Consider the following 57,671-nt stretch of genomic DNA (forward strand, 5'->3'; position numbering starts at 1 on the left):
ATAAACGCGTCATAATATGCGGTTCGGCGGCACGCGGGCCGTGTCGCCGCCGATTCTTCACCCACTCACACGACCGGAACATTCCATGGCAGTCATTCGTCACCACGTCGGGGCCCGTCTCTCCGAAACCGCGATCCACAACGGTACCGTGTATCTGGCCGGCCAGATTGCCGAAGACACCACCCAGGACATCAAGGGCCAGACGCGCGAAGTGCTCGGCCACATCGACCGCCTGCTCGCCGAAGCGAACAGCGACAAGGCACATCTGCTGTCGGTGCAGATCTACATTTCGGATCTCGCGAACTTCGAAGGCATGAACGCGGAGTGGGACGCGTGGGTCGCGCAGGGCAATACGCCGCCGCGCGCCACCGTCGAGGCGAAGCTCGCGGATCCGGCGCTGCTCGTCGAGATCGTCGTCGTCGCCGCGCAGCGGAGCTGAGCGAAGCATCACGATGACCGCAATACGCCAGGCCGTGCAATGACCGAGTCCGTTTCCGCTTCTTCCGTCGCGGCGCCGTCGTTCGACGACGTGCTCGCGTTCGTGCGCGAGCGGGCCGGCGACGCGCGCCTGTCGACGGGCGAGCTGCTCGCCGATCATTCGGCGGGCACGGCGTCGATCATGCGCACGCTGAACGTCGACCCGCACGCGATGCAGGCGGCCGCGCTGTTCGTGCTGACGCCGCACCTGAACGATCCCGAGCGGGAGTTGACCGAACGCTTCGGCGAAGAGGTTGCGCGGCTCGTATCCGACGTGCGCAAGCTGCTGCGGCTCGGCACCGTCAGCCTGCGCGCCGCGCAGAACGCGATGCCCGACGCCGGGCGCGACGCCGCGGAAGAGCGGCGCACGCAGATCGAGGCGCTGCGCAAGATGCTGCTCGCGTTCGCGCAGGACATCCGCGTGGTGCTGATCCGGCTGGCGTCGCGGCTGCAGTCGCTGCGCTACTACGCGGCGGCGAAGATCGACCCGCCGCCCGACGTCGCGCGCGAGACGCTCGAGATCTATGCGCCGCTCGCGAACCGTCTCGGTATCTGGCAACTGAAGTGGGAGCTCGAGGACCTCGCGTTCCGCTTCGAGGATCCGGTCACCTACAAGCGCATTGCCAAGCTGCTCGACGAAAAGCGCATCGAACGCGAGGCGTACGTCGCGCAGGCGATCGAGCGGCTGCAGCAGGAACTGGCGGAAGCGCACATCCCGGCCGACGTGAGCGGGCGGCCGAAGCACATCTACAGCATCTGGCGCAAGATGCGCGGCAAGGAGCTCGACTTCTCCGAGCTGTACGACGTGCGCGCATTCCGCGTGATCGTGCCGGACATCAAGGATTGCTACGCGGTGCTCGGCATCGTGCATCACCTGTGGCAGCCGGTGCCGAAGGAATTCGACGATTACATCTCGCGCCCCAAGCCGAACGGTTACAAGTCGCTGCATACGGTCGTGATCGGCGACGACGGCCGCGCATTCGAAGTGCAGATCCGCACGCAGGAAATGCACCGCTTCGCGGAGTACGGCGTCGCCGCGCACTGGCGCTACAAGGAAGCGGGCGCGCGCGGCTATGGCGGCCAGTTCTCGGCGAGCGACAAGTACGACGAGAAGATCGCGTGGCTGCGCCAGCTGCTCGCATGGAAGGACGACGTCGAGGACGGCACCGAAGTCTCGGGCGACAAGGCGTGGGCGCAGCTGCGCGAGACGTCGCTCGACGACGACCATATCTACGTGCTGACGCCGCAGGCGCGCGTGATCGCGCTGCCGCAGGGCGCGACGCCGGTCGATTTCGCGTACCACCTGCACAGCGAGCTTGGCCATCGCTGCCGCGGCGCGCGCGTCGACGGCGTGATGGTGCCGCTGAACACGTCGCTCGCCAACGGCCAGACGGTCGAGATCGTCGCGGTGAAGGAGGGCGGGCCGTCACGCGACTGGCTGAACCTGCAGCTCGGCTACCTGAAGAGCCCGCGTGCGCGACAGAAGGTGCGTGCGTGGTTCAACTCGATCGAGCAGGAAGAGAACATCGCGCATGGTCGCGCGCTCGTTGAAAAGACGCTGCAGCGCGAGGGCAAGACGTCGGTCAACCTCGACAATCTGGCCGCGAAGCTCGGCTTCAAGTCGCCCGATGAGTTGTTCTCGGTCGTCGGCAAGGAGGAATTCAGCCTGCGCAACGTCGAGCACGCGCTGTCCGATGCGCCGCCGCCCGACCATGCGCCCGAGGCGCCCGCCGATTTCGAGAAGCGCAGCAGCGGGGCGAGTGTCGCGCACGGCGCGTCGACCGGCGTGCTGGTGGTCGGCGTCGATGCGTTGCTGACCCAGCTTGCGCGCTGCTGCCGTCCGGCGCCGCCCGACCCGATCAGTGGTTTCGTGACGCGCGGCAAGGGGATGTCGATTCACCGCAGCGACTGCCCGACGTTCCGGCGGATGGCCGAGCGGGCGCCGGAGCGCGTACTGCAGACGACCTGGTCGGCCGACGTGCTGGGCGGCCGTGGCGTGTCCGTCTATCCGGTCGACCTGATGATCGAGGCGAGCGACCGGCAAGGCCTGCTGCGTGATATCTCCGAAGTGTTCGCGCGCGAGAAGATGAACGTGGTGGGCGTGAAGACGCAGAGCCGCCGCAATGCGGCATTCATGCAGTTCACGGTCGAGGTGTCGAATTCCGCGCAGGTGCAGCGGGCGTGCACGCTGCTCGGCGAAGTGCCGGGCGTCGTGCGGGCGGGGCGCAAGGCGTGACGTCCCTGTCATGGGGTTGGAGCACGATCATTTTGCTGCGACCGCATAAAAACGCTTGCCAAGTCTGCGATAGCTCCATATAATCTTAGCTTCTCTAGGCTCGTAGCTCAGCTGGTTAGAGCACCACCTTGACATGGTGGGGGTCGTTGGTTCGAGTCCAATCGAGCCTACCAACGAATTGAGAATGCCCGGTTTTTCGGGTATTCGATGCAGTAAATAACTCAACGCAAACAAGGCGAATACGGTTATGACACCGCGAACGTTGACCGAAACCTTTTCGGAGCGACGCTAGTCGAGGAACGTTTTCGCCCTTTCAGTTTGAGTGAAGTATCGAATGCGGCCCCTCGAAAGCGGGGCCGCATTTTTTTTGTCGCGAAATTTTCGCGCGTGACTTTGATGTCGCGTGCTTGGTTTGCCGCCCACTGTCGGCATCACGGAGATTGCTATGGTTTCGATACGCTTGCCTGACGGCTCAGTTCGACAATACGAGCATCCGGTGACAGTTGCCGAGGTTGCGGCCTCGATCGGTCCCGGCCTTGCGAAGGCTGCGCTTGGTGGCAAGCTCGATGGCGAGCTGGTCGATACGTCCACGGTCATCGATCGCGACGCATCGCTCGCGATCGTCACGGACAAGGATGCCGACGGTCTCGACATCATCCGTCACTCGACCGCGCACTTGCTCGCCTATGCGGTGAAGGATCTGTATCCGGATGCGCAGGTGACGATCGGTCCCGTGATCGACAACGGCTTCTACTACGACTTCTCGTACAACCGCCCGTTTACGCCTGAAGATCTGGAAAAGATCGAAAAGCGCATGCAGGAACTCGCGAAGAAGGACGAGCCGGTAACGCGCCGCGTCGTGTCGCGCGACGAGGCGGCTGGCTATTTCCGCAGCCTCGGCGAGAAGTACAAGGCCGAGATCATCGAATCGATTCCGCAAAGCGACGAAATCAAGCTGTACTCGCACGGCGGCTTCACCGACCTCTGCCGTGGCCCGCACGTGCCGTCGACCGGCAAGCTGAAGGTCTTCAAGCTGATGAAGGTCGCGGGTGCGTACTGGCGCGGCGACTCGAAGAACGAGCAACTGCAGCGCATCTACGGTACGGCCTGGACGAAGAAGGAAGACCAGGATCAATACCTGCACATGCTCGAGGAAGCGGAAAAGCGCGACCACCGCAAGCTCGGCAAGCAGCTCGACCTGTTCCACATGCAGGAAGAGTCGCCGGGCATGGTGTTCTGGCATCCGAAGGGCTGGGCGCTGTGGCAGCAGGTCGAGCAGTACATGCGCCGCCGCGTGAACGAAGCCGGCTACCTCGAGATCAAGACGCCGATGATCATGGACCGCTCGCTGTGGGAGGCGTCGGGCCACTGGCAGAACTACCGCGAGAACATGTTCACGACGGAGTCGGAGAAGCGCGACTACGCGATCAAGCCGATGAACTGTCCGGGTCACGTCCAGGTGTTCAAGCACGGCCTGCGCTCGTATCGCGACCTGCCGCTGCGCTACGCGGAATTCGGTTCGTGCCATCGCAACGAGGCATCGGGCGCGCTGCATGGCCTGATGCGCGTGCGCGGCTTCGTGCAGGACGATGCGCACATCTTCTGTACGGAAGACCAGATCATTGCCGAGTCGATCGCGTTCAACAAGCTCGCGATGAGCGTGTACGGCGATTTCGGCTTCGAGCACATCGACATCAAGTTGTCGCTGCGTCCCGAGCAGCGCATGGGTTCCGACGAAACGTGGGACCGTGCCGAGCAGGGGCTGCGCGAAGCGCTGACGGCCTGCGGCCTGTCGTGGGAAGAACTGCCGGGCGAGGGTGCGTTCTATGGCCCGAAGATCGAGTACCACATCAAGGATGCGCTCGGCCGTTCGTGGCAGTGCGGCACGCTGCAGCTCGACATGATGCTGCCGGAGCGCCTCGGCGCCGAGTACGTCGCGGAAGACAACAGCCGCCGCCGGCCGGTGATGCTGCACCGTGCGATCGTCGGTTCGATGGAGCGTTTCCTCGGCATTTTGATCGAGCACCACGCCGGTGCGATGCCGGTCTGGCTCGCGCCGTACCAGGCAATTGTGCTCAATATCGCCGAAAGTCAGGCCGAATATGCACAATCTCTGACCCAAACGTTGCAAAAACAAGGGGTTAGAGTGGCGGCCGATTTGCGCAACGAGAAGATTAGCTATAAAATACGCGAGCACACGCTGGAAAAGGTGCCTTATCTCCTCGTCGTGGGCGATAAGGAGCGTGATGCGCAAACGGTAGCCGTGCGTGCCCGTGGCGGCGTCGATCTTGGCGTTATGCCGGTCGAAGCCTTCGTTGAGCGTCTGCAGGAAGACCTGCGCTCGTTCAAGTAACCGCCCTGGCAGCGCGGCTCGTTTTTTTAATTTTTAGAGGAAACGTAACATCGCTACTGATAAGTCGTCGCATCGCATCAACGGTGAAATCACTGCGCCGGAAGTGCGTCTGGTCGGGCTCGAGAACGAACCGCTCGGTATCGTAAAACTCGCTGATGCTTTCCGTAAATCGGAAGAACTGGATGTTGACCTGGTGGAAATCGCGCCGCAAGCGGTTCCCCCGGTTTGCCGTCTGATGGATTACGGCAAGTTCAAGTACCAGGAATCGAAGAAGCAGCACGAAGCGAAGCTGAAGCAGAAGGTCATCCAGGTCAAGGAAGTCAAGTTCCGCCCGGGTACCGATGACGGTGACTACAACGTCAAGCTCCGCAATCTCGTGCGCTTCCTCGAAGAGGGCGACAAGACGAAGATCACGTTGCGTTTCCGCGGCCGCGAAATGGCTCACCAGGAAATCGGTATGCGGATGCTTGAGCGTCTGCGCACGGATCTCGAGGAAGTCGGCCAGGTCGAGCAGATGCCGAAGATGGAAGGGCGCCAGATGATCATGGTGCTCTCGCCGAAGAAAAAGAAGTAACGGGCCCGCGCGCCACGCGCGCAGGTTCGAAAGTGGTTCGGTGCGTGGCCCGGTCAGGGCGGCGCGCCAACAACGACGGCGGCTGCGCAAGCGGTTCGCCGTACACAAGTGGACTGGGTTTCGAAGGGCGGGTCAAGGGCGCAAGCCAACCGCACACCCATCGCCATCAAATAAACTGGAGTTGTTCGTCATGCCTAAGATGAAGACCAAGAAGAGTGCTGCAAAGCGCTTCGTGGTGCGTCCGGGCGGTACCGTCAAGCGCGGTCAAGCCTTCAAGCGTCACATCCTGACCAAGAAAACCACGAAGAACAAGCGTCACCTGCGCGGCGCAACGGCAGTTCATGATTCCGATCTGAACTCCGTCCGCGCAATGCTGCCGTTCGCGTAACCCCTCAACTGATACTCCAAGGAGAGAAACATGCCTCGAGTCAAACGTGGGGTAACCGCACGGGCCCGCCACAAGAAGATCATCAACCTGGCCAAGGGTTATCGCGGTCGTCGCAATAACGTCTACCGCATCGCCAAGCAGGCGGTGATGCGCGCTGGTCAGTACGCGTACCGCGATCGCCGCAACAAGAAGCGTGTGTTCCGCGCACTGTGGATCACGCGTATCAACGCGGCAGTTCGCCAGCACGACATGACCTACAGCGTGTTCATCAACGGCCTGAAGAAGGCGTCGATCGAACTCGACCGTAAGGTCCTGGCCGACATGGCGGTGTTCGACAAGGCTGCTTTTGCTGCGATCGTCAAGCAGGTGAAAGCCGCCGTTGCAGCCTAATTGCGAAATTAGCACTGCGTGGTTAGTTGCAGCGACGTTCCGGTAGTCTCGGCCGCTGCAGCGAAAACGGGGCTCTTCCGAGCCCCTTTTTTGTTTGGCTGAGCGATTTCGCTCGCCAAGACCGAATGACGTTGGAAATGATGGGATCTATGGATCTGGACCAGATTGTCGCCGACGCGCAGCAGTCCTTCGAACAGGCTGCCGACATCACCACGCTCGAAAACGAGAAAGCACGCTTTCTCGGCAAGTCGGGTGCGCTGACCGAGTTGCTGAAGGGCCTCGGCAAGCTCGATCCCGAAACTCGCAAGACCGAAGGCGCACGCATCAACGTCGTGAAGCAGCAGGTTGAAGCCGCGCTGACCGCCCGTCGCCAGGCACTGGCCGACGCGCTGCTGAATCAGCGCCTCACTGCCGAAGCGATCGACGTGACGCTGCCGGGCCGCGGCGCCGGCGCAGGCAGCCTGCACCCCGTGATGCGCACGTGGGAGCGGGTCGAACAGATTTTCGGCTCGATCGGTTTCGATGTGGCCGACGGTCCCGAAATCGAGACCGACTGGTACAACTTCACGTCGCTGAACAGCCCGGAGAACCATCCGGCGCGTTCGATGCAGGACACCTTCTACGTCGAAGGCAAGGATGCCGACGGCCGCCAGCTGCTGCTGCGCACGCACACGAGCCCGATGCAGGTGCGTTACGCGCGCATGAACCGCCCGCCGATCAAGGTGATCGCGCCGGGCCGCACGTATCGCGTCGACAGCGATGCGACCCACTCGCCGATGTTCAATCAGGTCGAGGGGCTGTGGATCGACGAAAACATCAGCTTCGCCGACCTCAAGGGCGTCTATACCGACTTCCTGAAGAAATTCTTCGAGCGCGACGACATCCTCGTGCGCTTCCGTCCGTCGTATTTCCCGTTCACGGAACCGTCGGCCGAGATCGACATGATGTTCGAGCACGGCAAGAACGCAGGCAAATGGCTCGAGATCTCGGGCTCGGGGCAGGTGCATCCGACCGTGATCCGCAACATGGGCCTCGATCCCGAGCGCTACATCGGCTTTGCGTTCGGCAGCGGCCTCGAGCGCCTGACGATGCTGCGCTACGGCGTGCAGGATCTCCGGCTGTTCTTCGAGAACGATCTGCGTTTCCTGCGCCAGTTCGCATAACGCACGCGCCGCGCCGACATGTGCCCGCGCATGCCCCGCCGGACGTTTCCGACGGGGGCCGGGCGCCGATCTAACCTGTTTCGAACGTAGACATCCATGCAATTCCCTGAATCCTGGTTGAGAACCTTTGTCGACCCGCAGCTGACGACCGACGAACTGTCGCACGCGCTGACGATGGCGGGGCTCGAAGTCGAATCGCTGAGCAAGGCTGCGCCGCCGACATCGAAGATCGTCGTCGGCCGCGTGCTCGAAGTCGTCAAGCATCCGGATGCGGACAAGCTCAATGTCTGCCAGGTCGACGCCGGCACCGGCGCGACGCTGAATATCGTGTGCGGCGCACCGAACGTGGCGCCCGGCATCAAGGTGCCGGTCGCGCTGGTCGGCGCGGAACTGCCGCCGGCGGAAGAGGGCGGCAAGCCGTTCGCGATCAAGCTGTCGAAGCTGCGTGGCGTGGAGAGCCAGGGGATGCTGTGCTCGGCGCGCGAGCTGAAGCTGTCCGAGGACCACGGCGGCCTGCTTATCCTGCCGGAAGACACGCCGGTCGGCCAGGACATCCGCGATACGCTCAATCTCGACGACACGATCTTCGAAATCAAGCTGACGCCGAACAAGGCCGATTGCCTGTCGGTGTTCGGCATCGCGCGCGAGACGGCCGCGATCACCGGCGCGCCGCTGACGCCGGTCGACATCCGTCCGGTGCGCGTCGAGCTCGACGAAACGCTGCCCGTGCGCATCGCTGCGCCCGATCTGTGCGGCCGCTTCTCGGGTCGCGTGATCCGCGGCGTGAACGCGCATGCGAAGACGCCGCAATGGATGGTCGAGCGCCTCGAGCGTTCGGGCCAGCGCAGCGTGTCGGCGCTCGTCGACATCTCGAACTACGTGATGTTCGAGCTCGGCCGTCCGTCGCACGTGTTCGATCTGGACAAGATCCACGGCGGCATCGAAGTGCGCTGGGGCAAGCGCGGCGAGTCGCTGAAGCTGCTGAACGGCAACACGGTCGAACTCGACGAAACGGTTGGCGTGATTGCGGACGACCGTCAGGTCGAAAGCCTCGCGGGCATCATGGGCGGCGACAGCACGGCCGTCACGCTCGATACGACCAACATCTACCTGGAAGCCGCGTTCTGGTGGCCGGACAGCATCCGTGGCCGCGCGCGCAAGTACAACTTCTCGACCGATGCGGCCCATCGGTTCGAGCGCGGCGTCGACTACGCGACGACCGTCGAACACGTCGAGCGCATCACGCAGCTGATTCTCGAGATCTGCGGCGGCAAGGCCGGCCCGGTCGACGACCAGGCAGTGAACCTGCCGCAGCGCGCGCCGGTGAAGATGCGCGTATCGCGCGCGAACCGCATCATCGGCGTGAAGATCGACGCCGACGAGATCGCGAACATCTTCACGCGCCTGCGCCTGCCGTTCGAGCGTGACGACGACGCATTCCTGGTCACGCCGCCGTCGCACCGCTTCGACATCGAGATCGAGGAAGACCTGATCGAGGAAGTGGCGCGCATTTACGGCTTCGAGAAGATTCCCGCGCGTCCGCCGGTCGCGACGAGCGAGATGCGCGCGACCAACGAGACGCGGCGCTCGATCCACGACATCCGTCACGCGCTCGCGGCGCGCGACTATGCGGAAACGGTCAACTTCAGCTTCGTCGATGCGGAGTGGGAGCATGACTTCGCCGGCAACGACAATCCGATCCGCCTGCTGAACCCGATCGCGAGCCAGCTGTCGGTGATGCGCACGACGCTGTTCGGCAGCCTGATCTCGGTGCTGCGCCACAACCTGAACCGTCGCGCGGATCGCGTGCGCGTGTTCGAGACGGGCCGCGTGTTCCTCGCCGATTCGTCGGTGAAGGCCGGCGAGCTGACCGTCGAAGGCTACACGCAGCCGAAGCGTGTCGGCGCGCTCGCGTACGGCCCGGCAGTCGACGAGCAGTGGGGCGTCGCGACCCGCGCGGTCGATTTCTTCGACGTGAAGGGCGATCTCGAGGCGCTGCTCGCGCCGGCCGCCGCGCGTTTCGTGAAGGCCGAGCATCCGGCCCTTCATCCGGGCCGCAGTGCGCGCATCGAAGTGGATGGCCGCGCGGTCGGCTGGATCGGCGAGTTGCATCCGCGCCTGATGCAGAAGTACGAGCTGCCGCACGCGCCGGTGATGTTCGAAATCGACGCGGATGCGCTGATCGCGCGTGCACTGCCGGCGCCGACCGACGTGTCGAAATTCCCGCCGGTACGGCGCGATATCGCCGTTGTCGTCGATCAGGCGGTCGAGGTTCAGGCACTTTTCGACGAAATGAAGAAGGCGCTTGCCGAAGACGCCTGCCGATTCGTTCAGAAGGTTGTACTCTTCGACGAATTTCGTGCAAAATCAAATACTTCCGGTGGTCTTGCCGCGCACGAGAAGAGCCTTGCCTTCCGCGTGACGCTGCAGGACGCGGCTGGCACGCTACAGGACGAGGTCGTCGATCAGGCGATCCAGACGCTGGTCGAGCGGATGGCTCGTGCTGGTGCGCGCCTGCGCGGCTAAGGAGAGGGGCCGCCCGTTCGCGGGTGGCGCTTCCCCATCGTAAGTTTTGGTTTAACGCGCTGTATGCAGATATGAACGACATGACCTCGAGTGAATTCGAAGCCCTCCTGACGGCGCAACGCAGCGCCATGAACCGCGACGCTTCGGCGCCGGCGTCCACCGAGACGCCGACGCTGACGAAAGCGGAACTGGCGGAGCTGCTGTTCGACAGCGTCGGGCTGAACAAGCGTGAAGCGAAGGACATGGTCGAGGCGTTTTTCGAAGTGATCCGCGACGCGCTCGAAAACGGCGAAAGCGTCAAGCTGTCGGGGTTCGGCAACTTCCAGCTGCGCGACAAGCCGCAGCGTCCGGGCCGCAACCCGAAGACGGGCGAGGCGATTCCGATCGCGGCCCGCCGGGTGGTAACCTTCCACGCGAGCCAGAAGCTGAAGGCGCTGGTCGAAAACGGCGCGGAGTAACGCCCGCGCGCCGAAGTCTCCGCGCGGCCGCCGCGCATTCTTTACCGACGGTTAACCGACGATGACCACTACGGTTGAGAAAGTCGTCTTGCCTCCGATTCCCGCGAAGCGCTATTTCACGATCGGTGAAGTCAGCGAACTGTGCGGGGTCAAGCCGCACGTGCTGCGTTATTGGGAACAGGAATTCACGCAGTTGCGGCCGGTGAAGCGGCGTGGCAATCGCCGGTATTATCAGCATCACGAAGTGCTGCTGATCCGGCGGATCCGCGAGTTGCTGTACGAACAGGGGTTCACGATCAACGGCGCGCGCAACCGGCTCGATTCGCCGGGCGGCGAACGCGCTTCCGCGGCACCGGCCGAGCCCGATGTGCCGGCCGGCGACGCGCGAGTATCGGACAAGCCGGGTGCAACGGTCGACGTGATCGCGTTGCGGCAGGCGCTCCTCGACGTGATCGACGGACTCAAACACGACTGAGCGCGACGCTCGAATCAACAAGAAACCCGGTCGGCGATGCGCCACCGGGTTTTTTCATGCACGCGGGCTCGCGCTCGGCGGGTCAGCGTGACGCGAGCGGGTTCGGCTTGCCCATGTCGACGACCAGCGTGCCGTCCGGCAGCATCCGCACCGAACCCTGCGCGACCTGGCTGCGGTAGCCGTACAGGTCGAAACGCATCGGGCCGGCCTCGGCCGAGTTCCGGATCAGCGCGCGCACGTTCAGTTCGAGCACGTTGAACATCTTCATGTCGCCGCCTTCCATCCACATGTAGCTCGGCGCGTCGATCTGCGGCCGCTTCGTTGCGGGCGCGTCGGCGGCACGCCGGAACGTGAGGCGCAGCCCGTCGCGTTCGACCGTCGCCTGGCCGAGCTTGCCGTTCAGCACCGGCGGCGGAAACACGGTGTACTGGTCGAGCACGAGCGTGTCGCCGCGCAGTTCCGCGCCGCGGCGCTGCAGCGGCGTCAGCGACGCGAGTTCGATGCCGAGCGAGCGCAGCAGCTTCGCCTGCGGGATGCCGAGCACCGACACCTGCGCCGGCTTGAACGCGAGGTGCCGGTCATCGAGCACCGACAGCGTGCCCTTCATGTCGGTCGGCAGCCACACGCCGGGCACGTGATTCCAGAGCTTGATGCCGCCCTGGACGCGCAATTCCTGGCCATCCGCGCTCAACTGCAGGTCGTTCAGCGAGCGCGGCGAGTAGTCGAGCAGGTAGTTGTTGAAGAGCGCCGACATCGCTTTCCACGATTCGACCACCGTCCCGCCGAGAATGCGGATGTCGTACTGGTTCGGATCGTCGAGGTCGACCGGTTCGCCCGGGCGTTTCGCGATGAGCTGGACGTCGAGGTCCTCGACATGGAAGCCGATGTCGCCGGACAGGTTGAAGTCGACGTTGTGCAGGTGGATCGTCGGGTTGCGGTTCGACACGTGCCGTTCGTTGAACGGGGTGGTCGACGAGCGCCGCATCGCGACTTTCTGCATGCCGGGTTGCGGCGCGCTGGCCGCGAGTGCAAACGCTTCCCAGTGCTGGCGCGAGTCGCGCAACGTATTCTGCTGCGCGGCGAGGAAGCTGTCGTTCAGGCGAGCGGCTGCATTGCCGAGCGCGGCGCCGCTCGCGGGGCCCGCGTACGACGGCATCCGGATCGCCATCGCGCCGCTTTCGTCGAAATTGAAATAGCCGGCCGAAACCTGGTCGCGATAGTGGTACAGGTCGAACACGAAGTTCTGGTCGCGCTTCGTCGGATCGACCGGGCCGATCAGGATGTCGGCGTTCATCGGCATCGAGCGCATGAATTTCACGTCGCCGCCGCGGATGTACATCGCCTGTTGCGGCGCGTTCGCCGGGAGCGCGAAGCCGGCGTGCGAGCCGTCGTCGAGCGTCAGGTCGAGGCCGGCCGGTGTTACGCGCAGCGCGGTGATCCGGATCTTCAGCCGTGGCGGCGGCATCAGCTTGTCGACCGACATCACGAGGTCGTCGCCGGCGAGCCGCGCGATCGGTGTTTCTACCTTCAGCAGATCGGCCATCTTCACGTTGGCCGCGCGCATGACCGGCTGCGCGTTGATGCCCGACACGCGCACGCCGGTCGGGTGGAATACGAGCTGGCTGCCGTCGCGGATCGCGAGCGTGCCGGTCAGCGAAAACGGCACCCAGCCGTCGCGCTGCATCTCGCCTTGCAGATGGATCACGCCGTCGCCGGCCGATACGGCGAGCTTGCGCAGCGGCGCGTTGCGGTAGCCGAAGATGTAGGTGTCGAAGAGTGCGGTCAGCTTTGCGTTGTCGAGCGTGACCGCGCCTTCGTGCACGTCGATCTCGAAGCTCGTCGGGTCGTCGAACACGATGGGGGCGCCGGCCTGCGTCGGCACGAGCGTCGCGGACAGGTGATGGATGAAGAAGCCGAGGTTGTTGACGATGCGGAAATCGACATCGCGCAGGAACGTCATCGCGCCGTTCTGGCCCGAGTCGCGCAGCGTGAAGGGGCGCGGTTGCGTGAGGTTGATCGACGCGAGCGACGGCACGGTGCGGGCGATCTGCTGTTCGTGGGCGAGGCGTTCGGCTTTGGCGCGCTCGATCTTCGTCGATGCGACCGACGCGTTGCCGTCGCGCTGCGCGGCCGGTTCCGCGCAGCCGGTGCAGAGCAGCGCGAGCGCAAGCGCAAGCGCGCCGCAGCCGAATGCGCGAGCGGTGCCATGTGAAACCGGCGCGGCCGCGCGTCGCAGGCCGGCCATCCAGTCGAAACTTGCCAAGGGCGTGCGATGGTCGCGCCGGACCGAATTCCGCATCGTCTGTCTCCATGTCTTGTCGTGATCGGTGAGGGCGCGCGATCGATGCGCGGCCAGTCGTCGATGCCGTGCAGTGTGGCATAGCGTGCTAGAGCGGCGTTACCAAACAGCCGGCGTGCGGGCAGCACCGGTCGGCGCACGACAGGGCAAAGGATTCGCGGCGTCGGGGCGGCAAGATCAAACGGTCGTTTGGTTTTGCGGTCGAGGCGGGCGGCGCGCATTGCGCCGGATCGGCAAACCCGGCGTCTGTGTGGGTTGACGCCGGGTTTCGTGCCGGATGAAGGCCGTGTCCGATCCGGGGGCGGTGGCAGGGCAATGACAGCCGCGCTGTCGCCATCGTCGCCTGCATGGTCGGTCAGACCAGCATGCGCTGTCGGATCGCATTCTGCGTCGACGCGTCGAGCTGCAGGCCGTTCTCGATGTATGACGTCATCGAGCCATACGACGCGACGACCTGATCGAACGCCGCCTGCAGGTAGGCGGCTTGCGCGCTTTGCAGCGCGGCCATCATGTCGGCCGCGTCCTGCCCGCCGCGCTTCTGCGCCTGCGCGACATAGGCGGCGATTTCCGCCGCGCTGTAGACGTTGGTCAGCAGATAGTCGGCGAGAATCGTCTGCGGGCGGACACCGAGGATCGTGTGCAGGATGGCCGTCGCCCAGCCGGTGCGATCCTTGCCGGCTGTGCAGTGGAAGACCAGATTGCCGCCGGATGCGGCAAAGCCGGCAAACAACGCGTGGTAGCTCGTGCGTGCGGTTTCCGACGTCACGAACGCCCGATACATGCTCATCATGAAGGCCGTGGCAGACGCGCCGCTGGTCGGCAGCGGGCCGAGATTGGCGACGCCGAGCACGTTGAGGTTCTGCCAGGCTGCGCCGGCCAACGGCACGTCAGGCTGCGTCTGGATCTCGGCGGTCGTGCGCAGGTCGCACACCTGCGTGATGCCGAGCGTGTCGACCGTTGCGACGTCGGCCGCGGACAACGCGAGCGCGGACGACCGGTAGATCACGCCTTTTCTCATCGTGGCACCGCTCGCGGTGACATAGCCGGTTCCGTCGGGTCCGGCGGTGTCGCGAAAGTTCGCTGCCGAACCGAGTCGGGGCGTCGTGACGGGGGCGATCGCGATCGAATCGCCGCCGCACGCGGACAGAAGCGACGTGCTTCCCAGCGCGATGCCGAGCGTGCCGGCGCCCAGCCGGAGAAAGTGTCGTCGGGAAATTTCGTTTTTCTGATTCATTCACTGACCTTTGTCGGAGACTGTCACGGGAAGTCGCGACCGCGGTTGCGATCGAAGTCGCTGCCGGCCCGGCGCGCCGCGCGGCAACGCGCAGACCTGCGATCTCGATCGGCCTGCAGTCGGACGATGCGCCGGGCGCGTCGATCTCGCGCCGGGTAAGCGCACGGTAGCGATCCGCGGCGAAACGGCCATCGTCCTTTTCGACTAGGACGCGATGCGGGCGCGGTGCAATTCGCGCAACTTGCGATGCGTGCGACGGCTGCGGCGCGGTAAGATCGGCGTCAGTGGCTTGATGATCAAAGCATGGTGGCCGACACGGGGGGAGGCGTCATGGATCTGAAGGAACTCGACGTATTGGGAGCGGACGTCGGCGATCACTGGTACTACGCGTCGAAGGCGAGCGCGATTCGCCGGTTCCTGGGCGCGGCGGATGCGAACCGGATACTCGATGTCGGCGCGGGCTCGGGTTTCTTTTCGAAACATTTGCTCGAGCGCACGCAGGCGACGGAAGCATGGTGTGTCGACACGAGCTACGCCGACGATACCGACGGGGAGGCGGCCGGGAAGCCCGTCCATTTTCGCCGCGCCGTCAATCGACTCGATGCCGATCTCGTGTTGCTGATGGACGTGCTCGAGCACGTCGATGACGATGTCGGGCTGCTTGCACAATATGTGGCCGGCGTGCCGAAGGGCAGCCGCTTCCTGATCACCGTTCCCGCGTTTCAGTTCCTCTGGAGCGCGCACGACGACTTTCTCGAACACAAGCGCAGGTATACGCTCGACGGCCTCGAAGACGTCGCGCGCCGCGCGGGGCTCGAGGTCGAGCGCGGCGCTTACTACTTCGGCTTCACGTTTCCGCTCGCGGCGGCATTGCGATTGAGCGAGCGAGCGCGTCGCCAGCCACGCGAACCCGCGTCGCAACTGCGTCGGCACCATCCGGTAGTAAATGGTTTGCTCAAGCTGATCTGCCGCGCCGAGTTGCCGATGTTCCGGTTCAACCGGTTGGCGGGGCTCACGGTGATCTGTGTCGCGCGCAGCGCGTGAGCGTCAGGCGGATCGTGTGGACGGACGACAGACCGGCGGGGCGTCATGTGCGTCGCCGTTCGTGTCGAATCCGTCACGTCACGGTGCGCCACAAAAAATTTCGCAGGAACATGCACAAAATGCATGCGACCCGTTCTAAACCGGCCAACTCTCTGTTATAATTTTTTTCTTTCGGGGCGTAGCGCAGCCTGGTAGCGTACCTGCATGGGGTGCAGGTGGTCGGAGGTTCAAATCCTCTCGCCCCGACCAGATAAAGAACCCGCGTCAGTTCAGGCTGACGCGGGTTTTTTCTTGCCCGTCGCTTTTTTGCACATCCCGGCGCGGCCCCGGTAAAATGCAAGGTTGATCCACGGAAAGCGCCGTGATTTAGCGGAAGAGGATTCCCCGAACATGACTGATCTTCGTCTTACCATGCGGTTCGCTGCAGTGCTCGCCACCGGCGCGCTCGTCGCCGGTTGCGGTACGTCGTCGCCCACGAAAGTGGACTACAAGAGCGATTCGAAATCGAAGGAAGCGTCGCTCGCAGTGCCGCCCAACATGCTCGACGAGACGGCCGATCAGCGTTCGCTGCCGCCACAGGGCGGCGCGACTTCCCTGTCCGCGCTTCAGCAGGTCCAGCACACGGCGCCCGCGACGGATACCGTCGCGCCCGCCGTGGCCGGCATGCATATCCAGCGCGACGGCACCGAGAGCTGGCTCGTGATCGACGGCAAGAAGCCCGCCGACATCTGGCCGCAAGTTCGCCGCTTCTGGCAGGAGCAGGGCTTCCTGCTCGTCGTCGACCAGCGCGACAAAGGCGTGATGGAAACCGACTGGAACGAGACCCATCCGCAGATCAACGACGGCCTGATCCGCAGCGTGATCTCGAAGGCGATGGGCAATTCGTACGTGACGGCCGAGCGCAACAAGTACCGCACGCGCCTCGATTCGGCGCCGAACGGCGGCACCTATGTGTTCGTCAGCCAGAAGGGCATGCGCGAGGCGATCACCGGTGCGAACAACGATTCGAGCAAGTGGGAAGCGAAGCCGAACGATCCGGCGCTCGAGACGGAATACCTGAAGCGGCTGATGGCGGTGCTCGCGCAGAACGAGCAGCGTGCGAAGAACGGCGAGCCGCCGGTCGCGAACATCAACGACAACACGGTGCCGAAGGACAAGAAGGCCGATACCGACGCGTCGAAGGCGGCCGCCGCGGCGATCGCTGCGCAGAACGTCGCGCGTACGTCGTCGCAAGCGAACGACGTCGACACGAGTGCGGTGCCGTCCGAACTCACGCTCGGCGAGCCGTACGACCGGTCGTGGCTGCACGTCGGCCTCGCACTCGATCGCGCGAACTTCACGGTCGACGATCGCGATCGCACGAAGGGTCTGTATTTCGTGCGTTATGTCGATCCGAAGGACCTGAGCGCGGCCGAGCAGGGCTTCTGGAGCCAACTGTTCCACGGCAAGAAGGAAAAGCAGGCGAAGCAGTATCGCGTCAACGTGAAGGCGCTGACGGCCGACCAGACGCGTGTGGCAGTCGTCGACGATTCGGGTGCGATCGATTCGTCGTCGCCGGCCCGGCAGATCATGGGGCTGCTCGTGAATCAGCTGCGCTGATCGCGGTACGATCCCGCTCTTCGAACAAGCCCGCCGCCCGGCGGGCTTTTTTTTGGCCGCGCGCTGTGACGTCGGCGTGTGCGGCACGTTCGGCTCCGCCTTGTGACGTTACGTAACATTCGCGCGTTACGGCGGCGGAACAGGTGTTACATCGTCATGGTCCCGGAAAATATCCTTATGGATCAATGATGTGCTTTCGAAAATGCACCTGGCACGCAAACTGCTTTATAAATTCGAATCTTAGGACAGGGAGGATGATGCCAGAGACCGGGCAGGCGTCGCGAACGCCCGACCAGCGGTTTCGACGTCCTCAGATGCCGGCGCTGCGAGCGCGGGCACAACCGATGATGATCCGCGCTGCGCGCGGGTCTCGATGGCCCCGTCGCCTATCCTCGTAGGGCGACGGTTTCGCCCGCGCTTCGTTTGAAGCGCGGGCAATTTTTTTGGTGGGGCCGCAATGCGAGGGCGCCGATCCGGCCGGTGCGGGATTCGGTGATTCGCAATCTTTCCGAGTGGCGGGGGCGGTGCGGTTCGCATCCGCCGAGCGCCGGTAGGTCGAGGTCGCGTCGGCCGCGTGTGAGCGTTCCGCTCACGCGCCGCTCAATCGCGAAACGGGCGCGGACCGGATCGATCGGCCCGGGATCCACGTGCCGTCGCAGCGCGTGCGAGCAGGGTAGTGCGGCCGGACGCGTTGCCGGCCGCCGCGACGCGTCAGTGCGACGCGCTGGGTACGTCGAGGATCAGGATGATCGTCCAGTCGGCATCGCCGTCGTGGTGATACTGGCGTTCGGCGACGATGAACGGTTCCTGCTTGCCTTGCGGACCGAGGAAAAGCACGTCGCCCTCCATCGGCAGGCACTCGATCGGCGGCAGCGCGAGGAAGGCGTCGTCCGAGCCGCGCGGCATCAGTTGCTTGATCTTGCGAGTGGCTGCTTCGGTCCACTCGATGTCGAGTTGAATGTTGCTCATGCTGTCCTCCGCACCGGGGTGCGCACGGGTGGAAAATTTCGGTGCGCGACTTTAGCACAGCGCGCAGGCGCCGCAACCAAAAAAGCCGAACCCGGTTGCCCGGATTCGGCTTTTCGCTTGTGCGGTGCCGCCGAACTTACTGGCTGGCAGCGTCTGCCGGAGCGGCCTTGGCGGCCTTCTTGCCAGCCTTCTTCGCTGCCTTGTGGTGAGCAGCCTTCTTGCCGTGGTGCTCTTCCTGCGCCGCCGGCTGTGCAGCCTCGGCTGCTTGCTGCTGTTGCAGTGCCTGTGCGCGCTGCTCGATCTCGGCGATCTTCGCCGGGTCGGTGATGGTCTGGATTTGCGTGCTCTCTTGCGCATACGCTGCGCCAGTCAGCGCCGACATCGCGACCAGAATAGCCAGGGACGTCTTCTTCATTGCTTTACCTCCGCTAAGTGGTGATGAACCCGAGTGTTGCCGTTTTGTCTGGCGACTGCAATCGAGTGCGTGTCGAGTGTAACAAAAGTGACGGATCAATGTGCACCGGATCGAGGCGCAGCGCAAGGCCCCGTTGAAGTCGCGCAACACTTCGTGCATTCCGTCATGCGCGTGCCATCCCCGGGCGGCACCGTCGCTTTCGCCGCCGGTGCACGCGTTGCCGTCAAAACCAGCCGAGCCATCGATAGACGTGGAACTGCGCGATGCCGATCAGTTCGTGCAATGCCTGATTCGCGTCTTCCAGGTTGCGCCAGCGGGGCAGCCAGCCCGTTTGCGCGCGCCGGCGGTTCGAATAAACGGGTTGCGGATCGATGCCGAAGCGGCGGAAATCGAGCAATGCGCGGTGCATCTGATAGGACGACGTGACGAGGATGCGCGTGTCGTCATGTTGTGAGCGTAGTATAGATGCAGTGAATTTCGCATTTTCGTAGGTGGTACGGCTGTTCGGCTCGAGGACGAGGTCGCTGGAAGCGACGCCCGCCGCGACCAGCAGGCGCCCGTAGACGGCCGCCTCGGTTTCGCCGTGACGTTGCGGGTCGCCGCCCGACATCACCACGGTGCAGCGGGTGGCCTGCTGCCGGCACGTGCGGTAGAGCGCCGCGGTCGTGCGGATGCGTGCTTCCCCGTCGGGAGGTGGTCGCAGGCCGGTGTCGCTGCGCCGCGTGCCGGCGCCGATGATGATCAGCGTGGTCCGGCCATGCATGTCGGGCCGCTCGACCGGCGTCACGCCCGCCTCGGTCCACGCGATGAGCGGCGCGGCGAGCCAGCCTGTCGCGAGCAGCCAGAACAGCGCGACGCTCGCGATCGCGATGAGTCGCCGCCGCTTGCGGCAGAGCATGAAACCGATGAAGAGAAGTACAAATGAATCGAACAGAATCAATTTGATTGGGGTATGGTGTCTTTTTATGGACGGCTGACGATCCGGCCCTGACGCGACGCCGAACGTCGGCCCCCAGAATCGGTGGCGGTATCGGCGGGCGGAGCTCCCGCCCGGCGCGCCGCTTCGCATTGTCGCTGCACTTTAAGAAAGAATCGAGATGGCCACGTATTCCAACGAAGCGGTGCTCGACGCATTGAGACGAGTGCAGTACCGCCAGGTACCGTGGGCGCGCCGCCCGGGCGTGTTCGAGTATCTCCGGTCGCTAGGGCTGATGGACACGGTCAGGCAGAAGACCGTTGCTCCCGCACCGGGTTTCCATGCGCCGGTCGACATCGCGGTGCTGACCGATAACGGTCGGGCCGAATGCGCGCGCCTCGAGCGCGACGAGAAACTGCTTTCCTGGACCGATCGCCGTATGGACGACTACGCATTGAGCGAAGCGAGTGCCGTGGCGATTCTCGAAAGCCGCCTGTAGCGGCGCACTCCCGTTCTCGCGCGCCGTCCACCGGCGACGCAAAAAAAAGCCCGTATCGCGAGGATACGGGCGTACCGGATACTTTTGCTGTTGCCACGCTGTGCTCATGGCAACGAATGTGACTCGTCGCATGTCGGGCAGTTCCCGAATCCGGTAATTTTCTTTGACGAAATCCTGCGGACTACGGATGACGCGGCAGGTCGGACGGCTGCGAGCCAATGCGCGCGCGCGCGTTGCTGGCGATGTCGCCGCGCAAATCGCCGCGTGGCACGGTCTGCCGATTGGGCGACGCGGCGGGCGGTTGCTGGCGAGGGGTGTTCCGATGATCCTGCTGGTGGTGAGGCGGCTTCGCGCGATCGTCCGCGCGAGCGGGGGCGGTCAGCGCCAGCGAAATGACAATGCCGCATGCGACGAGCAGTGACATTGGTTTCATGGCGGGGCTCCCTTCAAGCCACCGGCGCGGCCTGTTGATATTCCGCTAAGGTAAGCGTGGGAGTGCAGGCTTGCTGTAAATAATCGTAAATAGATGTATCGCCGCACGACAGACGTAATCGACGACGGTGCCGGCGCCGCGCAAAAGCGCGTGGCGCTGAAAGAAACCGGGCGGCCGAAGCCGCCCGATCGAGCATGCGTTACGCCATCTTCACGGGGGCGCGCCAGGATTCCGGGTTGGTCCAGAAGGCGCCGCGCAGCCGGTCGCGGCTCGGCGGTGCAGGCGGCTTCGTCGCGCTCGCCCCGATGCGCCCGCGCAGCGAGATCTGGCGGCCGCTCGTGCCGAGTCGCTTGACGATTTCGGCGAGCGTGCCGTCTGCCTGCCATTCGTCGAAGCGACGGCGGCAGGTCGGCGGCGACGGATAGCGGCCCGGCAGCTTCGACCAGCCTTCACCCGTCGACAGTACCCACAGCACGGCGTTTACCACCGAACGGGCCTCCACGCGGGGACGGCCGCGCCGTTCACTGCGTGCGGGTTCCGAGCAAAACAGACCCTCGACCAGCGCCCACTCGTTATCTCTCAAATCGTCGAACAGCATCATGTCCTCACCTCAGCGAAGCTAACTCCGGTGCGCTGCCCTGCGCCGCGCACTCTTCAAGCACTCGAGCGTCGAGTGCCGGGTGGGGGCTTCCGGTTGGCCGGCAGCGGCGTTTCTGCCTTCCGTCCGACTCAACCTGCGCCCTGTGCCTCAGATAAAGCACGATATGTGCCACGTCGGAGGCGATTCCCTTGAGAGCCGCTTGGCAGCGGGCTGACGGCTAAGTCAGCTAGGGGCGTATAAGACGCCAAAATAACCCGCCAGCAAATCGGGACAATCACCAATCTTGTGCAAGTCGCCCGTGCCACGTGCGTTTGCGTGGATATTGCACCGCAGCGAAACATGTGCGGCAGGTGCGGGATTCGCACATCGAAGACGATGGCGCGCATTAAAATCGCGCATCGGTATCGACGATTGATGAGGTGAGGGGATGAACGTTACGCTGCGCCAGCTTCGCGTATTCATCGAGGTTGCGCGGCTCCGGAGCTTCAGTCGCGCGGGCGACGAGATCGGGCTCACGCAGTCCGCGGTCAGCCGTTGCGTGCGCGAACTCGAGGCCGAGCTCGGGCTGAAGCTGATAGACCGGACGACGCGCGACGTGCAGTTGACCGACGTCGGGGCGAACCTGATCGCGAGCGTGTCCCGCCTGATCGCCGATCTCGACGACACGCTGCGCGAGATTCGCGAGATCGGCGAGCAGCGGCGGGGGCGCGTGATCGTCGCCGCCAGCCCGACGATCGCGTGCCGGCTGATGCCGCGCGTCGTCGCGTCGTGCGAGCGCCAGTTCCCGTTCGTCACGCTCGGCCTGCGTGACGACGTGCAGAGCGACGTCCTGCGCAAGGTGAAGTCGAGCGAAGTCGATTTCGGCGTCGTCATCGGGCCGCTCACCGTTGCCGATCTCGTGTGCGAACCGTTGATGACTGACTCGTTCTGCCTGGTCGCGCGCGCCGATCATCCGCTCGCGGCGCGGGCCGAGGTGCCGTGGACGGCGCTCGACGGCGAGCGTCTCGTACTGCTCGACCATGCGTCCGGAAGCCGGCCGCTGATCGACGCCGCGCTGGCCACCCATCGGGTCAATGCGACGGTCATGCAGGAGCTCGGGCATTCGGCGACGGTATTCGGGCTCGTCGAGGCCGGCGTCGGCGTGAGCGTGCAGCCGTGGCTGTCGCTGCCGCTGCCGGCTGGTTCGACGCTGGTCGCGCGGCCGCTGACGCCGCGTACCGAGCGCACCGTCGAGCTGGTGCGCCGCCGCGACCGGTCGCTGTCGCCGGCCGCGCAGGCGATCTGGGAGCTCGTGCGCCAGATGCCGGCGCGGGCGGAGGATCTCGACTGAGGGTGCGGATCGGGCGCGCACGCCGGTACACTACGCGGATCGTGTTCCTCGGTGGCGGTTCTCGATGACGCATTCCGCAGATGTCGGCCCGGCGACGGGCGAGCCGGCGGCGCGCAGCGCAGTTCAGGCGCTGCGTCCGTCGCTGATCAGGGAAGTGGCGAACGCCGGCTTCGGCGTACCCGACGTGCTGCCGTTCTGGTTCGGTGAATCCGATCGCGTGACGCCCGCTTTCATTCGCGACGCGGCTGCCGCGGCACTGCGCGACGGCGCAACCTTCTACACGCACAACCTCGGCACCGTACCGCTGCGCAACGCGATTGCGACCTATGTTGGTGCGCGTCACGGTGTGACGGCGGCCGATACGATCGCCGTGACGAGTTCGGGCGTGAGCGCGCTGATGCTGGCCGCGCAGTTGCTGGTCGGCCCGGGCGATCGCGTCGTCGCCGTCACGCCGCTCTGGCCGAACCTCGTCGAGATCCCGAAGATCCTCGGTGCACAGGTCGAGTGCGTGTCGCTCCGCCATGGCGATGCGGGCTGGCGGCTCGACGTCGACCAGCTGCTCGCGGCGCTGACGCCCGGCACGCGGATGCTGTTCGTCAACTCGCCGAACAATCCGACCGGCTGGACGATGTCCCGCGACGACCAGCAGGCCGTGCTCGCGCATTGCCGGCGCCACGGCATCTGGGTGGTCGCCGACGAGGTATACGAACGGCTCGTGTTCGGCACGGACGGCGCGCCGTCGTTCCTCGATATCGCATCGCGCGACGAGCGGGTCATCGTCGTGAATTCGTTCTCGAAGGCCTGGGTGATGACGGGCTGGCGGCTCGGATGGCTGGTCGCGCCGGCGTCGGTCATGGGCGATCTGTCGAAGTTGGTCGAGTACAACACGTCGTGCGCGCCGGGTTTCATCCAGGCCGCGGGCGAAGTCGCGCTGCGTGACGGCGAGCCGTTCGTGCAGTCGTTCGTCGCTGCGCTGCGCGGTGCGCGTGACCATCTGGTCGCCGCGCTGCGCACGTTGCCGGGCGTCGACGTGCCGCCGCCGCCGGGCGCGATGTACCTGTTCCTGCGCTTGCCGGGCGCGGGCGACAGTCTTGCGTTCTGCAAGTCGCTGGTGCGCGAGGCGGGGCTCGGGTTGGCGCCTGGCCGCGCGTTCGGCCCGGAGGGGGAAGGCTTCGTGCGCTGGTGCTACGCGTGCGATCCGGTGCGGCTCGAGGCGGGCGTCGAGCGCTTGCGGGCGTTCCTCGCGCGCGGCGCAGGCCTGCGTTGAAGCGGGGACGGAGCGGCTGCGGCGTGCGGGCGACGGGCCGTTCGGCTCATCTTTACGCACCGGGCAATTTTGCGTAAGATGGCGCTCAGTCACGCGGTTCCGTCGTTGAACCGTGCTGTTCCGTCCGGTTTGGGCCTGGCTTGAAGTTGGTTCGCCGCCCCCGGTTCGTGCTCCCATCAATATGACCGATCAGAATCGGGCGAGCGCGTCTTCCGTTCCTTTCGTCTGTTTGTTGATCCGGTTCGTTTGACCACAGGGTCTGGCCTAGCTGCATGAATACCCAAGAGGCGAAGATCGTCCTCGAGACTGCTTTGATCTGCGCGCAGGAACCGCTGAAGCTTGGCGATTTGCGCAAGCTCTTTGCCGACGGCGTGTCGGCTGACACGGTCCGCACGTTGCTCGAAGATCTGAAACAGGATTGGTCCGGCCGCGGTGTCGAACTGGTGGCGCTGGCAACCGGATGGCGCTTCCAGAGCAAGCCGGCGATGCGCCATTATCTGGACCGACTGCATCCCGAGAAGCCGCCGAAATATTCGCGTGCGGTGCTCGAGACGCTCGCGATCATTGCGTATCGGCAACCCGTCACGCGCGGCGACATCGAAGAGATTCGCGGCGTCACGGTCAATACGCAGGTGGTCAAGCAGCTCGAGGATCGCGGCTGGATCGAGGTGATCGGGCATCGCGACGTGCCGGGCCGTCCGGCGCTGTACGCGACGACCAAGCAGTTCCTCGACGATCTCGGTCTGAAGGCGCTCGACGACCTGCCGGCGCTCGAGGAGCCGGCAGCGAACATCGAAGCCGCGCTGCTCGCACAGCAGGCGATGGACTTCGACGGCGATGCGCCGGCGGCGGACGCGGTGCCGGAAGCCGGCGAAGCGGCGGCCGACGAGCCGCACGTGCAGCCGGATGAATTGCCGGGCGACGCCGCAACGGAAGGCGCGTCGACGCAGGAAATGCCGAACCGCGATACGCTGGAAGCGGATCGCGTTCAGAGGGAACAGGGCGGCGCCGAAGCAGCGCCGGCCGACGGGCAGCCCGAGCCGCTGCACGCGGTGTGGAACGAGGAAGATCGCAAGCCGGCTGCCGACGCGGTTGCCGGAGACGGAGCGGAAGCGGCCGGCGACATGCCGGGCGAGGCTGGCCAGGCCGACGCCTCACGCTCCCGTCCCGCGGACGGCGAGTTGCTGGACGATACGTCCGACAGCCTCGCCGATGCCGTACGCAGTGCCAGCGCGCCCATCGGCGCCGACGCGCTGCCGGACGACGAAGCAGAACCCGAACAGCGCCGCGCCTGATCGCGGCCGACTTCTTGCCGCGCCCGAGTCGGGCGCGAGACCTGACATTTTGAGGTTGTTTTGACTGATATCCACGATATTGAATCGTCCGCGCCTGCCGTGCAGGCCGCGCGTGCCGACGATGCGCCGGAGCAGGACGCTCCGGCCGCGGGTGGTGACGAGCGTCCCCGCCGCGGCCTGCGGCGCGGCCCGCGCAGCCTGATCGCGCGTCGCCGCGCGGCAGCCAAGTCGAAGGGCGATGGCGAGTCGCAGGGCGGCGAAGGCGCGGAAGCGCAGCCGGCCGAGGCGGCGGAAGCGCAGCCCGCACGCGCGCCGCGCAAGGAAGGTGCGGCCAAGGGTGGCCGCAAGCCGGCCGGCAAGCGCGAAGGCGCAGCCAAGGGTGCGCAGGGCGGGCAAGGCGGCCAGGGGCGGCGCGGCGGTTCGGCAAAGGCCGAGGGCGGTTCGGCGAAGGCCGAGGGCGGCGCGGCGAAGGCCGAAGGCGACGCAGCGTCGCAGGACGATCTGTTCGCCTATGTGACGTCGCCGGCATTCGACGCGGACAATTCGGCGGGCGGCAGCGGCGTACGTGCGCCGATGCTGCGTCGCGGCCGCAGCCAGCCGACGAACAAGCGCGTGCTGTCGCCGGACGACGACGCGCCGAAGCTCCACAAGGTGCTCGCGGAAGCCGGCATGGGTTCGCGCCGCGAAATGGAAGAGCTGATCGTCGCCGGCCGCGTGTCGGTGAACGGTGAGCCCGCGCATATCGGCCAGCGCATCATGCCGACCGACCAGGTTCGCATCAACGGCAAGCCGGTCAAGCGCAAGCTGCCGAACAAGCCGCCGCGCGTGCTGCTGTACCACAAGCCGACCGGCGAGATCGTCAGCCACGCGGACCCGGAAGGTCGTCCGTCGGTGTTCGACCGCCTGCCGCCGATGAAGACGGCGAAATGGCTCGCGGTGGGCCGTCTCGACTTCAACACCGAAGGTCTGCTGATGCTGACGACGTCGGGCGATCTCGCGAACCGCTTCATGCATCCGCGCTACAGCGTCGAGCGTGAGTATGCGGTGCGCGTCGTCGGCGAACTGTCCGAAGGGATGCGGCAGAAACTGCTGCATGGCGTCGAGCTCGATGACGGCCCGGCGAACTTCCTGCGCATCCGCGACGGCGGCGGCGAAGGCACGAACCACTGGTATCACGTTGCGCTGGCCGAAGGCCGCAACCGCGAAGTGCGCCGGATGTTCGAGGCGGCCGGCCTGATGGTGAGCCGCCTGATCCGTACGCGCCACGGTCCGATCCCGCTGCCGCGCGGCCTGAAGCGCGGTCGCTGGGAAGAGCTCGACGAGGCGCAGGTGCGCAAGCTGATGGCGACCGTCGGCCTGAAGGCGCCGTCCGAGGAAAAGGGCAAGCGCGGTGGTGGCGAGCAGGCCGAGCGCCGCCAGCCGGATCCGATGCAGACGTCGATGGGCTTCATCGGCCGCGAGCCGGTGCTGACGGCGCATGGTCAGCTCGACCAGCCGCGTCGCGGTGGCGGCCGGCGCGGCGCCCCGGGCCTGCCCGGCCTGAGCGGCTACGGCAGCTTGCCGGTTTCGCCGTCGGGCTATGGCAACCGCTCGGGTGGCGGTCGCGACGTCGATGGCAATCGCGCGTCGTATGGCGCGGGCCCCAAGCGTGAAGGCGCTGGCGGCAAGCGCGGCGGCGGCAAGGGCGGCAACCGCAATCCCAACGGCAATCGCGCCGAAGGCGCCGGCAACGGCGGTGGCGGTGCGCGCGGCGGTCAGCGTCCGCAGCGCAATCGCTCGCGGGGCCGCTGAGCGTTTGTGGCGTACGGCGGCGTGAAGCCGCCGGTGTGCCGGCGAAATCGGCATGAGTCCGATTGGGTCGGCACCTCGCCTTGCGTGGTTTGCTTTTGACTGTATATATATCGCGCTGCCGGATTATGCCGCCTGGTCGGACAGTCCGGTTTCGCATTTTTGGTCGGTAAAGGCGGGCTGGACGCTGCTTTTGCCGGCTGGCTTGGCGTTTGCGCCAAAAATCGCTATAATCGCGGAGTCGCTGGGCGTACGGATTCAATGTGCGGCTCAGGTGCGACCACCAGTAAGAAGATGGGCGTTCCGCCCATTTTTTTTTGCTGAAACGGTTAGGCATCTCGGGTAGCGCTTCCTGCGCCGGCTAAGGCGCGCGCCCGCGGGTGAATCGCGAGCGGCGGGCGCGAACACCTGAGAGGACACTGTGCAACTGACGGAACTGATAGAAACCACGGTCACCGGGCTCGGCTACGAGCTGGTGGATCTTGAGCGCACCGGGCGCGGCATGCTTTGCATCTATATCGATCAGCCTGCCGGCATCTCGCTCGAAGATTGCGAAAAGGTCACGCGTCAGCTCCAGCACGTCTTGACGGTCGAAAACATCGATTACGAACGGCTCGAAGTCTCGTCCCCGGGGCTCGACCGCCCGTTGAAGAAGCTGGCCGACTTCGAGCGCTTCGCCGGCAGCGAAGTTTCCGTGACCTTGAAAAAGCCGCTGGACGGGCGCAAGACGTACCGGGGCATTCTGCATGCGCCGAATGGCGAAACGATCGGTTTGGAATTTGAGAGGAAGAAGGGCGAGGCGGCCATGCTGGATTTCACGCTGGCCGATATCGACAAAGCCCGCCTGATTCCGCAAGTTGACTTTAGGAGCCGCAAATAATGAGTCGCGAAGTGTTGATGCTGGTGGATGCGCTGGCGCGCGAGAAAAACGTCGACAAGGATGTGGTGCTGGGCGCCCTCGAGGCCGCGCTCGCTTCCGCTTCCAAGAAGCTGTTCGACGAAGGCGCCGAAATCCGCGTCCATATCGATCGCGAAAGCGGCGAGCACGAAACCTTCCGTCGCTGGCTCGTCGTACCCGACGAGGCAGGCTTGCAGGAGCCGGATCGCGAGATCCTGCTGTTCGAAGCACGTGAGCAGAAGCCCGACGTCGAAGTCGGCGAATTCATCGAGGAGCCGGTGCCGTCGATCGAGTTCGGCCGTATCGGCGCGCAGGCCGCGAAGCAGGTGATCCTGCAGAAGGTGCGCGATGCCGAACGCGAGCAGATCCTGAACGACTACCTCGAGCGCGGCGAAAAGATCATGACGGGCACGGTGAAGCGCCTCGACAAGGGCAACTTCATCGTCGAATCGGGCCGTGTCGAAGCGCTGCTGCGCCGCGACCAGCTGATCCCGAAGGAAAACCTGCGCGTGGGCGACCGCGTGCGTGCCTACATCGCGAAGGTCGACCGCACCGCGCGCGGCCCGCAGATCGAACTCTCGCGCACGGCGCCCGAGTTCCTGATGAAGCTGTTCGAGATGGAAGTGCCGGAAATCGAGCAGGGCCTGCTCGAGATCAAGGCAGCCGCTCGCGATCCGGGCGTGCGCGCGAAGATCGGCGTGATCGCCTACGACAAGCGGATCGATCCGATCGGCACCTGCGTCGGCATCCGCGGCTCCCGTGTGCAGGCCGTGCGCAACGAGCTCGGTGGCGAAAACATCGACATCGTGCTATGGTCCGAGGATCCCGCCCAGTTCGTGATCGGCGCGCTCGCGCCGGCAGCCGTCCAGTCGATCGTCGTCGATGAAGAAAAGCACTCGATGGACGTCGTCGTCGACGAGAACGAGCTGGCTGTCGCGATCGGCCGCAGCGGTCAGAACGTTCGCCTTGCCAGCGAACTGACCGGCTGGCAGATCAACATCATGACGCCGGATGAATCCGCCCTGAAGCAGGGTGAAGAGCGCGACCGACTGCGTTCGCTGTTCATGGCGCGTCTCGACGTCGACGAAGAAGTTGCCGACATCCTGATCGACGAAGGCTTCACGAGCCTCGAAGAGATCGCGTACGTGCCGCTCAACGAAATGCTCGAAATCGAGGCGTTCGACGAGGACACCGTGCACGAACTGCGCAACCGCGCACGCGACGCTCTGTTGACGATGGCGATCGCGAACGAAGAAAAGGTTGAAAATGCAGCGCTGGATTTGAAGGGCCTCGACGGCATCACGCCGGAGTTGCTCGCGAAGCTGGCCGAACACGGCATGCAGACGCGCGACGATGTCGCCGAGCTGGCTGTGGATGAACTGGTCGATATGACCGGGATGGAAGAGGATGCCGCTAAGGCGTTGATCATGAAAGCACGTGAACACTGGTTCCAGTGAGAAATGACCATGGCGCACTGATTTGATGGCGGCCGTATGGCCTGACCCGATGCTAACCGCAAGGAATCGGTCCTTGCACTAAGAGGAATGAATGGCGAGTAACAACGTAGCCCAATTTGCCGCGGAACTGAAAATGCCTGCTGGTGTGCTGCTCGAACAGCTGCAGGCAGCGGGCGTCCAGAAAGCGAGTGAAGACGATGCGCTGTCCGAAGCGGACAAGGCGCGTCTGCTCGATCATTTGCGCAAGTCGCACGGCGCAACCGACGGCGACAAGCGCAAGATCACGCTGACCCGCAAGCATACGTCGGAGATCAAGCAGTCTGACGCGACGGGCAAGGCTCGCACCATTCAGGTCGAGGTCCGCAAGAAGCGTACGTTCGTCAAGCGCGACGACGTGGCCGAGGGTGCGGAGCAGGGTCAGGCGCAGGTCGCCGAAGCGGACGACGATGCGGAACTGAAGCGTCGCGAGGAAGAAGCGCGCCGCGAGGCCGAGCTGCTCGAGAAGCAGGCGCAGGAACTGCGCGAGCGTCAGGAGCGCCTCGAGCGCGACGAAGCCGAGCGCCGTGCCCGTGAGGAAGCGGCCGAAGCCGAGCGCCGCCGTGCCGAGGAAGAAGCGGCGGCGAAGCGTGCCGCGGCCGAAGCCGCAGCGGCGCAGCAGGCGGCTGCCCAGCAGGCCGCCGAGGCCCAGCAGGAAGCAGCCGGTGCGCAGTCCGCGCAGGACGAGGCACGTGCGGCCGCCGAACGTGCGGCTCAGCGCGAAGCGGCGAAGAAGGCCGAGGATGCTGCCCGCGAGGCGGCGGACAAGGCGCGCGCCGAGCAGGAAGAGATCAGCAAGCGTCGCGCGGCGGCAGAAGCCGAAGCACGCGCGATCCGCGAAATGATGAACACGCCGCGCAAGGCCGTAGTCAAGGCAGTCGAGCCGCCGAAGCCGGTGGAACCGCCGAAGCCGGCCGAAGCGAAGGGCACGCTGCACAAGCCGGCAAAGCCGGCGGGCGCAGGCGCGCAGGCGCGTCCGGCCGTGAAGAAGCCGGCCGGCGCAGCGCCGGCGGCCACGACGGCACCGGCAGGCGCGGGCGACCGCAACAAGAAGCCGGGCGGCGGCAAGGGCGGCTGGCAGGACGACGCAGCGAAGCGCCGCGGTATCAAGACGCGCGGCGATTCGAGCGGCGGCGTGGACCGCGGCTGGCGCGGCGGCCCGAAGGGTCGCGGCCGTCACCAGGACAGCGCATCGTCGTTCCAGGCACCGACCGAACCGATCGTGCGTGAAGTGCACGTGCCGGAAACCGTCTCGGTTGCCGATCTCGCGCACAAGATGTCGATCAAGGCCTCCGAAGTCATCAAGGTGATGATGAAGATGGGCCAGATGGTCACGATCAACCAGGTGCTGGACCAGGAAACGGCGATGATCGTCGTCGAGGAACTGGGCCACCGCGCGGTTGCCGCGAAGCTGGACGATCCGGAAGCACTGCTGGTCGAAGGCGAGACTGGTACCGATGCGGAGCAGCTGCCGCGTCCGCCGGTCGTCACCGTGATGGGTCACGTTGACCACGGCAAGACCTCGCTGCTCGACCACATCCGCCGCGCGAAGGTTGCAGCGGGCGAAGCGGGCGGCATTACGCAGCACATCGGCGCATACCACGTCGAAACGCCGCGCGGCGTCATCACGTTCCTCGATACGCCGGGTCACGAGGCGTTCACGGCAATGCGTGCACGCGGCGCGAAGGCGACCGACATCGTGGTGCTGGTGGTGGCTGCCGACGACGGCGTGATGCCGCAGACGAAGGAAGCCATCGCGCACGCGAAGGCGGGTGGCGTGCCGATCGTCGTGGCGATCAACAAGATCGACAAGCCGGAAGCGAACCCGGACCGCGTCAAGCAGGAACTGGTCGCGGAAGGCGTCGTGCCGGAAGAATACGGTGGCGATTCGCCGTTCGTGCCGGTGTCGGCCAAGACGGGCGTCGGTATCGACGACCTGCTCGAGAACGTGCTGCTGCAGGCCGAAGTGCTGGAACTGAAGGCACCGGTCGAGGCGCCGGCGAAGGGCATCGTGATCGAAGCGAAGCTGGACAAGGGCAAGGGCCCGGTCGCGACGATCCTGGTGCAGTCGGGTACGCTGAACCGCGGCGACATCGTGCTGGCAGGCACGGCCTATGGCCGCGTGCGTGCGATGCTCGACGAGAACGGCAAGCCGACGAAGGAAGCCGGCCCGTCGATCCCGGTCGAAATCCAGGGTCTGTCGGAAGTGCCGGGTGCAGGCGAGGAAGTGATCGTGCTGCCGGACGAACGCAAGGCGCGCGAAATCGCGCTGTTCCGTCAGGGCAAGTTCCGCGACGTCAAGCTGGCGAAGCAGCAGGCCGCGAAGCTGGAAAGCATGCTCGAGCAGATGGGCGAAGGCGAAGTGCAGAACCTGCCGCTCATCATCAAGGCGGACGTGCAGGGCTCGCAGGAAGCGCTCGTGCAGTCGCTGCTCAAGCTGTCGACCGACGAAGTGCGCGTGCAGATCGTGCACAGCGCGGTGGGCGGCATCAGCGAAAACGACGTCAACCTGGCAACGGCATCGAAGGCGGTCATCATCGGCTTCAACACGCGTGCGGATGCACAGGCGCGCAAGCTGGCCGAGTCGAACGGTATCGACATCCGCTACTACAACATCATCTACGACGCAGTGGATGAGGTGAAGGCGGCAATGTCGGGCATGCTGGCGCCGGAGAAGCGCGAAGTCATCACCGGCATGGTCGAGGTGCGCCAGGTGTTCAAGGTGCCGAAGGTCGGTACGGTTGCCGGCTGTATGGTCACCGACGGTATCGTCAAGCGCTCGTCGTCGGTTCGCGTGCTGCGCAACAACGTCGTGATCTTCACGGGCGAACTCGAATCGCTGAAGCGCTTCAAGGACGACGTGAAGGAAGTCAAGCAAGGCTTCGAGTGCGGTATGTCGGTGAAGAACTTCAACGACATCATCGAAGGCGACCAGTTCGAAGTCTTCGAAGTGACCGAAGTCGCACGGACGCTGTAATCGTCGCGTATCGGCTCATGGGGCGGGGCAGGCTTGGGCCTGTCCCGCCCATTTTCATGGTGGCGTGCCAACGGCGCGCCGCTTTATCCTGATAAACGGATCACGGATCGATCATGTCCAGGAAACGTACTTCCCCCAATCGCAACGTTCAGATTGCCGACCAGATTCAGCGCGATCTGTCCGAACTCATCATGCGCGAGGTCAAAGATCCGCGCATCGGTATCGTGACCATCCAGAGCGTCGAGCTCACGCCGGACTACGCGCACGCGAAGGTCTATTTCACGGCGCTCACCGGTGATCCGGACAAGACGCAGGAAGCGCTGAACCACGCGTCGGGCCACCTGCACAACCTGCTGTTCAAGCGCCTGCACATTCACACGGTGCCGACGCTGCACTTCCATTACGACCAGACGATCGAGAAGGCGGTGGAAATGTCGCGCCTGATCAAGGAAGCCAACTCGACGCGCGCGAAGGACGACGACGAAGCCGACGCGCCCGCAAAGGACGATTGAGCGCGCGCGCCCTATGACGACTGCAGCTCCCCAGCGTCCACGCGTGCCGCGGCGCGCGCTGGACGGCGTCCTCCTGCTCGACAAGCCGGTCGGGCTGTCGAGCAACGACGCCCTGATTCGCGCGAAGCGCCTGCTTCTCGCGAAGAAAGCCGGCCATACCGGCACGCTCGATCCGCTGGCCTCGGGCCTGTTGCCGCTGTGCTTCGGCGAAGCGACGAAGTTCTCGCAGGACTTGCTGGAAGCGGACAAGACCTACGAAGCGACGATGCGTCTCGGTGTGCGCACGACCACCGGCGACGCGGAAGGCGACGTGCTCGACACGCGCGCGGTCGAATGCGACCGCGCGGCGGTGGAAGCGGCGCTCGCGCGCTTTACCGGCGAGATCGTGCAGGTGCCGCCGATGTATTCGGCGCTCAAGCGCGACGGCAAGCCGCTGTACGAATACGCGCGTGCGGGCCAGACCGTCGAGCGGGAAGGCCGCAACGTGACGATCCACGCGCTCGACCTGCTGGCCTGCGAATTACCGGACGTGACGTTCCGCGTGACCTGTAGCAAGGGCACGTATGTGCGCACGCTGGCCGAAGACATCGGCGAAGCGCTCGGATGCGGCGCGCATCTGACGATGCTGCGCCGCACGGGTGTCGGCGCGCTGACGCTCGAGCATGCGGTGACGCTCGACGCGCTGTCCGACGCTGCCGAAGCGGCGCGCGACGCGTGGCTTCAGCCGGTCGACGCGTTGCTGTCGACGTTTCCGCTGGTACGTCTCGACGAAACCAGCGCGAAGCGATTCCTGCACGGCCAGCGCCTGCCGCTGTCTGCGCTCGATGCGATCGACGCGGCAGAGGGTGAGCGCGTGCGGGTGTATGACGCGGAGCGACTGCTCGGCGTGGCGCGCAAGGCCAACGGCGTGCTCGCGCCCGAACGCCTCGTTGTGACTGCTGCATGATGCGCGGCGCGCAAGCGCCGTCGTCGGAACGAAAAAAACCCGGTCGAAATCGACCGGGTTTTTTGTTTGGCGCGCTCGTTCGAGCGCGGTGCTCAGTGCGCCGCCGACGCCGCCGCACCCGCATCGCCGCCGCCCGCGCGTTCGGGCTTGGTGATCCAGATCAGTGCGATCAGCAGCACGAAGATTACCGCCGAGATATAGAACAGGTCGTTCACGCCGAGTTGCGCGGCCTGCTGCGTGGCCATGTTGTTGATGAGGCCGTGCGCCTGGTCCTGCGACAGCCCGAGATTGCCCATTTGCGTGACGGCCTGGTTGAACGTCGGGTTGTATGGGTTCGCCTGCTCGACCAGTTGCGCGTGATGGAAGTTGTTGCGGTGGTCCCACGCGGTCTGGAAGATCGACGTGCCGATGCCGCCGCACATGATCCGCACGAAGTTCGACAGGCCGGACGCCGCGGGAATGCGGTTGCCGGGCAGGCCGGACAACGTAATCGACACGAGCGGGATGAAGAAGCCCGCCATCGCGATACCCTGCACCAGCGTCGGCAGCGTCAGCGACCACTCGTCGACACCGGTGGTGTAGCGCGAGCGCATCCAGAAGCACAGCGCAAACGTCAGGAACGACGCCGTCGAGATAAAGCGCGGATCGGTGCGCGGCAGATACTTCCCGGTGAGTGGCGACAACAGGATTGCGAACAACCCGACCGGCGCCATCACGAGGCCGGCGTCGGTCGCGGTGTAGCCGATTTGCGTCTGCAGCCACAGCGGTAACAGCACGAGATTGCCGAAGTACAGGCCGTACCCGATCGACAGCGCGACTGTGCCGCCGGTGAAGTTCCGCATGCGGAACAGCGACAGGTCGACGACCGGGTGCTCGGCGGTCAGCTCCCAGATCACGAAGAACGCGAACGCAATGACAGCGGTCAGCGCGAGCACGATGATGGTCGTCGACGCGAACCAGTCGAGATCCTTGCCCTTGTCGAGCATGATCTGCAGCGAGCCGACCCAGATGACCAGCAGCGCGAGGCCCACGCCGTCGATCGGCGCGCGGCGTACGGCCGACTCCCGATTGCGGTAGATCGCCCACGTCGCGGCGGCGGCGGCGATGCCGACCGGGATGTTGACGTAGAAGATCCACGGCCACGAATAGTTGTCCGAGATCCAGCCGCCGAGAATCGGGCCTGCGACGGGCGCGATCAGCGTCGTCATCGCCCATAGTGCGAGCGCCATCGGTGCCTTCGCGCGCGGATAGCTCGACAGCAGGAGCGCTTGCGACAGCGGAATCATCGGGCCCGCGACCGCGCCCTGCAGCACGCGCGAGCCGAGCAGGAACGGCAGGCTCGGCGACAGCCCGCACATCCACGACGAGATGACGAACAGGATGATCGACGCGAGGAACAGGCGAACCTGTCCGAAGCGGTCGGTCAGCCAGCCCGTCAGCGGCACGGAGATCGCGTTCGCGACGGCGAACGACGTGATGACCCACGTACCCTGGTCGGACGACACGCCGAGGTCGCCCGAGATGGTCGGGATCGCGACGTTCGCGATGGACGTGTCGAGCACGTTCATGAACACCGCGAGCGATACCGCGATCGTCCCGAGCACGAGTTGCCCGCCCTGCAGGGGCGGGTGGGAGACAGGAGCCTGTGCCATGTCGGTAGTTTTTCCGGAGTCGGAACCGTTACATCATCTTGGCGGCGGTGTTCGACTTCGCCGCGGCCGGTGCCGGCGCGTTGCCGCCGGCGTTCTCGGCGATGATGCGCGCGATCTCCGCGTCGGCTTCGTCACCGTACTTCGCGAACACGTTCGTTTCGTAGACCGTGTTCTGTGCGTTGGCGAGCTGGTCGCCGCGCTCGTCCTTGATGTCGACGTCGACCTGCATCGACAGGCCGATGCGCAGCGGATGCTTCTCGAGTTCCTTCCGATCGATCTCGATACGCACCGGCAGGCGCTGCACGACCTTGATCCAGTTGCCCGTCGCGTTCTGCGCCGGCAGCAGCGAGAACGCCGAACCCGTCCCGGCCGAGAAGCCGACGACCTTGCCGTGGTAGACGGCCGACGAGCCGTAGATGTCGGCGGTCAATTCGACCGGCTGGCCGATGCGCATGTGCTTGAGCTGGACTTCCTTGAAGTTCGCGTCGACCCACACCGCGTTCAGCGGCACGACCGACATCAGCGGGTTGCCCGGCGCCACGCGCTGGCCGACCTGCACCGAGCGCTTCGCGACATAGCCGGTGACCGGTGCGGGCAGGACGTTACGCGCGTTCGCGAGGTACGCGTCGCGAACCTTCGCTGCCGCGGCCATCACGTTCGGGTGCGACGCGATCGTCGTGTTCGCGGTCAGTGCACGGTTCGATGCGAGCTGCTGTTGCGCGGCGTCGACCGACGCCTGCGCGGCGCGCACCGCGTCGCGTGCATGGGAGATTTCTTCCTGCGACACGGCGCCCGTCTGCGCGACGGCCATCCGGCGGCGCAGGTCGTCCTGCGCCTTCGACAGGTCGGACTGGCGCAGCGCGACTTGCGCGCGGTACTGGTCGTCGTTGACGAACAGGCCGCGCACCTGGCGCACCGTCTGCGCGAGGTTGGCCTCGGCCTGCTGCAGCGCGACCTGCGAGTCGGCCGGGTCGAGCACGACCAGCGGATCGCCGGCCTTGACCGTCTGCGTATCGTCGGCCTTCACGGCGATCACGGTACCCGTGACCTGCGGCGTGATCTGCACGACGTTGCCGTTCACGTACGCGTCGTCCGTCTCTTCATGGAAGCGCGCGACGAGGAAGTAGTACAGACCGTACGCGATGGCCGCGATCACGATGACCGCGATCAGCAGCGTCATCATCCGTTTGCGCTTCCCGTTGTTCTGCGGCTTTGCGCTGGCGGCGTTTTGTTGAGGGTCGCTCATGGCGATTTTCTCCGTCCGTTATTTCGAGTGTCTGCGTAGTGGTGGCGCCGGATCAGTTGGCGGCCTGTCTTGTCTGCTTGTCGGCGTCGGGCGCGGCGAGCCGTGTGCCGGTCGCGTCGAACCCGCCGCCGAGCGCCTTGATCAGCGCGAGCTGCATGTCGCGCCGGCGCATCTTCAGGTTGGTCACCGTCTGTTCCGATGCGAGGCGGTTGGTGTCCGCGGTCAGCACCTGGAGCTGCGGCGACAGGCCGGCCTTGTAGCGGATCACCGCGAGGTCGTACGCGCGCGTCGACGCATCGAGCGCACGCTGTGCGTCGTCCATCTGGCGATCGACCGCGCGGATCGACGCGACCTGCGTCGCGACGTCGTTCAGCGCGCTGATCAGCGTCTGGTTGTAGTTCGCGACCGACAGGTCGAAGTCCGCGTAGCGGCCCTTGAGCTGCGCGCGCAACGCACCGGCATCGAAGATCGGCAGGTGGATGGCCGGGCCGAACTGCGCCTGGCGGCTCGCGAAGTTCAGGAATTTGCCCCAGCCGAACGCATCGAAGCCGAAGCCGGCCGCGAGGTTCACGTCAGGGAAGAATTCGGCCTTCGCTTCCTTCACGTCGTGCATCGCGGCCTCGACCTGCCAGCGCGCGGCGACGATGTCGGGGCGGCGCGACACGAGGTCGGCCGGCAGGTTGCCGGGCAGTGCGACTTCGCCGGTCGGGTTCATCACCGGCGCGGCGATCTGCAACCCGCGGTCCGGCCCCTTGCCGAGCAGCGCGGCGAGCTGGTAGCGCACGGTCGAGATCTGGCCGTCGAGGTCGGACAGCGATGCCTGGGTCGTCGCGATGTTGCCGCGCGCCGTCTGGCGTTCCACATTGGTGTCGAGACCGGCCGACACGCGGCCGTCGGTGATCTTGCCGACCGTCTGGCGGTTGGTGATCTCGCGCTGCGCGATGTCGCGCAGCGCATACAGCTGGGCGAGCGAGTTGTAGGTGCGGGCGACCGACGACGCGAGCGTGATGCGCGCCTGTTGCATGTCGGCCTCGGCGGCCTTTTCCTGCGATACGGCGGTGTGCAGGCGCTCGCGGTTCTTGCCCCACAGGTCGAGATCCCACGACGCGCTCGCGAGCGCGTTGTTCTCGCTGTACCACTGGCCGCCGTACGGGGGCGGGAACAGCGCGTTCGACGAATACAGCTCGCGTGTCCACGAGTAGCTGGCTTCGGCCTTCGGCATCAGGTTCGAGCGCGACGACTCGATGTACGACGACGCCTTCGCGATGCGCGCCTGTGCCTGCGCGATCGACGGGTTGCCCTGGAGCGCCTCGTCGATCAGCTTCGGCAGCTGCGGATCGCCGAACTGGCTGGCCCAGTCGAGCGCCGGCCACTGGCCGCCCTGGGCCGGCAGGCTCTGGGCGGTTTCGAATTGCGATGCGGGTGCGATCTGCTTGTCGCTCTTGATGCCGATGTAGTTTGCGCAGCCCGCCAGCGCCAGCGCGGCAACCGCGGCGGCGACGGCGGCGCGGCACGACCCGGCGCGCACGGACAACGGGGAGGATTTCATCGCGCTGTTCCCTGACTCGGAATGAATGATGGACACTGCAAGGATTTCCTTACATTAATCTGTCAAAAGTAATTGTTATGGCAACTATTACGTGATGCTACCGCCCGCGGTTTCGCAGTAGTTGCTGAGAATGCGGCGCAGCATGCTCTTCAGGAACCCGACTTCTTCCGGCGTAAATCCGTCCAGCAGTTCGTCGAGCACGCTGCGGAACACCGGCGGCAGACGCTCGGCGAGCGCGCGGCCTTCATCGGTCAGCTCGAGGCGTACGACCCGCCGATCCTCGATGCTGCGCACGCGGGACAGCAGGCCGCGTTTCTCGACGCGATCGAGCAGGCGCGTGACTGCACTCGCGTCGATCCCGTATTCCCGCGCGAGCTCGGCGGCCGTCGAGCACTTTCCGACGGCGATCATGAACAGCATGCTCGCCTGCGTGCCCGTAATGCCGAGCTCTTCCTGCGTGCGCTGCGTGACGAGGTTGGTCATCACCGACTTCACGCGCGACATCAGATAACCGACGCTGTCGTTCATCTGATACGAGGACAGCGGCGAAACGGGCGATTGGGAAGGAGAATCCGACATAAAACCCTGAAGCTGCAATAGTTGACTAGGCAGCAGTATAGGCGCTATTTGCTTGCCGCGGCAAATATTAATCGAACGGGCGGGCGGGCGCTGCGTGGCCGGAAATTCCCTTGCGGGCGTCAGGGTCTTCGTTCTTGGGCGTCGTGTCGGCAGGCGGAATCGCCCTGTGCGAGGCGAGGGCGGCGCGCATCATCTGTCGCGTTGCAACACACGGTCCGGCTTTCGACATTCTCGCGTGCTATAATTTGCGGTTTCCAAGCTGCAACGCGCGCGCACGTGTCCCGGTGACTGACGAGCGTGCGCGTTTGCGCGTTCAACGATTTCCAGGTTTATATGACCCGCGCCCTTCGCAATATCGCCATCATCGCTCACGTCGACCACGGCAAGACGACGCTCGTCGACCAACTGCTCCGCCAGTCCGGCACCTTCCGCGAGAACCAGCAGATTGCCGAGCGAGTGATGGACTCGAACGACATCGAAAAAGAGCGCGGGATCACGATTCTCGCGAAGAACTGCGCTGTCGAATACGAAGGCACGCACATCAACATCGTCGACACGCCGGGGCACGCGGACTTCGGTGGCGAGGTCGAGCGCGTGCTGTCGATGGTCGACTCGGTGCTGCTGCTCGTCGACGCCGTCGAAGGCCCGATGCCGCAGACGCGCTTCGTCACGAAGAAGGCGCTCGCGCTCGGCCTGAAGCCGATCGTCATCGTCAACAAGATCGACCGTCCGGGCGCGCGGATCGACTGGGTCATCAACCAGACCTTCGACCTGTTCGACAAGCTCGGCGCAACCGAAGAGCAGCTCGACTTCCCGATCGTCTACGCATCGGGCCTGAACGGCTATGCGTCGCTCGACCCGGCGGCGCGCGAAGGCGACATGCGCCCGCTGTTCGAAGCAGTCCTCGAGCACGTGCCGGTCCGCCCGGCTGATCCGGAAGCGCCGCTGCAGCTGCAGATCACGTCGCTCGACTATTCGACGTACGTCGGCCGGATCGGCGTCGGTCGCATCACGCGCGGCCGCATCAAACCGGGTCAGCCGGTCGCGATGCGCTTCGGCCCGGAAGGCGACGTGCTGAACCGCAAGATCAACCAGGTGCTGTCGTTCACGGGCCTCGAGCGCGTGCAGGTCGAATCGGCCGAAGCGGGCGACATCGTGCTGATCAACGGTATTGAAGACGTCGGCATCGGCGCAACGATCTGCGCGGTCGATACGCCGGAAGCGCTGCCGATGATCACCGTCGACGAACCGACGCTGACGATGAACTTCCTCGTCAACTCGTCGCCGCTGGCCGGTCGCGAAGGCAAGTTCGTGACGAGCCGCCAGATCCGCGACCGCCTGATGAAGGAACTGAACCACAACGTCGCGCTGCGCGTGAAGGACACGGGCGACGAAACGGTGTTCGAAGTGTCGGGCCGCGGTGAACTGCACCTGACGATTCTCGTCGAGAACATGCGCCGTGAAGGGTATGAGCTGGCCGTGTCGCGTCCGCGCGTCGTGATGCAGGAAATCGACGGCGTGCGGCACGAGCCGTACGAGCTGCTGACGGTCGACGTCGAAGACGAACACCAGGGCGGCGTGATGGAAGAGCTCGGTCGCCGCAAGGGCGAAATGCTCGACATGGCATCGGACGGCCGCGGCCGCACGCGCCTGGAATACAAGATCTCGGCACGTGGCCTGATCGGCTTCCAGAGCGAATTCCTGACGCTCACGCGCGGCACGGGCCTGATGAGCCATATCTTCGACTCGTACGCACCGGTCAAGGACGGCTCGGTCTTCGAGCGCCGCAACGGCGTGTTGATCTCGCAGGACGACGGCGCCGCGGTGGCCTACGCACTGTGGAAGCTGCAGGATCGCGGTCGCATGTTCGTGAAGCCGGGCGACGCGCTGTATGAGGGCATGATCATCGGCATCCACAGCCGCGACAACGACCTCGTCGTGAACCCGATCAAGGGCAAGCAACTGACCAACGTGCGCGCGTCGGGCACCGACGAAGCCGTGCGCCTCGTGCCGCCGGTCCAGATGTCCCTCGAATACGCGGTCGAATTCATCGACGACGACGAACTCGTGGAAGTGACGCCGCAGTCGATCCGCCTGCGCAAGCGCTTCCTGAAGGAGCACGAGCGTCGCCGCGCGAGCCGCGAAGGCGCGGTCGACTAAGTTCGATCGTTCCCGTGCATGATGGAAAAGGCTGCCTTCGGGCAGCCTTTTTTGCATCTGCGCGATGCGCAATCGGGCGGGCTGCAAAACACTGTTCCCGCGGGTCGTGGCAATCCGGCAAAACCCCGTCGCGCGGTGCTTTCGGGCACATTTCGTCGTGAACTTCGGTAACGGTTCTGTGATATGCTGCGCGCACGCAAGTTTTAGGTCCTTCCAAGCAAGACTTGATTCGCAATCCGCTAAACGGTCAGGCCGTGTCGCGGAAGGTTGAGTAACCCGCTATTTCTCGAGAAGCTCGAAGAAAGGTGAGCGTAAAATGTCAGATGTAATGAAGCAGTTTCAGCTGAACTCCTATCTGTTCGGCGGCAATGCTTCGTACGTTGAAGAACTGTACGATGCATACCTCAACAATCCGGCATCGGTGCCGGAGAACTGGCGAGAGTATTTCGACGCGCTGCAGAACGTGCCTGCAACGGACGGCTCGAATGCCAATGACGTCGCTCATTTCCCGATCGTCGAATCGTTCGCCGAGCGTGCGAAGGCCAATGCCTTCATCCCGCGCGAAAGCAGCACCAACCTTGCTGCAGCGCGCAAGCAAGTGCACGTGCAGTCCCTCATCAGCGCTTATCGCTTCCTTGGCTCGCAATGGGCCAATCTCGATCCCCTGAAGCGTCGCGAACGTCCCGCCATTCCCGAACTCGAACCCGCGTTCTACGACTTCTCCGAAGGCGATCTCGACCAGACGTACAGTGCAAGCAACCTGTATTTCGGTTTCGACCAGGCTTCGCTGCGCGACATCGTCAAGGGCCTGCGTGACACGTACTGCGGCACGATCGGCGCCGAGTACATGTACATCAGCGACCCGGAACAGAAGCGCTGGTGGCAGGAGCGCCTGGAGTCGACCCGTGCGACGCCGAACTTCTCGACGGACGAGAAGAAGCACATCCTGAATCGCCTGACGGCCGCTGAAGGCCTCGAGCGTTACCTGCACACCAAGTACGTCGGCCAGAAGCGCTTCTCGCTCGAAGGCGGCGAAAGCTTCATCGCGGCGATGGACGAAGTCGTCCAGCACGCGGGCAAGCGCGGCGTGCAGGAAATCATCATCGGCATGGCCCACCGTGGCCGTCTGAACGTGCTGGTCAACACGCTGGGCAAGATGCCGGCCGACCTGTTCGCCGAATTCGAAGGCAAGCACGTCGATGACCTGCCGGCAGGCGACGTGAAGTACCACAAGGGCTTCTCGTCGGACGTGTCGACGGAAGGCGGCCCGGTCCACCTGTCGCTCGCGTTCAACCCGTCGCACCTCGAAATCGTGAACCCGGTGGTCGAAGGTTCCGCGAAGGCGCGGATGGACCGTCGCGGCGACGAAGACGGCCTGCAAGTGCTGCCGGTGCAGATCCACGGCGACGCGGCCTTCGCTGGCCAGGGCGTCGTGATGGAAACGCTGAACCTCGCGCAGACGCGCGGTTACGGCACGCACGGCACGCTGCACATCGTCATCAACAACCAGATCGGCTTCACCACGTCCGACCCGCGCGACGCGCGTTCGACGCTGTACTGTACCGACGTCGTCAAGATGATCGAGGCGCCGGTGCTGCACGTGAACGGCGACGATCCGGAAGCCGTGATCCTCGCGACGCAGATCGCGATCGATTACCGGATGCAGTTCCACAAGGATGTCGTGATCGACATCGTCTGCTTCCGCAAGCTGGGTCACAACGAGCAGGACACGCCGGCGGTCACGCAGCCGCTGATGTACAAGAAGATCGCGCAGCACCCGGGCACCCGTGCGCTGTATGCCGAGAAGCTCGTGCAGCAGGGCGTGATCACCGCGGAAGACGCCGACAACTACGTGAAGGCATACCGCAAGGCGATGGACGACGGTCACCACACCGTCGATCCGGTCCTGTCGAACTACAAGAGCAAGTACGCGGTCGACTGGGTTCCGTTCCTGAACCGCAAGTGGACGGACGCAGCCGATACGGCCGTGCCGCTCGCCGAACTGAAGCGCCTCGGCGAACGCATCACGACGGTCCCGGAAAACTTCAAGGTTCACCCGCTCGTCGAGCGCGTGATCAACGACCGCCGCAACATGGCGCGCGGCGACCAGCCGCTCGACTGGGGCATGGGCGAACACCTCGCGTTCGCGTCGCTCGTCGCATCGGGCTACTCGGTGCGCCTGACGGGCCAGGACTCGGGCCGCGGCACGTTCACGCACCGTCACGCGGTGCTGCACGACCAGAACCGCGAGCGCTGGAACGACGGCACGTACGTGCCGCTGCAGAACATCGCCGACGGTCAGGCGAAGTTCACGGTGATCGACTCGGTGCTGTCGGAAGAAGCTGTGCTGGGCTTCGAATACGGTTACTCGACCGCCGAGCCGAATACGCTCGTGCTGTGGGAAGCCCAGTTCGGCGACTTCGTCAACGGCGCGCAGGTCGTGATCGACCAGTTCATCTCGTCGGGCGAAGTGAAGTGGGGCCGCGTGTCGGGTCTCACGATGCTGCTGCCGCACGGCTACGAAGGCCAGGGTCCGGAACACTCGTCGACCCGTATCGAGCGTTTCCTGCAACTGTGTGCCGATCACAACATGCAGGTCGTCCAGCCGACGACGCCGGCGCAGATTTTCCACCTGCTGCGTCGCCAGATGATCCGCCTGTTCCGCAAGCCGCTGATCGTCGCCACGCCGAAGTCGCTGCTGCGCCACAAGGAAGCGGTGTCGGACCTGTCGGAACTCGCGAAGGGTTCGTTCCAGCCGGTGCTGGGCGAAACCGACGGCGGCATCGACGCGAAGAAGGTCAAGCGCGTGCTGGCTTGCTCGGGCCGCGTGTACTACGACCTCGTCGCGCATCGCCGCGAAGCGAAGGCGAACGACGTCGCGATCATCCGTATCGAGCAACTGTATCCGTTCGCGCACAAGCAGTTCGAAGCCGAAATGAAGAAGTACGAGAACGCGACTGAAGTGGTCTGGGTGCAGGACGAGCCGCAGAACCAGGGCCCCTGGTTCTACGTCGAGCACCACCTGAAGGAAGGCATGAAGGAAGGGCAGAAGCTGGCATACAGCGGCCGTCCGGCTTCGGCCTCGCCGGCGGTTGGCTACTACGCGAAGCACTACGAGCAGCAGAAGGCCCTCATCGAAGGTGCATTCGGCCGCCTGAAGAGCGCATCGATCGCGAAATAACCGACGTCAAGCGAAACGGGAAGGCGCACTGCGCTTTCCCGTCTCTTTTGGCCTGCCGGGCGCGTCGCGCGCCGCACCGGCCGAAGGAATCGCACGAACCTCGTCATACCCCAGATTAAGCATCCAGGAAAATCACATGGCTATCGTAGAAGTCAAAGTCCCCCAGCTTTCGGAGTCGGTTTCGGAAGCGACCATGCTGCAGTGGAAGAAGAAGCCGGGCGAAGCAGTCGCGCAGGACGAAATCCTGATCGAACTCGAGACCGACAAGGTCGTGCTCGAAGTGCCGGCACCGGCCGCGGGCGTGCTCGCGCAAGTGCTGCAGAACGACGGTGACACGGTCGTTGCCGACCAGATCATCGCGACGATCGACACCGAAGCGAAGGCAGGTGCTGCCGAAGCAGCGGCAGGCGCCGCCGAAGTGAAGCCGGCAGCAGCGCCTGCTGCAGCCGCACCGGCAGCACAGCCGGCTGCCGCAGTCGCATCGAGCTCGGCCGCCGCATCGCCGGCCGCAGCGAAGCTGCTGGCCGAGAAGGGCCTGTCGGCAGGCGACGTCGCAGGTTCGGGCCGCGACGGCCGCGTCACGAAGGGCGACGCGCTGGCCGCAGGCAGCGCACCGAAGGCTGCTCCGGCCGCCGCACCGGCGAAGGCCGCTGCTGCGAAGCCGGCGCTGCCGGACGTGAAGGTGCCGGCATCGGCAGCGACGTGGCTGAACGATCGCCCGGAACAGCGCGTGCCGATGTCGCGCCTGCGTGCGCGTATCGCCGAGCGCCTGCTCGAGTCGCAGCAGACCAACGCGATCCTGACGACGTTCAACGAAGTGAACATGGCTCCGGTCATGGAACTGCGCAACAAGTACAAGGACAAGTTCGAGAAGGAACATGGCGTGAAGCTCGGCTTCATGTCGTTCTTCGTGAAGGCGGCCGTGCACGCGCTGAAGAAGTTCCCGCTGGTGAACGCGTCGATCGACGGCAACGACATCGTCTACCACGGCTACTTCGACATCGGTATCGCGGTCGGTTCGCCGCGCGGCCTGGTCGTGCCGATCCTGCGCAACGCGGATCAGCTGAGCCTCGCCGAGATCGAGAAGAAGATCGCCGAATTCGGCCAGAAGGCGAAGGACGGCAAGCTGTCGATCGAGGAAATGACGGGCGGTACGTTCTCGATCTCGAACGGCGGCGTGTTCGGCTCGATGCTGTCGACCCCGATCATCAACCCGCCGCAATCGGCCATCCTCGGCGTGCACGCGACGAAGGAGCGCCCGGTTGTCGAAAACGGCCAGATCGTGATCCGTCCGATCAACTACCTGGCACTGTCGTACGACCACCGGATCATCGACGGCCGCGAAGCCGTCCTGTCGCTCGTCGCGATGAAGGACGCGCTGGAAGATCCGGCACGCCTGCTGCTCGACCTGTAAGCCGAGTCTCACTGCATTGACCCGTTCCGCAGGTTCGCGCTCACGCGCGAACCTGCGGGCGTACAAGTAGAAAGGATTGTCATGTCCAAGGAATTTGACGTCGTCGTGATCGGCGCCGGCCCCGGCGGCTACATCGCCGCGATTCGCGCCGCGCAGCTCGGCAAGACCGTTGCGTGTATCGAGAAGTGGAAGAACCCGGCCGGCGCGCTGAAGCTCGGCGGCACCTGCCTGAACGTCGGCTGCATTCCGTCGAAGGCGCTGCTCGCTTCGTCGGAAGAGTTCGAGAACACGTCGCATCATCTGGCCGACCACGGCATCACGGTCGACGGCGTGAAGATCGACATCGCGAAGATGATCGGCCGCAAGGATGCGATCGTCGAGAAGATGACGAGCGGGATCGAGTTCCTGTTCAAGAAGAACAAGATTACCTGGCTGAAGGGCCATGGCAAGTTCACCGGCAAGACCGATGCCGGCGTGCAGATCGAAGTGAGCGGCGAGGGTGAAACCGAAGTCGTCACCGCGAAGAACGTGATCATCGCGACGGGCTCGAAGGCACGTCACCTGCCGAACGTTCCGGTCGACAACAAGATCGTGTCGGACAACGAAGGTGCGCTGACGTTCGACGCGGTGCCGAAGAAGCTCGCCGTGATCGGCGCAGGCGTGATCGGCCTCGAGCTCGGCTCGGTGTGGCGTCGCCTGGGCGCCGAAGTGACGGTGCTCGAAGCGCTGCCGGCGTTCCTCGGCGCAGCCGACGAAGCGCTCGCGAAGGAAGCGGCCAAGCTGTTCAAGAAGCAGGGCCTCGACATCCATCTCGGCGTGAAGATCGGTGACGTGAAGACGAGCGAGAACGGCGTGTCGATCGCTTACACGGACAAGGACGGCAACGCGCAGACGCTCGACGCCGACCGCCTGATCGTGTCGGTCGGCCGCGTGCCGAACACCGACAACCTCGGCCTCGAGGCAATCGGCCTGAAGGCGAACGAGCGTGGCTTCATCGACGTGGACGACCACTGCCGTACCGCGGTGCCGAACGTCTACGCGATCGGCGACGTGGTGCGCGGCCCGATGCTCGCGCACAAGGCGGAAGACGAAGGCGTGCTGGTCGCGGAAGTGATCGACGGCCAGAAGCCGCACGTCGACTACAACTGCATTCCGTGGGTGATCTACACGTACCCGGAAATCGCATGGGTCGGCAAGACGGAACAGCAGCTGAAGGCCGAAGGCCGCGAGATCAAGTCGGGCAAGTTCCCGTTCTCGATCAACGGCCGCGCGCTCGGCATGAACGCGCCGGACGGTTTCGTGAAGATGATCGCGGACGCGAAGACCGACGAACTGCTCGGCGTGCACGTGATCGCCGCGAACGCGTCGGACCTGATCGCGGAAGCCGTGGTGGCGATGGAATTCAAGGCGGCGTCGGAAGACATCGCCCGCATCTGCCATCCGCACCCGTCGATGTCGGAAGTGATGCGCGAAGCGGCGCTCGCCGTCGACAAGCGCTCGCTGAACAGCTGAGCGCGGTCTAGCGCCGGCCGGCCCTCGGCCGGCGCAGCCGTCTCATGACGAAGGCGGGCGGGGGTTTCCCGCTCGCCTTCGTTCTTTCCGGTTTGCCCGATGAACGTCACCGAATACTACACGCGCGAACTGACCACGCGCGGCTATCAGTCCGATCCCGCCCAGCGCGCGGCCGTCGACCGCCTGCAGCAATGTTTCGACGAGTGGGTCGAGTACAAGGCGCGCCGCTCGAACGCATTCAAGAAGCTCATCAATCATCCGGACCTGCCGCGCGGCGTCTACATGTGGGGCGGCGTCGGCCGCGGCAAGAGCTTCCTGATGGACAGCTTCTACGCGGTGGTGCCCGTGCAGCGCAAGACGCGCCTGCATTTCCACGAATTCATGCGTGAAGTGCACCGCGAACTCGAGGAGTTGAAAGGGCAGGCCGATCCGCTCGACGAGCTCGCGCGGCGCATCGCGAAGCGCTACCGGCTGATCTGTTTCGACGAATTCCACGTGTCGGACATCGCGGACGCGATGATCCTGTACCGGCTGCTCGATCGCCTCTTCAACAACGGCGTGCAGTTCGTGATGACGTCCAACTACGATCCCGACGATCTGTATCCCGATGGCCTGCATCGCGACCGCATGCTGCCGGCGATCGCGCTGATCAAGCAAAAGCTCGACGTGCTGAACGTCGACGCGGGCGTCGACTATCGCCAGCGCACGCTGGCGCAGGTGCAGATGTATCACACGCCGCTCGGCGCGGACGCCGATCGCGAACTGCGTCATGCGTTCGCGAAGCTCGCCGCGGTGCCGGACGAAAGCCCGATCCTGCATATCGAGAAGCGCGAGTTGAAGGCGCTGCGCAAGGCCGACGGGGTCGTCTGGTTCGACTTCGCGACGCTGTGCGGCGGCCCGCGCTCACAGAACGACTATCTCGAGCTTGCCAGCCGCTTCCACGCGATCGTGCTGTCGGAAGTGCCGCAGATGTCGCCGCGGATGGCGTCCGAGGCGCGGCGCTTCACCTGGCTCATCGACGTGCTGTACGACCACAAGGTCAAGCTGCTGATGTCCGCGGCGGTGCCGGCGGAGCAGCTGTACGTCGAAGGGCCGATGGCGAACGAGTTCACGCGCACGGTGTCGCGGATCGTCGAGATGCAGTCGAAGGAATACCTCGAAACGCCACGTCGTATCGTCGATACTTCGCTGACCTGATCGCGGTTGCCGACGAGCGGCGGGCTTCAAAGGTCAATTCCGGTCAAATTCCCGCAATCTCCGGGTATTTTCGGACTCGTCTTATGTTCACGGTTGAGGTCAGCCGATATCGTTGTGTCATGGTTCCCAAGGCTGGAGATATCCATGACACCGTATCGCGATCTGACCGACCACGAATGGCGCTGCGTCGCGCCGTTTTTGCCCGAAATGCAGCCGCGCACCGAGTTGCGCGGCCGACCATTGGCCAACACACGTGCCGTCCTGAACGGCGTGCTGTGGATCATCTATAGCGGCGCAACCTGGTCCGCGATGCCGCGTCGTTTCCCTTCGTACCAAACCTGCCACCGCCGTTTCAAGGTCTGGCACGAGACCGGTACGCTGCGGCAGGTGATGCACACGTTGTATGGCGACGCGGGCGCGAATCTGTGCGACCAGCTGGCCACGCGGATGCGCAAGCACGCGCAATCGAAGGCGGCCGCGGTGCGCAGTGCCGTGGCGCCGGTCTATCGCGCACCGCGCCGATACGCGGCGGATGCGCTGAAGCGCGCAGCGTGATGTCGATCGGTTTCATGCACGTCGACGTCAAAACAAAATCGGCCTGACGACGTCGTCGCAGGCCGATTTTTTTATCGCATTGCGCGTGTCGACGCGCGTCGCGTCATTGTGCGCGAACCCAGGTCTGCGACCGGCCGAGCAGCGATACGCCGATGTAGCCGCGCACGACGAGCTTCTGGCCGCCGTCTTCGAGCGACATCTTGCACTTGTAGACCTTGCCGTTCTCCGGGTCGAGAATGTTGCCGCCGTCCCAGTGATCGCCGTCCTTCTTCATCGCCTTGACGATCGTCATGCCCTTGATGAGCTGATCCTTGCGCTCGTCCGTGCATGCGGTGCAGCGGCGATCGGGCGTGTCGCTGGCGCCGAGGCCCTTGACGACCTTGCCCGACAGCGAGCCTTCGCCGTCGTCGGCGATCTGCACGAGCGCCTTCGGCTGATGCGTGCTGTCGTCGATCGTCTGCCACATGCCGACGGGGCTGTCGGCTTGGGCGAAGGTGGGGGCGGCGCAAGCGAGCAGGGCACTTGCGACGGCCAGTGCACGCAACGGACGGGTCAGTTGAATCATCGTCTTCCTCCTTGTTTCATGTCGTGTTCGATGCGCCCGCACGACCGTCTGCATGGGACGGTGGCATGTTGCGAGCTTTGCCAGAATACGTGAAACCGCACGCTGCGTTTGATAGAGGGGGTTCTAATCCAAACGGCCCGCGAGACGCAGGCTGTCTGGTGACCGATCAGTTGAGCTGATACGAGAACGCGGCATTCACGCGCGGGCTGCGCGACGCGCTTTCAACCGGTGCATCGCCGACCGGCTTCGCGATATTCAGGTCGAGACTGTAGTAGCGGCTGTCGGTAAACCGCACGCCGATACCGACCGACGACAGGCGGCTCGGCGACGGCGTGCCGGTATGCAGGTACACGCGCGCCATGTCGTACGCGATGTACGGCGTGATCGATTTCATGTACGTCCAGCCCGGCGTGAATCCGCGGTTGACCTCCAGCGACATCCCCCAGCCCGAGTCGCCCGACGTTTCGCCGGGCTGGTAGCCGAGCGCATAGCGTGTCGAACCGAACGAGATCTGCTCCGACGTCGGCAGCGAGTCGGGGCTGTACTGGCCGGTCAGCGAGACCGACGTGCCGATCTTGAACGGCCATTCGTTGGTCTGCGTGAAGGTCGCGCCGGTGCGCACGAACGTCAGCGAGATCGGGCTGTCCACTGACGTCGTGTTCGAGCCGATCGTGATGTCCTGCGATTTCGACGCGCCGAGAATGTTGAAGCCCTTCGCGACGTTCACGCTCAGCTTCTGTACCTGCTTGGCCGATACGCTCGTGTAGTCGAGCTGCATCTGCAGCACGCGGACCTGCGAGCGTGTATCGATGCTGTTGCCGGTGATCTTGTTCTGGTAGCGGTCTTCGTTGTGCGACGCATAGCCCGACACGGTGCCGAGCAGGCTGCGCTGGTTGTTCAGCAGCAACGGATAGGATGCCGAAAGACCGAGCTTCTCGTTCTTGACGGTGCGCTCGACGGTCGACGGCAGGCCCGGGTTGTCGGTCGGCTTGCCGCGATACGTGCTGGCGTCGAGGCGCGTGACCAGGCCGCTGCTGCCGACCGGCACGGCGCCGCTGAATGCGACGTAGGTCTGCTTGTCGCGTCCGGGCGGCACCAGCGCGGAAATGCTCAATTGCTCGCCGAACGACGTGAGGCCGTTCTCCGTTGCGGTGATGAGACCCTGGACGCCCGGGTGATTGAAATCGATGCCGGTGCTGATGTTGAATGCCTTGCGGTCGACGGCCAGTTCGAGCGTCGTTGCGCCGTCGGTCGTCTGCGGCGGCGGCACATTGGCCTTCACCGACACGCCGGGCAGGAGGCCGAACGTGTTCACGTAGCGTTCGAACGTCGCGCGGCGCAGCGGGCGATCGGCCGTGATGTGCGCGGCGATCGCGCGGATCTTCGATTCCATCGCGCCGGGCTTGCCGGTCACCTTGACGTCCGACACATAGCCTTCGACGACCGTGACGCGCACGACGCCGTTCTCGAACGTCTGCGCGGGAATGAACGCGAACGACAGCGCGTAGCCGCGATCCTGGTACAGCTTGGTCACGCCGTTGGCGGTTTCGATCAGTTCGCCGATCGTGATGTCCTTGCCGACGAGGGGTGTGAAGCGACGCGAGATTTCGTCGAACGGCACCGACTTCACGCCTTCGACCTGGAACGTCGTCGGCGTCAGGTGCCGTGACAGCAGTTCCTGCAGTTGCGGTGCCTGCGGCGCGACCTGCACGGTGACGCTCGGGCCTTTCTGCGGTGCGTTGATCTGGGGGAGGGAATCGAGCGGGTTACCTGCCGCGCGTGTTTGTGCATGTGCCGTGCCTGCTGCCGCGATGGCGAGCAGCATCATCCATCTGTCGAGTCTGGATTTCATTGTTCTTCCTCGTAGGCCTTGCTTTTCATCTTCTTTCTAATGCGGGCGCGCGACACCAGGGTGTCGCGCGCCGCGTGCCGCATCGCCGGTTGTATTGGTACGGCCGCGCCTCCTGCTCCGGCTGCAAAGGCGCGATCGTCCTCCTTACTTGCCGACGCTACCCAGCGTGCCCAGCAGTCCCGTGACCGGTGCCAGCAGACCCGCCGAGCTGCCCGACGATGCTGCGCCCGTCACGCTGCCGACCAGCGACGTGACCGGTGCGAGCGGGCTCGACGAACCCCCGGTTCCTGCTGCACCGCCGACTGCTCCGGTGACAGTATTCAGCAAACCGGTGACGGGCGCGAGAGGGTTTGCCCCGCCTGCACCACCCGTTGCGCCGCCCAGCGTGCCCGTGACCGTCGACACGAGGCCCGTGACGGGCGCGAGCGGATTGCTGCCCGAGCTGCCCGTTGCGCCGCCGACCGCACCCGTGAGCGGACCGAGCGGCGTCGAGCCGAGGCCCGACAGCAGGCCGCCGAGTGGGTTCGTCGAGCCGGAACCCGACGACGTGCCGTTCTGGACCGTAGCCGTCGAACCGCCGACGAGGCCGGTGAGCAGACCGGGGATCGGTGCCGCGCCGTTCGGACCGTTCGGGTTCACGAGGCCGCCCGCGTTGGTCACGGTGTTGCCGACCGCAGTGACGAGCTGGCCGACGTCGCCGACGAGCGGCTGGTTAGAAGTGCTTGCGACCTTCGTGCCCGCCGAGCTGATTGCACCGCCGACCTGACCGAGCAGGCCCGACACGGGTTGCCCGAGGCCGGTGGTCGTGCCGACCTGTTGCGTGACCTGGCCTGCGGTGATCACCAGCGGCGTGATCGCCGAGCTGAGCGGTTGCGTAACCTGCTGCACGGCACCCGACGACAGTGTCGAACCGATCGTCGTGCCGGCTGCCGAGAGGCCGTTGGCAACGGTGTCGAGCACGGTTCCGACCGGCGTCGTGACAGGAGCGAGCGGCGCGAGCTGACCCGTGCCGAGCGCCTTGACCGTCGAACTCAGCCCGGACACGGTGTTGCTCGTCGCGCCGACGACATTCCCGAGGCCGGCGACCGTCGTGCCGACGGGATCCTTGATCGAGCCCGTCTGTCCCAGCCCGTTGCTCAACGCATCGGCAGCCGCGTTGATGATCGTGCCGGTGCTCGAGACGGTGCTGCCGACACCCTTCGTCACGCCGTCGCCGAGGCCAGGCACGCTGACGTTGCCGATCGTGCTGCCGAGGTCGGTCGCGGTCTGGCCGATCGTGCTGACCGTGCCCTTGGTGCCGGTGGACGAGCCGCTGGTGCCGCTCGTGCCACTGGTACCGCTGGCGCCGCTGGTGCTGCCGGTGTTGCTGCTGGTCGGCGGCGTGCTGACGCCGTTGCCGCCGCAGGCAGCCAGCAGGCACGCCGTGGCGAAGGCGGTGAGGGGCACGCGCCACTGGCGCAGGGTGACCGTCGTGATGGAACGTTGCTGGGACATGATGGACTCCTCGCTGTCTTGTCGATGAATGGATGTCGGATTACTTGCCGTGCGTGCCGCCGAGCAGGCCGCCGAGCAGCGACGTGACAGGCGCGAGCGGGTTCGAGCCCGAGCCCGAATTCGTGACGGCGCCCGTGGTGCCGCTCAGCGCCGGTACGCCGGCCGTGCTGGTGACCGCGGACACCGCGCCCGTCACGGGAGCGAGCGGGTTGCTGCCGCCTGCGCCGCCCGTTGCGCTGCCGAGCGCGCCGGTAACCGTGGAGACCAGGCCCGTGACCGGGGTGAGCGGGCCACCGCTCGTGCCACCCGTTGCGCCGCCGAGTGCACCGGTGACGGTGGAGACGAGACCGGTGACCGGAGCGAGCGGGCCGCCGCTCGTGCTACCCGTTGCGCCGCCGAGTGCACCGGTGACGGTGGAGACGAGACCGGTGACCGGAGCGAGCGGACCGCCGCTCGTGCCACCCGTTGCGCCGCCGAGTGCACCGGTGACGGTGGAGACGAGGCCGGTGACCGGAGCGAGCGGACCGCCGCTCGTGCCGCCGGCTGCGCCACCGAGTGCGCCGGTGACGGTGGAGACGAGACCGGTGACCGGAGCGAGCGGGCCACCGCTCGTGCCGCCCGTTGCGCCGCCGAGCGTGCCGGTGACGGTCGTGAGGAGGCCCGTGAGCGGCGCGAGCGGGTTGGTCGCGCCGCCGGTGCCGCCCGTGAGCAGGCCGCCGACGGCCTTTACGGTATTGCCGGTCGACGAGACGGTGCCGCCGAGGCCGGTCGTGACGGGGTTGCCGCCCGTCGACGCAATCAGCGCGCCGCCCTGGTTCAGGCCGTTGCCGATCGTGCCGAGCAGAGTGTTGACCGGGGCGCCGAGGCCGGTGGCCGTCCCGATCGTCTGCGTCGTCTGACCGACCATCGTCGTGATCGGCGTGATCGCCGAGCTGACCGTCTGCGTGACCTGCTGGATCGGGCCGGTCGACAGCACGTTGGACAGCGTGGTGCCGCCGTTCGAAACCGCGTTGCCGACCTGCGTCACGAGGCCGCCGACGGCGCCGGTGACGGGGGCGAGTGGCGACAGCGGGCCGCTGCCGAGGCTCGTCACCAGGTTGCCGGTCTGCGTGACTGCGCCGCCGAGCTGGTTCACCACGCCGCCGGTGCTGGCGACCGTGACGCCGACCGGGTCTTTCGTTGCGCCGAGCTGGCCGAGGCCGTTGCCGAGGCCATTGCCGAGTGCAGTGACCGCGCCGCCGACGTTCTGGATGATGCCGCCCGCGGCCTGCGTCGTGGCCGGGTTGACGCCGGGCAACGACTGGCTCGCGACGACGCCGCCGAGGTTTGACACGGTGCCGCCGAGATCGGTGACGAGATTGCTGCCGCTTGCGAGGACCTTACCCACTGCGTTCGACGACACACCGGAGGTGCCGCTCGTACCGCTGGACGTTCCGCTCGTCGTGCCGCTGGTGCTGCCGCTCGTCGAGCCGCTCGTGCTGCCACTGGTCGAGCCGCTGGTGCCGCCCGACGTGCTGCCGCTTGTCGAACCGGACGTGCCGCCCGAGGTGCTGCCGCCCGACGTGGAGATCGAGTCGCCACCGCCCGAGCTGGAGCCGCCGCTGAGCCCCTTGCTGATGGAACCGGAGCCGCCGCACGCGGAGAGGGAAAGCATGGCTGCCACGGTGGCCGCGATCATAGTCGTCCGGAGCGTGCCATGAGGGATAACCTGAATGTCCATTTCGTCCTCGCATTGAAGCTGATGTTGTGTTGAGTGATGCGAGGATTACTCTGCAACTGTCGTGCCATTTCGATGGCCGACGGTTCGACGATTGGTTTTAAACGGGGCAATTCCTTGTCGGAAAAGGGATTTAGGCAAACTGAAAGATTGTTGAATCTGTTTAAGAACGGTCGAGCGAGAACGGTTTCGGCCGCTTCGTAACGTAACGTCACAACATTGGCGTTACGCGTGCGGCGTAACGTGGGCGGGCGTGCAGGCCTGGCGGGCAGTCCGGCTGTTTTACTGGTGGATTAGGTGTGCACATCTAACCTATCGTAAGTCCTATGTGTAAGTCGTACCGAAACGCCGTACAAATACGCTGTGCTTACGGAAAGTTTTTTCGATCCGGCCTTGAAAGAGGTTGGAAGTTAAATAGGATCGGATATAGAATCCGGAGCAGGTGTAAGGAAATGTACAGCTCGGTACACAACGTTCGGGGAGGGTCACTATCGCGAATGTTAACTTGCATCAAATTGTGATACATGCCCCTCGGGGTGACATATAAAGAAAGCGCACCCGGTTGTCGTTACTTAGTTGTGGCGAACGACGCGGGGCAAGGGCCAGATATACGGGAACTACAACGTATAAAAGGCCAAAAAACGTACATACAGGCACGAGGAATTAAAAAATGAAAGCACTCATCAAGCGCTTCCTCAAGGAAGAAGACGGGGTTACCGCAATCGAGTACGGGCTGATTGCGGGTCTGATTGCAGCCTTGATCATTGCCAGCGTGACGACCATCGGCACGAAGATCTCGGCTCTGTTCTCCACGATCGCCAGTTCGTTGCCCTGACCCTTGCAGTTCGTTGGGGGCGAGCGAGCCGCGATTGCGGCTCGCTCGCTGTTACATGGGCATGCGCAGTCGATCGCGATATGGCATATCTCATCAGCACCAGCTTTTTTTTTGCCTGGGCCGTCCTTGTTGCTGCCGGTGATATTCGATTTCGACTCGTTCGGAATTCGCTTGTCATCTGCGGAGGCATTGCTGCACTCGTTAGTTCACTGATAAACGCAAATCCGTTTGGTATTTCAACCGAGCAGGCATTGATCGGCATGCTGGTCGGTTTGGTCGGTTTCTTCCCGCTTTTTGCGATGCGCGTCATGGGTGCGGCGGACGTCAAGGTATTCGCGGTTCTCGGTGCGTGGTGCGGCTTGCCGATATTGCTTTGGCTGTGGGTTATTGCCAGCCTTGCCGCCGGATTGCACGTCCTTGGACTGATGTTGCTGACGCATACGCCGCTTGGGGCGTTATGGGTGCGCGGACTGCCGGCAATGGCGCTCGGCGGGCGTCGCTCGACACCGTACGCGGCGTGTCTCGTTGTTCCCGCGGCAATTTGGCTGGCCTATCTGGTCGTAACCTGGAGCGGGCGATGAAACGACAATATCGACCGGGGGCGCGCTTGCGGGAGCGAGGGGCGACTGCCGTCGAGTTCGCGCTGGTGTTTCCGCTGTTTTTCCTGATTCTGTACGCGATCGTGACGTTCGGGCTGATCTTTGCGGTTCAGCAGAGCCTGACGCTTGCCGCGACCGAAGGGGCGCGTTCGGCACTGAACTACGTCTACGAGGCCAACGGGTCGGGTACGAAGGCACTGACGGACCGGGCGAGTGCGGCAAAGGCGACGGCTGTCGGTCTCACTTCGTGGCTGACCAACGTCCAGATCCCGGCGCCGGTATCGGGAACATGCAGCTACGACCCGACGATGTATTGCGTGACGGTCACGGTGACCTATCCGTACCAGGCCCATCCACTGGTTCCGTCCCTGCCGTTTCTGGGTCTCGTCACGCCGACACAGCTTACGGGCACGGCCACGGTCCAGATCAATCCGGCCACCATCCTATGAGCCGGGCAGTACGCATAGCGGGTCACATACACACGGCTGTGTCCGCGCTCGAACATAACTACATCAATCTACGGCACCGACATTCACCATGGCCAACAACTTGACGAAGATCATCGCCGGGCTGCTGATCGCAATCGCTGTTCTGCTCGGGATCTATGCTTGGACGCTTGGTCGCGCGCCGGCCCACTCGCCAGTCGTGGCCGCGCCGGCTGCAGCGGCGCAGTCGGTGCCGATCGTCGTGGCGGGCCGCCTGCTGCCGGCCGGCCAGCCGATTCCCGCCGATGCATTGAAGCTCGCGCAGGCTCCGTTGATGCCGATGGGCGGATTCAGCGATCCGGCGCCCCTCGTCGGTCGCGTGCCTGCGAACGACATTCTCGCTGCAGCACCGGTGCTCGAAGGCGGGTTGACCTCCGGATTGGCCGACCAGGTGGCGCCCGGTGAGCGCGCGGTCGCCGTCAAGGTCGACGAGACGAACGCGGTCGGCAACCGGTTGCGGCCCGGCAACTTTGTCGATGTGTTCCTGAACCTGCGGCGCGACGGCTCAGGCGGCGCGCAGGCGATCTCGGAGATTCCCGGTACGCAGGCACGCCTGCTGTTGTCGAAGGTCCGCGTGCTTTCGTTTGGCGACGCGACCTCGGATCGGGACGGCGGCGGCGGGCCGAGCGGCGCGGTCCGGACCGCGGTGCTCGCCGTGCCGACGGCACAGGTCGATGCGCTCACGCTTGCCGAAGCAAGCGGCCGTTTGACGCTCGCGCTGCGTAATCCGCGCGACACCGATATCGCGACACAGACGGTTGCGGTTCGTACGGCAGTCGGGGACGCGACGCCGTCTGCGCAAGCCGCGAGCGGCGTATGGCTGGATGACCTGTCGGGCGGACGTATACGCGGTATGCCCCGTGCGCCGGTTGCCTCGCGCGCGCCTGCTGTCATGGCCCGGGGAGGCGGCAGCAGCATCGAAGTCATTCGTGGCGGGCGTGCCGAAACGGTCGCCTATTGACATCAACGTACGATCATCGACAGCAGCAACGGAAGAGAGGGCCGCGCGACGGCCTCCGACACAATGACAAACAAACTGATTGCATACGCGATTGCTATTTGGGCCATGACCTTTGCCGTCCTGACGGAGGCTGCCGGCACAAACGGGTCGATTGACCTTGCGGTCGGCTCGCAACGTCAGGTTGCTGCCGGCCGCACGCTGCAACGGATCGCGGTTGGCGATCCGTCCATCGTCGACGTGCTGGTCATGAAGGGGAGCCATGCCGGATCGGTGCTGCTGGTTGCGAAGGCACCGGGTTCGACGAACGTGCTGTTGTGGGAACGGGGCCGTGACGAACCGACTGTGTGGAACGTCAATGTCGTCGATGCGGCTGCTCAGGCAGTACTTGAAGGCTCGGGGCCGAAGGTCAAGGCATACGGCGGAGCCGCGGTCTTGTCGGGCTCCGCGACGTCGCTCGATGCGCATGAACGCGCCGTGGCCGTCGGCAAGCGGATAGGCGGCAAGGACGGCGCAGTGATCGACGCATCGACGGTCGGTAACCGGAGCGTCGTGCAGGTCGACGT

Annotated in this window: 48 protein-coding genes, 2 tRNA genes and 1 pseudogene (2 of these 51 running past the window's edge); 36 read left to right on the top strand and 15 right to left on the bottom strand. The window is 64.9% G+C overall.

The genetic code is table 11. The features are described from left to right. The 12 genes from U4Y91_RS10605 to U4Y91_RS10660 form a co-directional block, all read left to right on the top strand. A protein-coding gene (locus U4Y91_RS10605) for an alpha/beta hydrolase (RefSeq protein ID WP_321805027.1) crosses the window boundary here: on the top strand, positions 1-4 show its final stretch. It extends 893 nt beyond the left edge of the window; 4 of the gene's 897 nt are visible here — the last part of the coding sequence; its start codon lies beyond the left edge, outside the window; the stop codon is at positions 2-4. 81 nt (positions 5-85) lie between these two features. Then, positions 86-439: a RidA family protein gene (locus tag U4Y91_RS10610; RefSeq protein ID WP_014897238.1), complete on the top strand. Its 354-nt coding sequence runs from the start codon at positions 86-88 to the stop codon at positions 437-439. Between the two features lie 39 nt (positions 440-478). Next, positions 479-2,713 (top strand): bifunctional (p)ppGpp synthetase/guanosine-3',5'-bis(diphosphate) 3'-pyrophosphohydrolase, encoded by a 2,235-nt coding sequence (locus tag U4Y91_RS10615; protein WP_321805028.1) that lies wholly within the window; start codon positions 479-481, stop codon positions 2,711-2,713. 96 nt (positions 2,714-2,809) lie between these two features. Next, a tRNA-Val gene (locus tag U4Y91_RS10620) sits at positions 2,810-2,886 on the top strand. A 272-nt stretch (positions 2,887-3,158) separates the two neighbouring features. Continuing rightward, complete coding sequence (gene thrS / locus U4Y91_RS10625) at positions 3,159-5,066, top strand: threonine--tRNA ligase (RefSeq protein WP_321805029.1); 1,908 nt, start codon at positions 3,159-3,161, stop codon at positions 5,064-5,066. Between the two features lie 49 nt (positions 5,067-5,115). Beyond that, positions 5,116-5,640, top strand: coding sequence for a translation initiation factor IF-3 (gene infC / locus U4Y91_RS10630; protein ID WP_080599380.1), 525 nt, complete (start codon positions 5,116-5,118; stop codon positions 5,638-5,640). A gap of 190 nt (positions 5,641-5,830) precedes the next feature. After that, positions 5,831-6,028, top strand: a complete 198-nt coding sequence (gene rpmI, locus U4Y91_RS10635; RefSeq protein ID WP_004191477.1) for a 50S ribosomal protein L35 — start codon at positions 5,831-5,833, stop codon at positions 6,026-6,028. A gap of 30 nt (positions 6,029-6,058) precedes the next feature. After that, complete coding sequence (gene rplT, locus U4Y91_RS10640) at positions 6,059-6,418, top strand: 50S ribosomal protein L20 (protein WP_004192938.1); 360 nt, start codon at positions 6,059-6,061, stop codon at positions 6,416-6,418. Between the two features lie 149 nt (positions 6,419-6,567). Then, a complete protein-coding gene (gene pheS / locus U4Y91_RS10645; RefSeq protein ID WP_175777938.1) occupies positions 6,568-7,581 on the top strand; it encodes a phenylalanine--tRNA ligase subunit alpha in 1,014 nt (337 codons plus the stop codon). A gap of 96 nt (positions 7,582-7,677) precedes the next feature. Beyond that, positions 7,678-10,107, top strand: a complete 2,430-nt coding sequence (pheT, locus tag U4Y91_RS10650) for a phenylalanine--tRNA ligase subunit beta (RefSeq protein WP_321805030.1) — start codon at positions 7,678-7,680, stop codon at positions 10,105-10,107. Between the two features lie 71 nt (positions 10,108-10,178). Beyond that, positions 10,179-10,565 (top strand): integration host factor subunit alpha, encoded by a 387-nt coding sequence (locus U4Y91_RS10655; RefSeq protein ID WP_006486093.1) that lies wholly within the window; start codon positions 10,179-10,181, stop codon positions 10,563-10,565. 61 nt (positions 10,566-10,626) lie between these two features. Beyond that, a complete protein-coding gene (locus U4Y91_RS10660) occupies positions 10,627-11,040 on the top strand; it encodes a MerR family transcriptional regulator (RefSeq protein ID WP_321805031.1) in 414 nt (137 codons plus the stop codon). Between the two features lie 82 nt (positions 11,041-11,122). On the opposite strand, the gene U4Y91_RS10665 is transcribed toward U4Y91_RS10660, so the two are convergent. Beyond that, on the bottom strand, positions 11,123-13,339 hold the full coding sequence (locus tag U4Y91_RS10665; RefSeq protein ID WP_321805032.1) for a hypothetical protein: 2,217 nt from the start codon (positions 13,337-13,339) through the stop codon (positions 11,123-11,125). Between the two features lie 355 nt (positions 13,340-13,694). Beyond that, positions 13,695-14,573, bottom strand: coding sequence for a tyrosine-protein phosphatase (locus tag U4Y91_RS10670; protein ID WP_321805033.1), 879 nt, complete (start codon positions 14,571-14,573; stop codon positions 13,695-13,697). 330 nt (positions 14,574-14,903) lie between these two features. Here U4Y91_RS10670 and U4Y91_RS10675 point away from each other — a divergent pair, with 330 nt between their 5' ends. The 3 genes from U4Y91_RS10675 to bamC all read left to right on the top strand — a co-directional run bounded on the left by U4Y91_RS10675 (position 14,904) and on the right by bamC (position 17,216). Next, positions 14,904-15,617 (top strand): methyltransferase domain-containing protein, encoded by a 714-nt coding sequence (locus U4Y91_RS10675; protein ID WP_321802180.1) that lies wholly within the window; start codon positions 14,904-14,906, stop codon positions 15,615-15,617. Positions 15,618-15,789: 172 nt separating this feature from the next. Further along, positions 15,790-15,866 (top strand) — tRNA-Pro (locus U4Y91_RS10680). Positions 15,867-16,007: 141 nt separating this feature from the next. Then, on the top strand, positions 16,008-17,216 hold the full coding sequence (gene bamC / locus U4Y91_RS10685; protein ID WP_321805034.1) for an outer membrane protein assembly factor BamC: 1,209 nt from the start codon (positions 16,008-16,010) through the stop codon (positions 17,214-17,216). Positions 17,217-17,927: 711 nt separating this feature from the next. Here the strand turns inward: bamC and U4Y91_RS10690 are convergent. The 3 genes from U4Y91_RS10690 to U4Y91_RS10700 all read right to left on the bottom strand — a co-directional run bounded on the left by U4Y91_RS10690 (position 17,928) and on the right by U4Y91_RS10700 (position 19,540). Further along, entirely contained in the window at positions 17,928-18,185 is a 258-nt protein-coding gene (locus U4Y91_RS10690; RefSeq protein WP_321805035.1) for a DNA-binding protein, read from the bottom strand. Between the two features lie 136 nt (positions 18,186-18,321). Further along, positions 18,322-18,600: a hypothetical protein gene (locus U4Y91_RS10695; RefSeq protein WP_059608570.1), complete on the bottom strand. Its 279-nt coding sequence runs from the start codon at positions 18,598-18,600 to the stop codon at positions 18,322-18,324. Positions 18,601-18,823: 223 nt separating this feature from the next. Further along, entirely contained in the window at positions 18,824-19,540 is a 717-nt protein-coding gene (locus U4Y91_RS10700) for a YdcF family protein (protein WP_321805091.1), read from the bottom strand. 157 nt (positions 19,541-19,697) lie between these two features. Here U4Y91_RS10700 and U4Y91_RS10705 point away from each other — a divergent pair, with 157 nt between their 5' ends. Beyond that, positions 19,698-20,015: a hypothetical protein gene (locus U4Y91_RS10705; protein WP_006754206.1), complete on the top strand. Its 318-nt coding sequence runs from the start codon at positions 19,698-19,700 to the stop codon at positions 20,013-20,015. A gap of 181 nt (positions 20,016-20,196) precedes the next feature. Here the strand turns inward: U4Y91_RS10705 and U4Y91_RS10710 are convergent, their stop codons facing one another. Both U4Y91_RS10710 and U4Y91_RS10715 read right to left on the bottom strand, forming a co-directional pair. After that, a complete protein-coding gene (locus U4Y91_RS10710; protein ID WP_321805036.1) occupies positions 20,197-20,448 on the bottom strand; it encodes a hypothetical protein in 252 nt (83 codons plus the stop codon). A gap of 202 nt (positions 20,449-20,650) precedes the next feature. Continuing rightward, a pseudogene (locus U4Y91_RS10715) lies at positions 20,651-21,046 on the bottom strand (transposase); the annotation flags it as partial. 430 nt (positions 21,047-21,476) lie between these two features. On the opposite strand from U4Y91_RS10715, the gene U4Y91_RS10720 reads away from it, so the two are divergent. The 9 genes from U4Y91_RS10720 (at position 21,477) to truB (ending at position 33,555) form a co-directional block, all read left to right on the top strand. Then, a complete protein-coding gene (locus tag U4Y91_RS10720) occupies positions 21,477-22,379 on the top strand; it encodes a LysR family transcriptional regulator (RefSeq protein ID WP_321805037.1) in 903 nt (300 codons plus the stop codon). A 64-nt stretch (positions 22,380-22,443) separates the two neighbouring features. Beyond that, on the top strand, positions 22,444-23,646 hold the full coding sequence (locus tag U4Y91_RS10725) for a pyridoxal phosphate-dependent aminotransferase (RefSeq protein ID WP_321805038.1): 1,203 nt from the start codon (positions 22,444-22,446) through the stop codon (positions 23,644-23,646). Between the two features lie 272 nt (positions 23,647-23,918). Continuing rightward, positions 23,919-24,941, top strand: a complete 1,023-nt coding sequence (gene scpB, locus U4Y91_RS10730; protein WP_321805039.1) for an SMC-Scp complex subunit ScpB — start codon at positions 23,919-23,921, stop codon at positions 24,939-24,941. A 60-nt stretch (positions 24,942-25,001) separates the two neighbouring features. Continuing rightward, the gene (gene rluB / locus U4Y91_RS10735) at positions 25,002-26,732 is read left to right on the top strand and encodes a 23S rRNA pseudouridine(2605) synthase RluB (RefSeq protein ID WP_321805040.1); all 1,731 of its coding nucleotides are present in this window, start codon (positions 25,002-25,004) and stop codon (positions 26,730-26,732) included. Positions 26,733-27,150: 418 nt separating this feature from the next. After that, complete coding sequence (gene rimP / locus U4Y91_RS10740; RefSeq protein ID WP_014897219.1) at positions 27,151-27,609, top strand: ribosome maturation factor RimP; 459 nt, start codon at positions 27,151-27,153, stop codon at positions 27,607-27,609. Further along, positions 27,609-29,084 carry a transcription termination factor NusA gene (gene nusA / locus U4Y91_RS10745; RefSeq protein ID WP_044846033.1) on the top strand — a complete coding sequence of 492 codons (1,476 nt, stop codon included), beginning with the start codon at positions 27,609-27,611 and terminating at the stop codon, positions 29,082-29,084. The genes rimP and nusA overlap by 1 nt, the downstream gene beginning before the upstream one ends. A 91-nt stretch (positions 29,085-29,175) precedes the next feature. Continuing rightward, positions 29,176-32,097, top strand: a complete 2,922-nt coding sequence (gene infB, locus U4Y91_RS10750) for a translation initiation factor IF-2 (protein WP_321805041.1) — start codon at positions 29,176-29,178, stop codon at positions 32,095-32,097. A gap of 113 nt (positions 32,098-32,210) precedes the next feature. Then, positions 32,211-32,609 carry a 30S ribosome-binding factor RbfA gene (rbfA, locus tag U4Y91_RS10755; protein ID WP_006495346.1) on the top strand — a complete coding sequence of 133 codons (399 nt, stop codon included), beginning with the start codon at positions 32,211-32,213 and terminating at the stop codon, positions 32,607-32,609. 13 nt (positions 32,610-32,622) lie between these two features. Continuing rightward, the gene (gene truB / locus U4Y91_RS10760) at positions 32,623-33,555 is read left to right on the top strand and encodes a tRNA pseudouridine(55) synthase TruB (protein WP_321805042.1); all 933 of its coding nucleotides are present in this window, start codon (positions 32,623-32,625) and stop codon (positions 33,553-33,555) included. Positions 33,556-33,647: 92 nt separating this feature from the next. Here truB and U4Y91_RS10765 read toward each other — a convergent pair whose 3' ends face one another. The 4 genes from U4Y91_RS10765 to U4Y91_RS10780 form a co-directional block, all read right to left on the bottom strand. Continuing rightward, positions 33,648-35,207 carry a DHA2 family efflux MFS transporter permease subunit gene (locus U4Y91_RS10765; protein WP_321805043.1) on the bottom strand — a complete coding sequence of 520 codons (1,560 nt, stop codon included), beginning with the start codon at positions 35,205-35,207 and terminating at the stop codon, positions 33,648-33,650. Positions 35,208-35,235: 28 nt separating this feature from the next. Next, positions 35,236-36,453: an efflux RND transporter periplasmic adaptor subunit gene (locus tag U4Y91_RS10770; protein WP_321805044.1), complete on the bottom strand. Its 1,218-nt coding sequence runs from the start codon at positions 36,451-36,453 to the stop codon at positions 35,236-35,238. A 52-nt stretch (positions 36,454-36,505) separates the two neighbouring features. Continuing rightward, on the bottom strand, positions 36,506-38,002 hold the full coding sequence (locus U4Y91_RS10775) for an efflux transporter outer membrane subunit (RefSeq protein ID WP_321805045.1): 1,497 nt from the start codon (positions 38,000-38,002) through the stop codon (positions 36,506-36,508). A gap of 87 nt (positions 38,003-38,089) precedes the next feature. Next, positions 38,090-38,581, bottom strand: a complete 492-nt coding sequence (locus U4Y91_RS10780) for a MarR family transcriptional regulator (RefSeq protein WP_321805046.1) — start codon at positions 38,579-38,581, stop codon at positions 38,090-38,092. Positions 38,582-38,914: 333 nt separating this feature from the next. On the opposite strand from U4Y91_RS10780, the gene typA reads away from it, so the two are divergent. The 6 genes from typA (at position 38,915) to U4Y91_RS10810 (ending at position 48,600) form a co-directional block, all read left to right on the top strand. Further along, a complete protein-coding gene (gene typA, locus U4Y91_RS10785; protein ID WP_011351805.1) occupies positions 38,915-40,741 on the top strand; it encodes a translational GTPase TypA in 1,827 nt (608 codons plus the stop codon). A gap of 316 nt (positions 40,742-41,057) precedes the next feature. Then, positions 41,058-43,922 carry a 2-oxoglutarate dehydrogenase E1 component gene (locus tag U4Y91_RS10790; RefSeq protein WP_321805047.1) on the top strand — a complete coding sequence of 955 codons (2,865 nt, stop codon included), beginning with the start codon at positions 41,058-41,060 and terminating at the stop codon, positions 43,920-43,922. A 136-nt stretch (positions 43,923-44,058) separates the two neighbouring features. Then, positions 44,059-45,336, top strand: a complete 1,278-nt coding sequence (odhB, locus tag U4Y91_RS10795) for a 2-oxoglutarate dehydrogenase complex dihydrolipoyllysine-residue succinyltransferase (RefSeq protein WP_321805048.1) — start codon at positions 44,059-44,061, stop codon at positions 45,334-45,336. An 81-nt stretch (positions 45,337-45,417) separates the two neighbouring features. Then, positions 45,418-46,848: a dihydrolipoyl dehydrogenase gene (lpdA, locus tag U4Y91_RS10800; protein WP_321805049.1), complete on the top strand. Its 1,431-nt coding sequence runs from the start codon at positions 45,418-45,420 to the stop codon at positions 46,846-46,848. 99 nt (positions 46,849-46,947) lie between these two features. Beyond that, positions 46,948-48,045 (top strand): cell division protein ZapE, encoded by a 1,098-nt coding sequence (zapE, locus tag U4Y91_RS10805; protein WP_257774136.1) that lies wholly within the window; start codon positions 46,948-46,950, stop codon positions 48,043-48,045. Positions 48,046-48,189: 144 nt separating this feature from the next. Beyond that, positions 48,190-48,600: a transposase gene (locus U4Y91_RS10810; protein WP_321805050.1), complete on the top strand. Its 411-nt coding sequence runs from the start codon at positions 48,190-48,192 to the stop codon at positions 48,598-48,600. A 103-nt stretch (positions 48,601-48,703) separates the two neighbouring features. Here the strand turns inward: U4Y91_RS10810 and U4Y91_RS10815 are convergent, their stop codons facing one another. The 4 genes from U4Y91_RS10815 to U4Y91_RS10830 form a co-directional block, all read right to left on the bottom strand. Next, a complete protein-coding gene (locus U4Y91_RS10815; protein ID WP_321805051.1) occupies positions 48,704-49,165 on the bottom strand; it encodes a DUF2147 domain-containing protein in 462 nt (153 codons plus the stop codon). Between the two features lie 166 nt (positions 49,166-49,331). Next, positions 49,332-51,017 carry a ShlB/FhaC/HecB family hemolysin secretion/activation protein gene (locus U4Y91_RS10820; RefSeq protein WP_321805052.1) on the bottom strand — a complete coding sequence of 562 codons (1,686 nt, stop codon included), beginning with the start codon at positions 51,015-51,017 and terminating at the stop codon, positions 49,332-49,334. A gap of 144 nt (positions 51,018-51,161) precedes the next feature. After that, on the bottom strand, positions 51,162-52,511 hold the full coding sequence (locus U4Y91_RS10825; RefSeq protein ID WP_321805053.1) for a collagen-like triple helix repeat-containing protein: 1,350 nt from the start codon (positions 52,509-52,511) through the stop codon (positions 51,162-51,164). A gap of 40 nt (positions 52,512-52,551) precedes the next feature. Next, entirely contained in the window at positions 52,552-54,231 is a 1,680-nt protein-coding gene (locus U4Y91_RS10830) for a collagen-like triple helix repeat-containing protein (protein ID WP_321805054.1), read from the bottom strand. A 667-nt stretch (positions 54,232-54,898) separates the two neighbouring features. Here U4Y91_RS10830 and U4Y91_RS10835 point away from each other — a divergent pair. The 5 genes from U4Y91_RS10835 to U4Y91_RS10855 form a co-directional block, all read left to right on the top strand. Beyond that, positions 54,899-55,063 (top strand): Flp family type IVb pilin, encoded by a 165-nt coding sequence (locus tag U4Y91_RS10835; RefSeq protein WP_321802188.1) that lies wholly within the window; start codon positions 54,899-54,901, stop codon positions 55,061-55,063. Positions 55,064-55,143: 80 nt separating this feature from the next. Then, on the top strand, positions 55,144-55,644 hold the full coding sequence (locus U4Y91_RS10840) for a prepilin peptidase (protein WP_321805055.1): 501 nt from the start codon (positions 55,144-55,146) through the stop codon (positions 55,642-55,644). After that, positions 55,641-56,111: a TadE/TadG family type IV pilus assembly protein gene (locus tag U4Y91_RS10845; RefSeq protein WP_321805056.1), complete on the top strand. Its 471-nt coding sequence runs from the start codon at positions 55,641-55,643 to the stop codon at positions 56,109-56,111. The genes U4Y91_RS10840 and U4Y91_RS10845 overlap by 4 nt, the downstream gene beginning before the upstream one ends. Positions 56,112-56,199: 88 nt before the next feature. Further along, positions 56,200-57,108 (top strand): Flp pilus assembly protein CpaB, encoded by a 909-nt coding sequence (cpaB, locus tag U4Y91_RS10850; protein ID WP_321805057.1) that lies wholly within the window; start codon positions 56,200-56,202, stop codon positions 57,106-57,108. Between the two features lie 63 nt (positions 57,109-57,171). Continuing rightward, on the top strand, positions 57,172-57,671 hold the 5' end (the start) of the coding sequence (locus U4Y91_RS10855) for a type II and III secretion system protein family protein (protein WP_415750456.1). 835 nt of this gene lie beyond the right edge of the window; 500 of the gene's 1,335 nt are visible here — the first part of the coding sequence; the start codon lies at positions 57,172-57,174; the stop codon falls past the right edge of the window.

Origin of the sequence: Burkholderia sp. BCC1993, assembly GCF_905339865.1 — a bacterium.
Lineage (GTDB): Bacteria > Pseudomonadota > Gammaproteobacteria > Burkholderiales > Burkholderiaceae > Burkholderia.

What these genes read in the sequence shown, in the direction of transcription:
- U4Y91_RS10610 (WP_014897238.1), top strand. Translation starts at nt 86, where the DNA reads ATGGCAGTCATTCGTCACCACGTCGGGGCCCGTCTCTCCGAAACCGCG.
- U4Y91_RS10615 (WP_321805028.1), top strand. Translation starts at nt 479, where the DNA reads ATGACCGAGTCCGTTTCCGCTTCTTCCGTCGCGGCGCCGTCGTTCGAC.
- thrS (WP_321805029.1), top strand. Translation starts at nt 3,159, where the DNA reads ATGGTTTCGATACGCTTGCCTGACGGCTCAGTTCGACAATACGAGCAT.
- rpmI (WP_004191477.1), top strand. Translation starts at nt 5,831, where the DNA reads ATGCCTAAGATGAAGACCAAGAAGAGTGCTGCAAAGCGCTTCGTGGTG.
- rplT (WP_004192938.1), top strand. Translation starts at nt 6,059, where the DNA reads ATGCCTCGAGTCAAACGTGGGGTAACCGCACGGGCCCGCCACAAGAAG.
- pheS (WP_175777938.1), top strand. Translation starts at nt 6,568, where the DNA reads ATGGATCTGGACCAGATTGTCGCCGACGCGCAGCAGTCCTTCGAACAG.
- pheT (WP_321805030.1), top strand. Translation starts at nt 7,678, where the DNA reads ATGCAATTCCCTGAATCCTGGTTGAGAACCTTTGTCGACCCGCAGCTG.
- U4Y91_RS10655 (WP_006486093.1), top strand. Translation starts at nt 10,179, where the DNA reads ATGAACGACATGACCTCGAGTGAATTCGAAGCCCTCCTGACGGCGCAA.
- U4Y91_RS10660 (WP_321805031.1), top strand. Translation starts at nt 10,627, where the DNA reads ATGACCACTACGGTTGAGAAAGTCGTCTTGCCTCCGATTCCCGCGAAG.
- U4Y91_RS10665 (WP_321805032.1), bottom strand. Translation starts at nt 13,339, where the DNA reads ATGCGGAATTCGGTCCGGCGCGACCATCGCACGCCCTTGGCAAGTTTC.
- U4Y91_RS10670 (WP_321805033.1), bottom strand. Translation starts at nt 14,573, where the DNA reads ATGAATCAGAAAAACGAAATTTCCCGACGACACTTTCTCCGGCTGGGC.
- U4Y91_RS10675 (WP_321802180.1), top strand. Translation starts at nt 14,904, where the DNA reads ATGGATCTGAAGGAACTCGACGTATTGGGAGCGGACGTCGGCGATCAC.
- bamC (WP_321805034.1), top strand. Translation starts at nt 16,008, where the DNA reads ATGACTGATCTTCGTCTTACCATGCGGTTCGCTGCAGTGCTCGCCACC.
- U4Y91_RS10690 (WP_321805035.1), bottom strand. Translation starts at nt 18,185, where the DNA reads ATGAGCAACATTCAACTCGACATCGAGTGGACCGAAGCAGCCACTCGC.
- U4Y91_RS10695 (WP_059608570.1), bottom strand. Translation starts at nt 18,600, where the DNA reads ATGAAGAAGACGTCCCTGGCTATTCTGGTCGCGATGTCGGCGCTGACT.
- U4Y91_RS10705 (WP_006754206.1), top strand. Translation starts at nt 19,698, where the DNA reads ATGGCCACGTATTCCAACGAAGCGGTGCTCGACGCATTGAGACGAGTG.
- U4Y91_RS10710 (WP_321805036.1), bottom strand. Translation starts at nt 20,448, where the DNA reads ATGAAACCAATGTCACTGCTCGTCGCATGCGGCATTGTCATTTCGCTG.
- U4Y91_RS10720 (WP_321805037.1), top strand. Translation starts at nt 21,477, where the DNA reads ATGAACGTTACGCTGCGCCAGCTTCGCGTATTCATCGAGGTTGCGCGG.
- U4Y91_RS10725 (WP_321805038.1), top strand. Translation starts at nt 22,444, where the DNA reads ATGACGCATTCCGCAGATGTCGGCCCGGCGACGGGCGAGCCGGCGGCG.
- scpB (WP_321805039.1), top strand. Translation starts at nt 23,919, where the DNA reads ATGAATACCCAAGAGGCGAAGATCGTCCTCGAGACTGCTTTGATCTGC.
- nusA (WP_044846033.1), top strand. Translation starts at nt 27,609, where the DNA reads ATGAGTCGCGAAGTGTTGATGCTGGTGGATGCGCTGGCGCGCGAGAAA.
- infB (WP_321805041.1), top strand. Translation starts at nt 29,176, where the DNA reads ATGGCGAGTAACAACGTAGCCCAATTTGCCGCGGAACTGAAAATGCCT.
- rbfA (WP_006495346.1), top strand. Translation starts at nt 32,211, where the DNA reads ATGTCCAGGAAACGTACTTCCCCCAATCGCAACGTTCAGATTGCCGAC.
- truB (WP_321805042.1), top strand. Translation starts at nt 32,623, where the DNA reads ATGACGACTGCAGCTCCCCAGCGTCCACGCGTGCCGCGGCGCGCGCTG.
- U4Y91_RS10765 (WP_321805043.1), bottom strand. Translation starts at nt 35,207, where the DNA reads ATGGCACAGGCTCCTGTCTCCCACCCGCCCCTGCAGGGCGGGCAACTC.
- U4Y91_RS10770 (WP_321805044.1), bottom strand. Translation starts at nt 36,453, where the DNA reads ATGAGCGACCCTCAACAAAACGCCGCCAGCGCAAAGCCGCAGAACAAC.
- U4Y91_RS10775 (WP_321805045.1), bottom strand. Translation starts at nt 38,002, where the DNA reads ATGAAATCCTCCCCGTTGTCCGTGCGCGCCGGGTCGTGCCGCGCCGCC.
- U4Y91_RS10780 (WP_321805046.1), bottom strand. Translation starts at nt 38,581, where the DNA reads ATGTCGGATTCTCCTTCCCAATCGCCCGTTTCGCCGCTGTCCTCGTAT.
- typA (WP_011351805.1), top strand. Translation starts at nt 38,915, where the DNA reads ATGACCCGCGCCCTTCGCAATATCGCCATCATCGCTCACGTCGACCAC.
- U4Y91_RS10790 (WP_321805047.1), top strand. Translation starts at nt 41,058, where the DNA reads ATGTCAGATGTAATGAAGCAGTTTCAGCTGAACTCCTATCTGTTCGGC.
- odhB (WP_321805048.1), top strand. Translation starts at nt 44,059, where the DNA reads ATGGCTATCGTAGAAGTCAAAGTCCCCCAGCTTTCGGAGTCGGTTTCG.
- lpdA (WP_321805049.1), top strand. Translation starts at nt 45,418, where the DNA reads ATGTCCAAGGAATTTGACGTCGTCGTGATCGGCGCCGGCCCCGGCGGC.
- zapE (WP_257774136.1), top strand. Translation starts at nt 46,948, where the DNA reads ATGAACGTCACCGAATACTACACGCGCGAACTGACCACGCGCGGCTAT.
- U4Y91_RS10810 (WP_321805050.1), top strand. Translation starts at nt 48,190, where the DNA reads ATGACACCGTATCGCGATCTGACCGACCACGAATGGCGCTGCGTCGCG.
- U4Y91_RS10815 (WP_321805051.1), bottom strand. Translation starts at nt 49,165, where the DNA reads ATGATTCAACTGACCCGTCCGTTGCGTGCACTGGCCGTCGCAAGTGCC.
- U4Y91_RS10820 (WP_321805052.1), bottom strand. Translation starts at nt 51,017, where the DNA reads ATGAAATCCAGACTCGACAGATGGATGATGCTGCTCGCCATCGCGGCA.
- U4Y91_RS10825 (WP_321805053.1), bottom strand. Translation starts at nt 52,511, where the DNA reads ATGTCCCAGCAACGTTCCATCACGACGGTCACCCTGCGCCAGTGGCGC.
- U4Y91_RS10830 (WP_321805054.1), bottom strand. Translation starts at nt 54,231, where the DNA reads ATGGACATTCAGGTTATCCCTCATGGCACGCTCCGGACGACTATGATC.
- U4Y91_RS10835 (WP_321802188.1), top strand. Translation starts at nt 54,899, where the DNA reads ATGAAAGCACTCATCAAGCGCTTCCTCAAGGAAGAAGACGGGGTTACC.
- U4Y91_RS10840 (WP_321805055.1), top strand. Translation starts at nt 55,144, where the DNA reads ATGGCATATCTCATCAGCACCAGCTTTTTTTTTGCCTGGGCCGTCCTT.
- U4Y91_RS10845 (WP_321805056.1), top strand. Translation starts at nt 55,641, where the DNA reads ATGAAACGACAATATCGACCGGGGGCGCGCTTGCGGGAGCGAGGGGCG.
- cpaB (WP_321805057.1), top strand. Translation starts at nt 56,200, where the DNA reads ATGGCCAACAACTTGACGAAGATCATCGCCGGGCTGCTGATCGCAATC.